Here is a 56,464-nt window from a genome sequence, read left to right on the forward strand (position 1 = left end):
ATGCTGGGCAGTACACCTAGAAGTGCTAAGTACAGAAGACATTGCGGAAATACTGGCACGGATCCCAACAGCCACGTTGATTAATTCTCTGATCACACATCCAGAGCACTCCGACTGGGTGCAGAAAGGTCTTTCACTTCACGGGAACCGAAGGACTTGTCTTTTCTGCGCCAACGATCTCAATCATGACCGGCTCGAGACACTGAACAGGCACTTCGATGAAAGTACAACGGAACTGCAGGATGAGCTTCGGGAAGCTATCGAAAAAGTCGAAGAAATCACAACGTTGCTTCTTGAGCAGAGCACCTACTTTCCAGACCCCGGACTTCTGTATCCCGAGTTCCGAAAGGAATACAAGTCACTACTTCAGGCTCTCCAGGAGCGAACTGACGAAATCACTCAAGATCTCACAACCGTGCGCGAGTTGCTCGATGCCAAGCTGAAATCCCTACACGAGCCTGCTCATCTACCAGAGCACTTGAATCAAAATTCCTTCACCCTCCCGAACATCGATCGGCTAGTGACGCTTCTGGACAATCACGACGCCCGAAGTGTGGCCTTCGCTAGAGTGCGCAAAGCAGCATGCCAACAACTTGAGGCGTTCTGGATTGGCGAGCAGAAAGACTGGTTGGGTCCCCGTTAGCAGTCCAGCGGCTATGCGATAGCTAATTGGTTCTCTGCAATCCAGCGATCCCAGTGTCTGAACGGCGTCATTCCGCCGAGGGATCCATGAGGACGTTCATGATTGTAGATGTCTTTCCACTCGTCGGCCAAGTACTTTGCCTCGGCCATTGTGTCCATGATTTCTCCGGTGAGTTGTTCCCTCCTGAATTGGGCATTGAATGATTCAGCGAACCCGTTCTGCCACGGCGATCCTGGATCGATAAACGCCGTATTGACTCCGGCCGTGGCGCACCAGTTGATCAGAGCAGCAGCGGTGAACTCCGGCCCGTTATCGGACCGGACGTAAGCCGGAGTGATGCCGGTTTCAGCGATGATGTCCTCCAGAGCGGCGACCACATCCGTGGCGGTAAACGACCGACGAGGAATGATCGCCAGGGCCGTGCGGCTGTACTCATCGATAACGTTAAAGAACCTAATATGCCGGCCGCAGGAGGTCGTATCGGATTGGAAGTCGAAGCTGACCACATGCATCGGGTACTCGGCCCTGAGCCTCTTCTGCTCCCCTGCACCGGGCCCGCTACGACGTTTCTTGCGTACCTTGGGCTTGCAGGTGAGCCCCTCAAGGCGCCAGAGCCGGCAGACTCGCTTCTTATTCAGCGCTATCCCGTCCCGCTGCGGCTGCTGGAGCAGATGCCAGCGTACTTTACGCCAGCCCCATACCGGATACTTCACCGCGACCACTCGTAGATCCGCGCGCAGCCGAGCCTCTCAGAATCTGACCGCTGGACGGCCTCTGCGTAGGGCTGAGCGACTCTGGCTGAGCATCTTGCAGGCAACTTTTTCGGAAGCCCCGAACTTTTCCTGCCCCATACGCACGGCACGGCGGCGTGGTTCGGGGCTTAGAATTTTCCCCGCGCCACCTCGTTGAGAATATCGATGGCCAGTTCTTGCTCCGCCACCAGCTTCTTGAGCCTGGCGTTCTCCTTTTCGAGGTTTTTACCGCCCTGGTATGGCTGGCGTTCTTCTCGGATCCGTACTGCTGAAGCCACCGATACCACGTCGCTTCAGTGACCTGTAGTTCCTTGATGACCTCGATCATCGGCTGTCCGCCGTTAAGCATCTTCTGACCCTGACGTACTTTCGCGATGACCTGATCAGGGTTATGTCTACGTGCCATATCTGTGAATCTCCTCCCGAGTCCATTATCGGATGCGAAACTCACATAGTCACCGGGCTTCTACCAAGGGGCCCAACCAAGACGCTTACGACACAGCCATCCGCGAAGCCGACACAGCCAACAAAACACTTCAAGACAATCACACGATGGTGTGTGCTACCCGAGACAAGATCGTCCAGCTGGAGTCTGAAAAGCATGATCCTGGGCCGCCAGCCGAGTGGCTGAATCAGAGACTACACATCCTGCTCGGCCGGTCCGATATTCGGATTGTCCCCGTGGAAGAGGGACGCTACGCAATTTACAGGGATGGCTCGCCAGCGCTCCACCTTAGCGAGGGAGAATGTACCGCACTGGCTTTGCTGTACTTCGTTAAGAGCCTCAGCACTCAAGGCCGGAATCGCAGTGAGCAGATCGTCGTCATAGACGATCCCGTTTCAAGTTTGGACGACAACTTCGCAATCGGCGCCTCCAGTCTCTTATGGGCGGAGCTGGTGCAGCCGTCCGCATGTGGCTGCGGCCAGCCCGTTGCCTGCTTATGCAACCAGAAGCCTGTCCGAGACTGCGGTCAGGTGTTCCTGATGACCCACAATTTCGAACTCTTCAAAATCTGGGCAAACCAACTGGATCGCCTACCCAACAGCGCCCCCAAGGAGAAACGAGACTTCAAAATTCTCGAGCTACAAGCCCAGGCTCAGAAAGTCGACGTCGGGGTAGTCCGTCGCGTTCCCACGTGGCGCGACTGGGGATCGGACAAAAAGGACAAGGCCTTACGAACCCGTCTTCGTTCGGAATATCACTACCTCTTCTGGCGATCAGCAAGAACGCTGATTGACTGTGGCGATCGACCAACAATCGAGCAGGAAATGGATGCGGCTGTCATCCTTCCGAATGTATGTCGCCGTCTTCTCGAGGGCTTTCTCAGTTTTCGATTCCCCGAACAGATGGGCGATTTCAGGGTTCAGATGCAGACTGCACTCGACGGGATGGACGATGGCCTCACCCGCCAGAGACTAGTCACATACTTACATCATTATTCCCACAATGAACGCGTGGAGACAGGCCGGGGAATCAGCAGGCCAGAAGCAGTACACATCCTCCACGCCGTCTTTGAACTTATCCGCAAGGAAGATAAGGAACACTTCGTGGCCATGTGCCGTGCCTTAAAATTGGAGCCTCAGCTTCTGGCAGAAGGCACATCTCGCGCACCCGAAGAACCGGAAGAAGACGAGAAACAGGACCGAGCATGAACCGCCGCTCAACACTCCCGCGCGTATTCGATGAAGCCGGTACACCCGTCTGAGCGGTTCCTCCGTATGGCTCGTCGTGGAACGATCTGGGGTATAGGGATATTTGTTTAGCCACCTGATGTGCAAGGCTTCCCTGCCCTACGAGGCCCCGAACGCCGGGCACTTTGAGGACCTGCGCTGGGCGCACAGCGGATGCTTCCGACCTTCCGTTCCCCTGTGGAAGGATGACGATGACGGTCTAAATGGTTTGCCTGTTCGCACGCGACGAGTCGCCAATCGCCGCGAGATTCCTAGTACGCCGCCCCGGCCAGACGGTCCCGGTCGTCCTGCAGTTGATCTGGCTGGGTTTCCGACAACGGGCATGGAACCGTGATCAGAATTGGTAATCGCGGTAGGTGCTACGAACGTTGAATCTCCGGCCTTGCTTCCTGCGCTCCACGAATCCTACGATCGTTTCGATGTCCTTTGGCCGCATCTTCAGTTCACGACACTTGTCTCTGACTTGTTCGACCGTGACAGAGGTCCAACGCTCGGGGCTGTTCATCATGTCGGCCTTGAGCTTGTCCTCTTCATTCCATTTGAGTCCGGAGTCGTATCCGGCCGCCCACTTCGAAAGGATCTTCAGTATCCGGATCACGTCTTCAGGTAGCGGATCGCCGGTGACTGCCAGGGCGGCTTCTTGTCCGGACACAAGCTGGGAAGTCTGCCCCGGAAGAAGTCTTACCGGAATAGCGTCCTCCAGCCAAGCGGTTGTTTCGGCAGTTCCCCACTCGACGACGACAATGGCGTCAGCTTGTGAGCCCCACAGATCGTTTAGGTGTTGCCGATCGGGCCACGCGTCGATGACACGCCGGCGGGTAAGGGACCCGGCAGAGAAGCCTTGCCAGGTGAGGTGAGCCGTATCAGCTCTCCCTAGCAACCGCTTGAGAGTTTCGCTTTCGAATCTTCGCTGAGGGGTTACGACCGTAATTGGGCCACCAAGTTGTTGTGAGAGCCAGGCGACCGCGCGGGCAACCTGCGTTTCACGGGGCTCACTAGTGCCGAGTTGGGACACGGCAACTGGAAACGGGTATCCATCCGACGACATCGACGTTCTCCCTGTCTGGTTTAGACGGACCTTAGCAGTCTCCTACGACACCAGTCTCAACAGGACGACGGGCACCCAAGACCTTTGCACAGCATAGGCCATGAATATAGTGGTGCCATGAGCGGCAGTAGATCGAAGAAAAAGCTTCAATCGAAACGTGAACATCCTGAATACCTGGCAAGTGCCAAGTACACCCTTCGCACGGCAAACGCCGTCCTCACGGTCGACTTCGGTGAGGTACCTGTAACCAGAGTCAGTCAGTTTGCTGTCGGTTGGCTACGTGCGGCCTTCGCACAGAGCCGGATAATTGCGACCCTCACCGCCTCTGGATGAGGTGTGTCAAGGTTTCTCGCCTGTTCGACGAAATCGAGGACTGGATTCACTCCGAACTGTCTGAAGCCACGGAGGGGATCGCGTCGGGACTCGATATCCGCTTCGATCCTGAATTTCGGGCACTGGTTGAAGAAGCTCCGGAAAGGGGAGAATTCGACGAACTCTCGAGCTACTTCGAGCAGTGTCAGACCATGGTCGACAACATGGACTACGAGCTCCGTTTTGCAGCAATTTGAGAACGCTCCTATTCTCATGAACCGATCGATTAGCAGGGAATTCTCTTTTGGTATTTTGGGTCGCATCTGGACAGAGGCAGCGACCTATCCTGAGTACATCTATTTGCCATGACAGGTGAGTCTTGTTAAGACGGCACTTCGGATAGCGCCTGTGTATCGAAGCGGTAGCAGGTGCGCGGGCATCGGGTAGCGGTGTCGCGGAGGTTTGCGCCAGCCACGGGTCCAACTGGGGGTCACCGCGGCCGTGGGTGAATGTCGCAAGACCCCGCTCATGACCAACTTCCGCCAAGTGCTTGCCTTGCTTTCGTGAACGCGCCCCCAATCCGCAGAACGAAAGGAGGGCCGCTTGTTCGCGCCGCGATCGCCAAGGCCTGGCGCGCGCTCGTCGACAAGCAGCAGTGCAGGCGGGAGGAGAGCAAATCGCTCACCGTCAAAGACCTCGACTGCCTATTTGCCGATGGTGAGAAAGTGCTATCCGATAGCCGTGCCCGCGCTACGGGATGTCTACACAAGAGCTATCGGAAGCTCCGTCTTAACAAGTCTCGTCCTCCTCCGACTATTTGCAACCGGACTTCTTTCGCAGCTGCAACCGAAACACCTCAACGCACGTCCAGAAGTTCTCATTTTGCATGGATTAAAAATTCTCATACTGGTAGGAACTTCTGCAAAATCGATACAAAAATTCTCAAATTGTACCGGACCCTACAAGTGCTACCGCCGGCTCAGGAGCCACCCCCCGCGCCCGGCTCCGAGGCAGTGGCGCCGAACTGCGGCAAATGGCCCAACTGATCCACCTGTTCGGCCAGGGCGTCGATCACGGAGCGCAACTGGACCTGGGCCACCCGGGTGTAGGTGCGGACATACTCGATCTCCGGGACCGGCTCCCCGTATCCGGGGACGGCCGGGGCGGCGGCGGAACCGGCGCTACCCGCATTGTCTTCGGCCTTCTGCAGGATTTCCGAATATTGCTTTCGGGCCCCGTCGATGAGGCCATGGGCATATTGCTCGGCCTCGCTGACGTGCTTATCGGCGATGACCTGCGCCCGACTGAGCAGGTTCACGGTTTCGGCACTGACATCAAGGCCGGAGCCCCGATCCTCTTCAGCGCGTCGTCGCAGCGTCCGGATCTCCTCGCGGTCCGAAGCCATCTGGACGGAGGCATCGGCCAGGAACAGATTGATGGCCACGGGGTCGAGCCCGCCGACCTCCACGGCCGGGAACATGGCGTCACGGACGGCCTCCGGTGTCAGGGCGCGGGCTGATCGGGTGTCATTGGCATAGGGCATTATCGTGATCCTTCTTCGTCACTCTGGCCGATGGCCGAGGAACTCTCATCTAGGGTTGCGAACGTCTCGAAGCGGAGATCATCCGGAGCAAGTCCGGCGGTCCCCAGTTGGGCCACGGCATGCCCGACCATGGGCGGGGACCCGCAGACCAGGGCCGTCCGGCCGGCCCACGAGCCTTCGGCGGCCGCCGCGGAACCCACCAGTCCACGCAGCCCGTGGAAGGTCGGATCGTCCGAGACGACCGGTCGGTAGGTGAACCAGGGCTGTTCCGCCAGGCGGGTGAGCTTCTCGTGGTCGTAGAGGTTCCACGGCAGGCGGGCCCCATGGAACAGGTCAACCCGCGGCCCGGTTCCTTCGGTCGTCCACTGGGTGCCGACCTGGTCCAGGACCGCCGCCAGAGGCGCCAGCCCCGTGCCGCCGGCCACCAGGAGAAGGTCCTTCCCGTTCCGGGGACGGGTGAGCTGGTCGCCCATCGGGGCTCCGAGCCGGGCCGTGTCCCCGGGACGGATCTTGCGTACCGCGGTGCTACTGAACTGCCCGCCGGGCACCAACTGGATATGCAGTTCCACCAGGCCGTCCGGCTGCGGCTGGTTGGCGGGGGTCACGTAACGCCATAATCGGGGCAGCCGCCCCAGTTCCATGGCCATGGATTGGCCCGGCAGGTAGTCCATGGCCGGGGTGGTCCGCAGCTGGATCACCGTCACGTCGATGCTGCGCCGGTCAACGGAGACCACCTCGGCATCCCACCATGGGGGTGAATCCTCGGCGGCGTCCTCGGCGGCCACGACCATGATCTTCGCGATCTGGCCGTAGGCCGCGGACCAGTCCGCCGCGACGCTTTCGGTCCATTGGCTGCCCAGGAACTGCTTGAGGGTCGCCAGCAGCGAGGAACCAACGGCGGAGTAGTGTTCGGGTTCCACCGCGAATCGCCGGTGATCGCGGCCCAGTTCCTCGACGAATCCGGTATCGGAATCCAGTTTCTCCACATTGCTCACGATGTGCCCCAGCGCGCCGAACAGCTTATCGCGTTGGCTGGCCATGGAGACCGGGAACATCTCGCGCAGTTCCGGATGGGTGATGAACAGATGGGAATAGAAGTACAAGGGGGCTTCGTCGCCCGCCTGGGACATATCGGCCCAGGTGCTCTTGAGCATTTCAACATTCATGGCAGCCCCCGAAGTCCTGGAACACGGACGCTTTCGGCGTCGTCTCCCGACTCGATGCGGCGGCCCTCTGACCTATTCGGTCCATGTATTGCTATCAACTCTCATTGTGGGGGCGATCACTAACGGTCGATAACTATGCCACATAAGTCAAGGACGGAAGAGTGCAATTCGAGAGGAATCGTCTTCCCTGCCGGCCCGACCGGCGGCTGGAGGCCCGGGTCGACGGCCTCGGGGCACATGCCGGGGCGGCGGGATCCGCGGGCCCGGCAGGCTGCTTGGTTCGCCGGACCCGGAACCGTTCAGGCGGCCGGGCCCATCGGCAGGCGCGACCCCGAGGGCACGATGACCTTGCCCAGGGGCACCAGGGAGACGGGGATCAGTTTGAGGTTGGCGATGCCCAGCGGAATGCCGATGATGCTGACGAACATCGGGATGGCGGTGACCACATGCCCGATGGCGATCCAGATCCCCGCCACGAGGATCCACACGACATTGCCCACGGTGGAGAAGAATCCGGTCCGCCCGCCCCGGTCCACGATGGTGCGGCCGAAGGGCCACAGCGCATAGTTGGCGATCCTGAACGAGGCCAGCCCGAAGGGGATGGTCACGATCAGCACGCAACACACGACCCCGGCGGCCAGGTAGCCCAGGGCCAGCCAGAATCCGCCGAAGACGAGCCAGATGATGTTCAGGATCAGGTTCAGGGGTCCGTTCATGTCTCCAGTGTGCCCGTCCGCGGCCGGCGCCGCCATCCGGGAAGACCCTGACATGACGTCCATCGCGGCGACGACTAACGTGGACCCAATGAATGATCCCGCAGCCCCCAAGCCCCCTGTCAACGGCCGCGCCGCCGACGATTTGCGCTTCTACCGGACCGATCCGGTGTCCTTCGTCCGTCGCGGGTCCCGTTTGCACGGCAAGCGCAAGGACTCCTGGGACCGGCTCTCCGGGGACTACGTCATCCAGGTTCCGCGCCACCACGCAGACACCTCGGTCCACGAGGATTTCCGCTTCGACGCCGAGGAGGCCTTCGGCCGTCGGGCCCCGCTGACCGTGGAGATCGGCACCGGGCTGGGCGAAGCCATCGCCGAAGCCGCCGAGGCCCATCCCGAACGGGATTTCCTCGCCGTGGAGGTCTATCTGCCCGGCCTGGCGCAGCTGATGGCCCGGATCGACGCGAAGGGACTGACCAATGTGCGGGCCGTGCAGGCCAACGCCCCCGAGGTCCTCGATGTGATGCTGGAGCCCGGTTCGGTGGATGAACTCTGGATCTTCTTCTCCGACCCCTGGCATAAGACCCGGCACCACAAGCGTCGGCTCATCAAGGAATCGTTCCTGCCCAAGGCCGCCCGTGTGCTGGCCCCCGGCGGCATCTGGCGCCTGGCCACCGATTGGTCGCAGTATGCCGAACAGATGCGTTCGATCCTCGACGCCTCGAAGGATTTCACCTCCCTGCACCCCGGCGAATGCGCCGGGGAGGACTCCCCCCTGAGCCGGGTCCGCCGCGACGGTCTGGAGGGCCACGACCCGGAGCCGGGTTTCACAGACGATCTCGGGGGGTGGGCCCCACGCTACGCGGGGCGGGTGCGCACGAGCTTCGAGGCCAAGGCCGTGGCCGCGGGCCGTCTGGTCTTCGATCTGGCCTATCGCCGGGAACCGGAGGCGGACGGGGACCGCCGGGGGCCGGTCAGCTGAACGGAGGGGTCCCCCCGATGAGGATCCGGGCCAGGTTGTGCAGCGAGAGCGTGCCGGGGTCCCGGTACCCGTATTCGGGGTCATCGGATCCGGGCACGAAGCGGGAGGTGTTGTGCCCGGTGACGGCATGCAGCCCCGATTCCGGGTGTCCTTCCACGGCGAACGGCAGCCCGGCGACCGTGGTCCGCCCACTGAGGAGCCGGCCGCATCGGGCCAGCAGGTCCCGGCTCGCCACGGCCTCGTATCGGCGGCTTGGTGGGATGCCCAAGTCAGACGGGTCCCGCAACAAGCGGTCCGGAATTCCCGCCGAACCAATGGTGGCCAGTGTGTCGATCAAGGGGCCCGCCTGGCCGGCCGGGGGTGGTTCGGCATCCAACCGGGCGAGCGCGTACGCGGCCAACGTCGCCCCGTAGGAATGTGCTTCGATCGCCATCCTGGCCGTACGGGGAAGGAGCTCCCCGACCCGACGGATGTCGAAGGCCAGCCGCGCGGCACAGGTCCGGGCGGTACGGTCCGAGAGGGCCCTGAACATCCCCGGTGCGGGATACCCGAGCCAGGCGATGACGGCCGGGGCTCCGGCACCGGCGGCCCGCTGTTCGAGCAGGAGTTCGCCGGCTTCACGGGCCGTGCCCCACATGGCGGTTCCGGGACGGATGCCTGCCCCGGAGACCTGCCAGGTCAGGTGGGTGGCATGGTCGGGGTCCCCGAGCACCACGGCCGCCAACGGATGCGGTCCTTCCAGGTCCAGGAAGAGCAGCCGTCTGGCGGGAAGCCGCCGGTGCATGGACGTGGGCCTCAGCGCATGGGCGACCCCGTCCACTGCCGCCTTGCGGTCCTGATCGAATCCGTCACGCCGGCCCTTGGTGATCTCGAAGCCGCGCTCCGCCCGCTCGATCAGCTCGGCAACGGTCGCCAGCGTCCCGGGGACCATGAGGTGTCCGCCTAGTCCTGGGCTCGCCAGATGACGACGGCCTGGCTGCGGGCCCTGGGGCGTTCCCCCCGGGCCAGGGTGACGACGTCACCGCCGCCGGCTCCGGCGGCAAAGACCCGTTCCATCTCCGAGGACCTGCGGTCGGCTTCGGCCAGTTCCTGACTCAGTTCCGCCACACGGGAACGCAGCGCCGCAACCTGGTTCTCGAGTTCCAGGACCCGCCGGATCCCTTCCAGCGAGACCCCCGCCTTCGAGAGGCTCTGGACCTCCCGCAGCAATTCGACATCATGCTTGGAATAGCGCCGCTGCTTGCCGCGCTGCCGCGAGGGCGAGACCAATCCCATGCGGTCGTACTGGCGCAGTGTCTGCGGGTGCATATCGGCCAGTTCGGCCGCGACGGAGATCACGAATACCGGGATGAAACGATCGTTGATGGCCAGTGCCTTGCCTACCGCCATGTGCTTGCCTCCTCCTGGTGTGTTCGGTTCCGCCGTGCTTCCCGCGCCCCGGGCCCGCCGCTAGAGTACCGCCTTGGTGGCGATCCCGGCGCGGGGATCCGCGTCGGCGGTTGCTTCGGCGAAGGCCTTGACGGCTTCCTGCGCCTCGGCATTGAGCTTCTGCGGTACGACGACCTCGACGGTGACCAGCAGATCGCCGACGGCCTTGGACGTCTTCACCCCGCGCCCCTTCAGCCGCAGGGTCCGCCCCGATGAGGTCCCGGCGGGGATCTTCATCTTCACGGTCTCCCCGGTCAGCGTGGGGACCTCCAACGTGGCTCCCAGGGCGGCCTCGGAGAAGCCCACCGGCAGGTGGATCCGGATGTTGTTGCCCTCGCGGGCGAAGAAGGCATGCGGTTTGACCGAAACCTTCACCAACAGGTCCCCGTTTCCTGCCGGGCTGCGCTGGCCCTTGCCCCGGACCCTGACACTCTGGCCGTCACGGATGCCCGCGGGGATGCGCACGTCGATGACGTCGCCATCGGGTTCGCGCAGTCCGATGCTGGTGCCGCGGATGGACCCGGCGAAGGAAATCGTGGTCGAAGCGGTCCGATCGGCGCCCTTCTGCGGGGCCTGCTGGAAGCCGCCGAATCCGCCACCACCAAAGAGGTCCGCGAATTCGGGGGGAACCTGGCCGCCTCCGGGGAACCCGCCACCGCGGCGTCCCCCGCCCCCCTGGTTGAACAGGTTGCCGAAGACGTCGTCGAATCCCGCGCCGCCACCGGAGGGCCCCCCGGCGCCTCCGGAGGTGAACCGGGCGCCGGATCCCATCGCCCGGATGGCGTCGTACTGTTCGCGTTCCTCGGGGTCGGACAGCACCGAATTGGCCTCGGTGATGTCCTTGAACTTCTTTTCCGCGGCCTCATCGCCGGGATTGGTGTCGGGGTGGTATTTGCGCGCCATCTTGCGGTAGGACTTCTTGATATCGGCGTCGCTGGCGTCCTTGGAGACGCCGAGGGTGGCGTAGAAATCCTTGTTGACCCAATCCTGACTGGCCATCGGGCGCCTCCTGTTTCCTGGTTGTTTCTCAAGCTAATGGGGTCCCGGCCGCCCCACCGGTGGTGGGGCGGCCGGGGGTGGTTCATTCTCCCGTGGAGACAACCACCTGGGCGGCACGGATGACGCGCTCGCCCTTCTGGTAGCCGATCCGCAGGACCTGGGCCACGTGGTCCTCGGGGACCTCGGAGCTGGGTTGCTGCATCAGGGCCTCGTGGAAGTTCGGGTCGAAGACGACCCCCACTTCCTCGATCCGGGTCAGTCCGTGGCCCGCGAGGATGGCGTCGATCTTGTTCGCCACCGCCGCGAACGGCCCTTCCTCGAGATCGCCGTGCTTGCGGGCGGCGTCGAGATCGTCGAGTACGGGCAGCAGGCTGACGAGCACCGACTGGACGGCGAGGTCGCGCACGGATTCCCGATCGCGCTCGACGCGCTTGCGGTAGTTCACGTACTCGGCCTGCAGACGCAGCAGGTCGTTACGCAGTTCCGCTTCGACGTCGGACGCCGCCGCGGGCTGCTCCTGCTGGTCGCCTGCCTCGTTGAGGATCTGCTCGGCCTGGGCCAGCGCATCCTCCGACTCGGCACCTTCCGCTGCAGCGGTCGCTTCCTCATGCCCTTCGGCGCCGCGCACTTCGCCCGTCTCGGGATCGACCTTGCGCTTATCGGTGAAGCGCACCGGCTCGTCGCCGTCGTGCTCTTCTTCGTTGCCGTGTTCTGGCATCAGATTCGAACCGCCTTACTTCTTCTCTTCGTCTTCTTCGTCGACAACCTCGGCGTCGACGATGTCCTCGTCGGGCGCCTCGGTGCCTTCGGACTCCCCGGCTTCACCGGCGGCGCCTTCGGACTCGGCCTGGGCGTAGATGGCTTCGCCGAGCTTGGTCTGCGACTCCTGGAGCTTCTCGTACGCGGCCTTGACCTCGTCGTCGTTGTCCTGGCCCTCAAGGGCAGCCTTGACGGCGTCGACGTCGGCCTGGACCTCGGTCTTGACCTCCTCGGGCAGCTTGTCCTCGTTGTCCTTGATGAGCTTGTCCACGGAGTAGGCGGACTGCTCGGCGGAGTTGCGGGTGTCGGCGGCCTCGCGGCGCACCTTGTCCTCGGCGGCGTGCTCCTCGGCTTCCTGGACCATGCGGTCGATGTCTTCCTTCGCCAGCGAGGTACCGCCGGTGATGGTCATCGACTGCTCGGTGCCGGTGCCCTTGTCCTTGGCGGAGACGTGCACGATGCCGTTGGCGTCGATGTCGAAGGTGACCTCGACCTGCGGCACGCCACGCTGGGCCGGCGCGATGCCGGTCAGTTCGAACGTGCCCAGCGGCTTGTTGTCCCGGGTGAACTCGCGTTCGCCCTGGAAGACCTGGATCGACACGGACGGCTGGTTGTCGTCGGCCGTGGTGAAGGTTTCCGAACGCTTGGTCGGGATGGCCGTGTTGCGCTCGATGAGCTTGGTCATCACCCCGCCCTTGGTCTCGATGCCCAGCGATAGCGGGGTCACGTCGATCAGCAGGACGTCCTTGCGCTCGCCCTTCAGGACACCGGCCTGCAGCGCGGCGCCCACGGCGACGACCTCATCCGGGTTGACGCCCTTGTTGGCTTCCTTGCCGGCCAGTTCCTGGACCAGCTCGGCAACGGCCGGCATGCGGGTGGAGCCGCCGACGAGGATGACGTGCGCGATATCGGAGACCTTGACGCCGGCTTCCTTGATCACGTCGTTGAACGGCTTGCGGGCCCGCTCCAGCAGATCCTTGGTGAGGTCCTGGAACTTGGCGCGGGAGAGGTGCTCGTCCAGGTGGACCGGGCCATCGGCGGTGACCGAAAGGTACTGCAGCGAGATGTTGGTGCTGGAGGCGCTGGAGAGTTCCTTCTTGGCCTGCTCGGCCGCTTCCTTCAGACGCTGCAGGGCGATCTTGTCCTTGGACAGGTCGGCACCCTTGGCCTTGGCCTGGGACAGCAGCCAGTCGACGACGCGCTGATCCCAGTCGTCGCCACCGAGGCGGTTGTCGCCGGAGGTCGAGCGCACCTGGATGGTGGAGAAGTCGTCTTCGTCCTTGCCGACTTCGAGCAGCGAGACGTCGAAGGTGCCGCCGCCGAGGTCGAACACGAGGATCAGCTCGTCTTCCTTGCCCTTGTCCAGGCCGTAGGCCAGTGCGGCAGCCGTGGGCTCGTTGACGATGCGCAGCACGTTCAGGCCCGAGATCTCGCCGGCTTCCTTGGTGGCCTGGCGCTCGGCGTCGTTGAAGTAGGCCGGGACGGTGATGACCGCGTCGGTGACCTTTTCGCCCAGGTAGGACTCGGCGTCGTGCTTAAGCTTCATGAGGGTACGGGCGGAGATTTCCTGCGCCGTGTACTTCTTGTCATCGATGGTGGTGCTCCAGTCGGTGCCCATGCTGCGCTTGACCGAGGAGATCGTGCGATCGATGTTGTTGACTGCCTGGCGCTTGGCGATTTCGCCGACCAGGACTTCGCCGGCCTTGGAGAAGGCCACCACGGACGGAGTGGTGCGTGCGCCTTCGGCGTTGGCGATGACAGTGGGCTCGCCGCCTTCCAGGACGGAGACGACCGAGTTGGTGGTTCCGAGGTCGATACCTACGGCACGAGACATAATGCATCCTTCTTTCCGGTGGGAAATGCTGGTTCCTCCGCCCAACCGGGGAGGTTGAGCGTTCTGCACTCAAGTCTACTCGGGCTCATTTCATTGTCAATTCGAACTTGAGCGCAGTTGGCTCAAGTTTGGATTCCGGCCCCGATCCGGGCACGCAAAAGGCGCCTTTGCCCCGTCAAATGACGGGGCAACGGCGCCTGGGACGGTGAACGGGGTGATCCGATTCACCTCATGCGTGGAGGTCTAGCCCTTGGAATTGGACTGCGGTGCTCCGGCTCGACGGCTACCGCGACCGCGCCCCGGGCGTCCGGCGCCAAGGGCTTCCTGGGTCTTCTGCCCGATGGCGTCACCGATGGTGTTGCCCTGGCGGGCCCCCGATGAGGTGGGACGCGGGGACGAGGACGGGCGGCTGGTGTTGGCATCGCGCCCCTCGGGACGCCCCGACCCCTGGCGCTGTCCGGAACGGCTGCGGCCGCCCCCGGAACGCTGGCTTCCGGCACGCTGGCCGCCATTGCGCCCTCCGGCACGCTCACCGTTGCGTTCCCCGCGCACGGGGCCCGGACGGCCGCCGCGCTCGCCACGGGGCCGGTCATCACGTGACCGCTCGCCTCCGTCGCGTCCGCCACGGCTGTCGACACCGGCTGCGGAGCCTTCGCCACGAGCCGCCGGACGCCCCGGACGTGAGTTCCCGCGCCCGCCCCGGCGGCGTCCACGGCCTCCGGCGGCATCGGAATCGGCCAGGGTCTTGGCGCGCGGGTTCGATTGCGGGCGCGGCGCCACATAGGTGACCGGCTCGGCCTTGTCGCCGCGGACGGCGGCCACGGCCGCGGACTGCGGGCTGACCTTTTCGAAGGGGACCTTGATCCCGGCGGCCCGCATCAGGGACTTCACGTCCCCCTGCTGGTCGGGGGTCGCGATGGTTGCCACCGCGCCGGCGGATCCGGCGCGGGCGGTCCGGCCGGAACGGTGCAGGTATGCCTTGTGCTCGGCGGGCGGATCGATATGGACGACCAGCTCGACGCCATCGACGTGCACACCACGGGCGGCGACGTCGGTGGCCACCAGCACGCGGGCATCCCCACCGGAGAATGCCGCCAGGTTGCGGTCCCGGGCGTTCTGGCTCAGGTTCCCATGCAGGTCCACCGCGGGGACCCCCGCTTTGGATAGCCAGACGGCCATCTTCTTGGCGTGGTGCTTGGTGCGCATGAACATGATGCGTCGTCCGGTCCCCGACGCCAGTTCGAGCACCAGCTCCTTCTTGGAGTCGGCGTCGACGACGAACACGTGGTGGTCCATGGTGTCCACGGCGGCCTGCGAGGAATCCACCGAGTGGACGACGGGCTGGTCGAGGTAGCGCTGGACGAGTTTGTCGACGCCGTTGTCCAGGGTCGCCGAGAAGAGCATGTGCTGGATGCCGCGCGGGGTCTGGTCCAGGATCCGCTTGACCACGGGCAGGAAACCGAGGTCGGCCATGTGGTCGGCTTCGTCCAGGACGGAGACCTCGACGCGGGAGAGGTCCACGACCTTCTGGCGCAACAGGTCCTCGAGGCGGCCGGGGCAGGCGATGACGATGTCGACGCCGGAGTTCAGCTCCTTCTCCTGGCGGACCTGGGAGACGCCACCGAAGATGACCGTGGTGCGCAGATCCGCGCCTTCGGCCAGCGGGATGACGACCCGGCTGATCTGGGTGGCCAGTTCACGGGTGGGAGCCATGATCAGCGCCCGGGGGAAACGCGCCTTGCGCGGTTTAGGGTTCGCTGCCAGCCGGGCCACCAGCGGCAGCGAGAAGGCCAGCGTCTTGCCGGAGCCGGTCCGGCCCCGACCCAGGACGTCCTTGCCTTCCAGTGTGGAGGGAAGCGTGGCTTCCTGGATGGGGAAGGCGGTGTCGATGCCCTGGCCGGACAGGATGGTCGCCAGGCGTGCGGGCACGCCGAGGGAAGTAAAGGAAACGCTCACGGGGCTGCTTTCGGTCGTTGCTGTGCGCAACCGGGTTCGGCGCGCTATCTCGCCGAAGAAAAGGAATGCCTGGGCCCGGTGGTTCTGGGCTCCGCCGGACCTCCACGGGGGTGGCCGGCCTTCCGCCGCAACGTAGTGCCCCGCTCAAGGCGGGACGACGGCGGGAAAAGGATCAAATCTGTCGACGCATGGCTGGTCCACCGCACATCCTGCCGGTGGGACGAGCCACAAGGGCCCACCCTACCAGCAGGCCGACCGGCCGACCTCCGCTAGTTCCCGACCTTGGACAGTTTCGAGGGCCACCAGATGGCCTTTCCGAGGTCGTGGGCCAGTGCCGGCACCAATAAGGAGCGCACCACCAGGGTGTCCAACAGCACACCGAAAGAGACGATGAAGGCCAGCTGGGCCAGGAACATGATGGGGATGACACCCAAGGCGGCGAAGGTCGCAGCCAGGACGACGCCGGCCGAGGTGATCACCCCGCCGGTGACCGCCAACCCACGCAAAACCCCCTCCCGGGTGCCGTGCTTGAGCGATTCCTCCCTGACCCTGGTCATCAAGAAGATGTTGTAGTCCACCCCGAGCGCCACGAGGAAGACGAACCCGAACAGGGGAACCGAGGGGTCGGCCCCGGGGAAGTCGAAGATCCCGTTGAACACCCAGGCCGAGACGCCCATGGCCGTTCCGTAGGACAGCACCGTGGTGATGACCAGCAGCACCGGGGCCAGGATCGAACGCAGCAGCAGCATGAGGATCACCAGGATGGCCAACAGGATCAGCGGGATGATCTTCACCAGGTCCTCCTCGGCAGTGACGTTGGTGTCCAGGGAGATCGCGGTGGGACCGCCGATGAGTGCGTCCGGATCCACCTGCCGCGCTTCTCGGCGCAGCGACACCACCGACTGTTCCGCTGCAGCGGAATCGGCCGCCGCGTCGAGGGTGATGGAGATCAGGTTCCGTCCGTCCACCTCCTGGGCGGGGCGCTCCCGCCCCGGGGCTCCGCCCCCTGCCGGCCCGCCGCCCTCCGCCTGCAGGTAGGCCGAGGCCACGCCGTCGTCCTTCTTCACCGTCTCGAGCATTGTCCCGGCGCTGCCGCTGGCGGTGATCAGCACCGCCGGGCTGCCGGCTCCGGCGTCGAAGTGCCGGGCCAGGACGTCCTGGCCGGTCGCCGATTCGGTCTCGCCCAACACCAGCTCGCTTTGGGGCACCCCGGTGGCCTTGAGCTGGGTGATGCCCAGGGACCCGACGATGAGCACCAGCGCCGTGGCGATCCAGATCCGGCGTGGATGCCGGCCAACCAGCCGGGCCACCGAGCCCCAGAGGCCGATCGCGGCCACGGGAGAGGGATCGAGATGATCGGCATGGTGCGGAACGAACGGCCAGTAGGCGGTCCTGCCCAACAGGGTCAGTGCCGCCGGCAGGAACGTCAGGACGGCAATCACCGAACAGATGATCCCCGAGGCCCCGATCGGCCCGAGCGCCTTATTGGAGTTCAAGTCCGAGAACGTCAGGCACAACAACCCGACGGTGACCGTCCCGGCCGAGGCGACGATGGGTTCGGCGGCCCCCTTCAGCGCCCGGGCGGCGGCATCGAATCCGCGGTGGCCGGCTGCGATGGTCTCCCGATGGCGGGCCACCAGCAGGAGCGAATAGTCGGTGGCGGCGCCGATCACCAGGATCGAGAGGATCCCCTGGCTCTGTCCATCGAGTTTGATCCAGTCCCATTTGGCCATCCAGAACACCGCAAGGATCGCCAGGCACAGGGCGGCGACGGCGGTGAACAGCACCGTGAACGGCAACAGCAGGGAACGGTAGACCAACAGCAGGATCACCAGGACGGCGCTCAGGGCCACGAGCAGCAGGATCCCGTCGATCCCGGCGAAGGCCTCCACCAGGTCGGCGGTGAATCCCGCCGGGCCCGTGACATAGGCGTCCACCCCGTCGGGGACCTGCTGGGCCAGGACGTCGCGCAGCTCGGCCACGGCGGCGTCGGCTTCCATGTCCTCGGTCAGCGGGACCACCAGTTCCAACGCCGTGCCGTCCTCGGACGGGAAGGGCCCGGCGATGTCCCCGGAGACCAGGTGCTCCGCCTCGATCTTCTTCTTCAGTGCGTCGGCGTCGAAGGAGTCGACATCGGCCGCGGTTCTTCCTTCGAGCACCACGACGGCGGGGACTGCTTCGCTCTCGCTGAAGCCGGCCTGGGCGTCCAGGGCCTGTGTGGCCTCGGCCGTGGCCGGGAGGAACCCCGCCTGGTCGTTGGTCTGCACCTGGTCCAGCTTCCCGAAGGTCGGACCTCCGACCCCGGCCACCCCGAGCCAGACCGCGACCACGAGCACCGCCAACAGGGCCCGAAGCACCGGCCCCCGGTTCCGGCGGCTCCCGGCCGGTGTCAAGGGCGAACCGGTCTGGGGGTCCTGGCTCTGCTGGGTCATCTCTACTCCTCGGCCCGGGCGGCACGGCCGTCCCCGATGTTCGTTTCCCTCAGATCCTACTTTAGTTCCACCATGAAATAATATGATTTTCTGATAAAATTATCGGCCTCCACGTCTGCCCGGCATAAACTGTCTGCATGGAAAGCCCGCCGGATCGTCGCCTCATCGAACTGCTCCAACGGTTCGTCATGGCCACGGACCGCTACGTGGAGACCGCCGGCGCGGGGCACGGAATGCACCGGACCGATCTCAATGCACTGTCCTTCGTCATGCGCACCGAACAGGAAGGCCAGGCCCCGACGGCCAGCAACCTCTCCGCCGTGCTGAACCTGAGCTCACCGGCGACCACCGCCCTACTCAACCGCCTCGCCGCCTCCGGACACATCACCCGCGAGCGCAACGACGACGATCGCCGGGTGGTCAGGATCCGCAGCACCGCCAGTGCCGCGCAGGACGGGCGGGCCATGTTCACCGCCCTGGCCACCGAGCTCGGCGAGGTCATTGCCCGCTTCGACCCCGCCGAGCGCCTGGTCCTGACCCGATTCATGGCCGACGCCTCGGCGGCCGTGGACCGGGCGACCGGGTCGCACCGCCCCGAAACCACGTAGCCGGCTCCGGACCCCTAGAATCCTTGGGTGACCCTCTCCCTCTGGCTTTCGCTGCTGGGTGCCTGCATCCTGATCAGCTTCACCCCCGGCGCCGGGGCGATCAACACCATGAACAACGCCCTCAATGCGGGGTTCCGGCGCTCGTTCTGGGGCATCCTGGGACAACAGGCCGCCTTGCTGGTGCACGTGATGATCGTCGCCGCCGGCATCGGGGTGCTGGTGGCCAACTCACCGGTGGCCTTCGCCGCCATCCGCTATCTGGGCGCCGCCTATCTGGTGTATCTGGGCGTGGGCCTGCTGCGGGCCAAACCGGACCCCGATACGGCGGCGGTTGACGTCAGGGCCCATGAGTCCGGCGTGTCCATGTTCCGGCGCGGGCTCTGGGTGAACCTCCTGAACCCGAAGGCGATCGTCTTCTTCCTGGCGTTCACCCCGCAGTTCATCCGGCCCGCCGCTCCCCTGCTGCCCCAATACCTGATCCTCATCGGGACCATCGTTGCGGTGGACATCCTGGTCATGTGGTTCTTCTTCGCCGCCACGGCCAAGGGATTCCGCCGTTTCACCCGCAATGCCCGCGGCCAACGCATCCTGAACCTCTGCTTCGGGACCTTGTTCATCTTCGTGGCCGCCCTGCTGGTGCTGATGCACCAGTAGCCCCGCCGGGGCGTGAGGCTGTCACCGGAACCACGGCGCACCTAGACTGGCAGCATGTACAGGATCACGACAGTGTGCACCGGCAACATCTGCCGGTCCCCGATGGCCGAACACCTGCTCCGCGCCGCCCTGCAGGAGGCCGGCGTCGAGGGCGTGGACGTCGATTCGGCGGGAACGAGCGACTGGGAGATCGGGCGTCCCATGGATCCGCGGGCCGCCGAGCTGCTCAGGCGCCAGGGCCTCGACCCGTCCGGGCATGCCGCCCGCCAGTTCGCCGCCGAGGACTTCGCCGACACTGATCTGGTCCTGGCCCTGGACACCGACCACTTCGGGGCCCTGCGCCGGCTGGCCGGAAACGAATCCGATCGTTCAAAGGTCCACATGCTGCGGTCCTTCGACCCCGAGGTGGCCCAGAAGGCCCCCGCCCAGCAAGGCATCTACGACCCCTGGTACGGCGACGAGGCGGACTTCGCGATCACCGAACAACTCATCACCGCCGCCGTGCCGGGGCTGGTACGCCACATCAGGACCCGGACCGCGGATCCGCGTGGCGCGTAGATCACCGGTCATCATTGCGGTCGATGGCCGCTCCGGGGCCGGCAAGTCCACCCTGGCCCTGGAACTGGCCACCAGTCTGAGGGTCCACCGCAGCGTCTCCCTGTTCCACCTCGAGGACATCTACACCGGCTGGGACGGGCTCGCCCGCGGCCGCGAACGCTATGTCACCGAGGTGCTGGACTCCCTGTATTGGGGTGAGGACGCCCGCTGGACCTCCTGGGATTGGGAGCACGGCACCGACGGCGAGCGCCGCACCACGGTGGCCGCCGACGTCGTCATCGTCGAGGGGGTCGGGGCCTCCTGCCGTCAAGCACGCGCCTATCTGGATGCCAGCATCTGGGTCGAGGTGGAGGACGACGTCCGACGGCGGCGTGCCCTGGCCCGGGATGGCGACACCTTCGCCCCGCATTGGGAGCGCTGGGCGGCACAGGAGCAGGGGTGGCTGGACCAGGACCCGGTGATCGAACGCGCCGATGTCATCGTGGCGAACCATGCCGACGGCAGTGCCCCGCCCGATGCACTCCGGGCCCTGACCCAGCTGCCGGTGCTGCAGGAACCCCTGCGGCCCGAACTCCAGGCGGCAGCGAACGGGTCGCTGCTCGCCCGCCGTCTGCCGCTGCCTGACATCCCACAGGTCGCGACCAGCCTCTTTGAACGGTTCTTCCCCGGCGAACATGCCGTCCTGCTGGAATCCTCGAACGCCTCCTGCCCCGGGGCCACCCGCAACCGCTTCAGCATCCTGGCGGACGATGCCGGCGAGGCCGCCGCCCGGGCCGAACACCATGACGGCCTGACCGAGGTGGTCATCGGTTGTGCCCGGGTGCGGGTGGCCGGCCCGTTCTTCGCCTGGCTGGACCGCAACTGGGGCACCGCCCGGCTCCAGGGGCCGGCGGGACTGGACTGCGGCTTCGCCCTGGGGTGGCTCGGCTGGCTGGGCTACGAGCTCGGCCGCGAATCCGGGGCGGTCCCCAACGCCTCCAGCCCGACCCCCGATGCCGCTCTCCTGCACCCGGGACGGGCCCTCGTGATCGACCATGAACGCGCCGAAGCCTGGCTGCTGGCCCTGGAGTCCCCGGATGCCCGCAACTGGCTGGATTCCACGGCCGACGCACTCCGGCGGCTCCCCGGCCCCCGGGCCCATCCGGCCATGGGCGAACCGCCCCTCCCCCCGGAGCCCGCCGCCGCGACGAACCCACCCCCGCGTTTCACCGCACGGGACACCCGGGAGGGATACCTGGCCAAGATCCTTGCCGCCCAAGCCCAGATCACCGAGGGCAACAGCTATGAGATCTGTCTGACCACCGCGGTGGAGGCCACCGTCGCCCCGGAGGCCTTCGACCCGTGGCGGACGTATCTGGCCCTGCGTCGGACGAGCCCCGCCCCGTTCGCCCACTACATCCGGTGGGGTGGCACCGTGGTGGCCAGCTCCTCCCCCGAACGTTTCCTGTCCCTGGACGCGGCCGGCCTGTTGCGGGCCGAACCGATCAAGGGCACCCGCCCGCGCTCGCAGGACCCGACCCTGGACGGCAGGCTGGCCCACGATCTGGCGACCTCGCCGAAGGACCGGGCGGAGAACATCATGATCGTGGATCTGCTGCGCAACGATCTCTCCCGCTTTGCTGTTCCCTCGACCCTGCGTGTTCCGCGCCTGTGCGCGGTGGAGAGCTACGCAACCGTCCACCAGCTGGTGTCCACGATCGAGGCCCGGCTGCTCCCCGACGCCCCGCGGGCCGAGGCCGTGGCCGCCGCCTTCCCGCCGGGGTCCATGACCGGGGCCCCGAAGATCTCGACGATGGCCATCCTGGACCGGCTCGAGGAGGGCCGGCCCCGCGGGGTGTATTCGGGGGCCGTCGGATACTTCTCCCACACCTCGGCCGCCGATCTGGCCGTGGTCATCCGCACGCTGGTCGCCCGACAGGATCCGGGGACCACCTCGGGGCCCGACGTCGCGCAGGCAGCCCCCGGCCCGTGGCGACTCGGCCTGGGACTGGGCGGGGCCATCACCGCCGATTCGGATCCGGCCGGGGAATGGGATGAGGTCACGACCAAATCCCGGGGCGTGCTCTCGGCCCTGGGCACCGGGTTCGACGCCGGGGACTGACCGCCTTGCCCTACTGCAGGGTTGCGGTCAGCCGGGCCACGTTGTCCAGGTAGCGCATGGTGCGTGGACGGTCCAGCCAGTCCTCCAGGGTGAGCAGGGTGCACTTTTCCTTATACGCGTCCTGGACCTTCTTGATCTCCCCCACGGCCCGGGATCCCAGCAGCATCAGGGACACTTCCAGATTCAGCGAGAAGGACCGCATATCCATGTTGGAGGACCCGAAGACCGCCACCTCGTCGTCGACGGTGAAGCACTTGGTGTGCAGAACCATCGGCTGCTGATACCGGTAGATCTTCACCCCGGCCTTCAACAACTGCAGGTAGTAGGACTGTTGGGAGTGATGGACCAACGCCTGGTCGCCGCGTTCGGAGACCAGCAGCTCGACCTCGACCCCGCGCTGGGCCGCGGTGGTGACCGCGTAGAGCATCGAATCATCCGGGACGAAGTACGGGCTGGTGATCGTCAGTTTCTCCGTGGCCGAATACATCAGCGTGTTGAACAGGCGCAGGTTGTTCTCCGACTCGAATCCCGGTCCGGAGGGAACGATCTGTCCGGTGGTCGTCCCGCAAGGCAGGGGGACACCGCCCTCGTTGAGGTCCTCCAGCAGGTACTCGTCCGTCTCCTGCGACCAGTCCGTGGCGAAGACGACGTCGAGGCCGGTGACCATCGGTCCTCCGACGCGGGCCATCAAATCGATCCATTCGCGGCCGAGCTTATGCGAGGACTTGCGCTTATAGCCGGGCTCGATGAGGTTCTGGCTCCCGGTGAAGGCGGTTTCCCCGTCGATGACCAGGATCTTCCGGTGGTTGCGCAGATCCGGGCGCCGCCACTTCCAGCGCAGCGGTGAGATGGGAAGCATCCGCCGCCATTCGATGCCGCTGCCGCGCAGACGCCGTAACAACTCGCGGTATCCCTCGGTGCGCATGGTGCCCAGATGGTCGAAGAGGAACCTGACGCGCACCCCGCGGTCGGCGGCATCCTCCAGCGCCGTCAGGAAGGGGCCGGTGAGCTCGGGATCGTCGCCCACGATGTAGAACTGGGCGTTGACGTAGTCCTTCGCCTGGTTGATCGCCTCGGTCATCCGGCGGATCGATTCGCTCGAATCGGTGATGAAATCGAACTGGTTTCCTTCCTGCAGGGGGAAGGCCCCGAGGTTGCGGTTCAGTTCGATCGCCGACCGGACCCACTCCGGGGCGTCCGGGGGGCCGTTGTCCACGTCCAGGGTCGCGGTGGCATCGATCACCCGTTGGTTGACGTCGGTTTGCCGGTCGATCCGGCGTTGCGAGAGCTTGAAGTTCCCGAACAGCAGGAACAGACCCAGGCCGACGACGGGGAAGAAGAAGATGGACAGCAGCCAGGCCATCGCGGTGGTCGGCCGCCGGTTCCCGGGGACGACACCGAGCATGACGATCCGGATCCCGAGGTCGACCACCCAGAGGAGCGACACCATCCATCCGGGAAGGTTCTGCCAAAGGAACAGCGATTCGGTCAAGGACGCACCTCTCAACGATGTCGGGACGGTCCAAGCCTAGTGGCAGGAACAAACCGCAAGGGTATTCTTGGCCCATGACAGTCTTGGTGTTCTTGGACCCCTCCAGGCCGGCCGGCCGCCTCGCCGATGCCTCCGCCGCGCAGTTGCTCGTCACCGATCAGGGGGTCATCCGCGGCGACGGGGTCTTCGAGTCCATGTTGTATACCGCCGGCGCCGTACGGAAACTGGACGCCCACCTCTCCCGGCTCAGGGGCTCGGCGGCCAGCTGCGACCTGGACCTGCCCGGGGAGCAGTCCTGGCGGGCGGCCATCGCCACCGCGGTGGCCCGGTATGACCAGGAGCGTACCGCGGACCCGGAGGACCCCGATGAGGCCGTGGTGAAACTGGTCGCCACCCGGGGCCCGGAGGACCAGCCCCACGGCACCGCCTGGGTCACCGTCTCCCCCGCCCCGGAGTCCGGACGCCGCCAACGCACCGAGGGTGTCGCCGTCGTGCTCCTGGACCGCGGTTACGACTCCTCGTTGGCCGAACGGGCCCCGTGGCTGCTCCAGGGCGCCAAGACGCTTTCCTACGCGGTGAACATGGCCGCCCTGCGTCATGCCCACACACTGGGGGCGGAGGACGTCATCTTCACCTCCAGCGACGGACGCGTGCTCGAGGGGCCGACCTCCACGGTGCTGCTGGCCACCCGAGTGAACGGGGTCAAGCAGCTGGTGACCCCGATGGTGGAGACCGGAATCCTTCCCGGAACCACCCAGGGCGCGATCTTCGCGGCCGCCGAAGCCGCCGGCTGGACGTTGGGCTACGGCCCGTTGGAACCGGCGGACCTGTTCGATGCCGACGCCGTATGGCTGGTCTCCAGCCTCCGGCTGCTGGCCCCGGTCACCTCGATCGATGGCACCCCGATCTCCCGGGATCGGGCCCTGGGCACCGAACTGGCGGCCCTGCTCGAAGCCGTCGGCTAGGACCGGCTAGCCCCAGACGAGGTTCCAGGCGCCGGTGAGCAGGGCGGCGGCCGTGGCCACCGCCCCCAGGGACAGGCCTCCGGCCACCAGGGCCCCGTCCCGCCAGGAGAAGGTGGCGGTCCGCGCCCAGGTGCGGCGGGTCCCGCCGAAGCCCTTGGCCTCCATCGTGACCGCCAGCCGCGAGGCGCGGCGGATGGCCTGGACCATCAGCCCCAGGCTCTGCCCCGCATTGGCCCGCAGACGCTGCACGAATCCTCCTTGGGCGCCCACGCCCCGGGCCCGGCGGGCCATGCCCAACGTCACCCATTCCTCGGCCAGCAGCCCGATCAGGCGCATCCCGGCCAAGGCACCCAACACGAAACGGTGCGGAAGCCTGGCTTGTTGGGCCAGGGCATTGGCCAGATCGGTGGGGTCGGTGCTCGAGAGGACGATGACCGCGGGAACCGCTACCGCGAAGATCCGCAGTCCGGTGGCCACCCCGGAGACCAGGGACCCCTCGCTGATCGTGGCCACCCCCAGGTCCAGCAGGACCGCGCCGGCATCGTTGCCGACCAGCGCGGTGCCCCAGGCGGCAAACAGCGCCGCCACCAGTAAAGGCCACGCCCGCAGGAGGAAGCGTCCCGGGGCGATCCCCCCGAGCCGGAGCAGCAGCAGGCTGGCCAGGACGACGATGCTGGAGGTCACCAGGTCCAGAGAGGCGATCAACGGCACCGTGGCCAGCACCACCGCAGCAAGCTTGGCCAACGGGTTGCACCGCCCGAAGAAGCTCGCCCGGGCCCCGGCATCGGGTTCCAGCCCCGGCATCCCCCCGGAGGCCCGGGCGGTGGTGGGGTCCGGGCCCTGCGGTGTGGTCCTGCCCGGTTCCCGGCAGGGGCGTCGATCGGCGACGACCTCGACCGTGGAGGCCCCCAAGGCGGCGGCGAAGCCCGCATCGTGCGTGACCGCGACGACGGCGACGCCGTCCTGGAGTTGTTCGCGCAGCAACAGCGCCAGTTCCCTCCAGGTATTGGCATCCTGGCCGAAGGTCGGTTCGTCGAGGATCAGTAGTCGGGGGCGGGCGGCGAGCACGGTGGCCACCGACAGCCGGCGCTTTTCGCCTCCCGAGAGGGTGAACGGGTTCGCCTCGGCCAGATGCCTCAGCCCCAACCGGTCCAACAGCTCATCGACCCGTCCGGTGATTTCCTCGTCGGTGTACAGCCGGGTCTTCGACCCCGGTCTGCGGGCCCGTCGTGGGCCGAAGGCCAGTTCCTCGCGCACGGTGGCGGTGACGAATTGGTGCTCGGGCTCCTGGAAGACGGTGCCGATCCGGGCGACCAGTTCCCCGGCCCGCCACCGGTAGGGCCGGTCGGCGTCCCCGGGGTCGGAGGCCCCCGCGGCGCCCTGGTCGCCGCTGAGGCCCGGCAGGGCGGCGACGCTGCCGGCCCGTTCGGGCAGCAGCCCGGCCAGGGTCAACGCCAGTGTTGATTTGCCCGCCCCGTTGGCCCCGGTGATGCACAGCGCCTGCCCGGCGTCGATCCGCAGGTCAAGACCCGATACGGCGGCAGGACCCTGGGCCGTTCTGGACACGGCCAACCCCCGTCCCCTCAACAGGCCGGCGGCCGGTGCTGCCGGCTTCAGCCGGGCCGGCAGCACGGGAGTGTGGCCGGGAACCCAGACCCCGGCGTCGATGAGCCGGTCCCGGATGGGTCCGGGGGCGAAGAGCCGGGCCGGTGTGCCCTGGTAGGCGATGCCGCCGCCGGGCTCCAGGACGATCACGCGGTCCACGGCGTCGGCCCAGGCCGCCAGCCGGTGTTCGACGATGATCATCGTCGCCCCGCTGGCGCCCACGGCGTCGATCACTGCGTCACGGACCTCCAGCACCCCCTCGGGGTCGAGGTTCGCGGTGGGTTCGTCCAGCAGGACCAGTCCCGGGCGCATGGCCAGGATCCCGGCCAGGGCCAGTCGTTGCTTCTGTCCCCCCGACAGGGAGGAGGTGGGGTGGTCCAGGGGCAGGCTGAGCCCGACGGCGTGCAGGGATTCGATGACGCGGGGCCAGATCAGTTCCGGATCCACCGAAAGGTTTTCCGCCCCGAAGGCGACGTCGTCCCCCACCCGGGCCTGGACGATCTGGGTCTCGGGGTCCTGCTGCATCAGCCCGGTCCGGCCGTGGGCGGCCGCGGCGGGTCGGCCATCGATGAGCAGTTCCCCTGCGGAGGCGTTGTCCTCATCGTCCTGCAACACCCCGGCCAGGGCATGCATGAGGGTCGATTTACCGGCCCCAGACGGGCCGACGAGCAACACCTTCTCCCCGGCGTCGATGTCCAGGTCCAGCCCCAGCACGGCGGGCTCCTCGCGTCCGGCATGCTGCCATCCCCAACCGCTGGCCCTGACCGCCGCCGCGCGGACGTCGCCGACCCCGGTGGCCGGTGAAGGGCCCCGGGCCCCGGTCGGTGCATCATGTGTCATCGGTTCAACCCAGGACCCGTTCCTGGGCGGCCTTCCGCGACGCCATCGAGGACAAGGCCCCGGTTCGCGACAGGGCCCGGGTCAGTGCCCAGGATCCCAATCCGGCGATGACCAGGCCCGAAATGGCCATGAACACCACATAGGCCAGTTTCATGCTCTCGGTGTAGTCGGGGAACCAGGAGAAGACGAAGGCGTCGTTCACTCCACCGAAGATCCCGGTCAGCAGCCCGGCGAACAGCGCCACCGGCAGCGACCAGCGGCGGTAGAGCAGCACGGCGAAGACGATTTCGGCGCCGAGGCCCTGGATGATCCCCGAGGCCCAGACCGTCCAGCCGTATTCGGAGCCCAGGAGCGAGGAAACGACCGCGGCTACCATCTCGCAGAACAGTGCGGCCCCTGGTTTGCGGATGATCAGTGCCCCCAGGACGGCGGGGAAGAGCCACATTCCGGCCAGCAGGGCGGATGAGGGCGGGAAGGCCACGAAGATGAAGTCGAAGGCGTGGTGGGTGGTGTTCCAGGCCCAGAAGATCACCCCGGAGGCCACGGCGATGACGGAGGCGACGACGATGTCCACGACGCGCCAGGTGTAACGGGCGGTCGGTGCCGCCGAGAGGGTGCTGCTCATGTGGTGTTCCTCCTTGGGTCCAAGGAGGGGAGGACCCCGCGGCGGTTCCGCGGGTCCTGAGATTCTCGACTCCCTTCGCCGGTACGAGCCGGAGCAGGTTCGAGGGTCTGCGGTGTTCCGCACTCTCAGCGTCGAAGATTCCGGCCGTGGCCGGTCGGCGACGCTCCCCTGTCGTAGGTGATTCAGTAGGGCCGAGTCTACAGCGCGTTATGCTGGGCAGGTAATCACCTACCGACGGGAGAATCGTTCGTGAACGCATTATTGAAGATCGTCGGCGCGGTCGTGTCGATCGGCGTCGGCTTCGTCGGCGGCAAGCTCGTGGACACCATCTGGTACAAGGTCACCGGAGAGAACCCCCCGAAGCCGAACGACAAGGAAGCCCAGGCCGAGGCATCGATGCGTCATGCGCTCGGGTTCGCTGTGGTCTCCGCCGTGGTGTCCGCAGTGATCCAGGTCCTGACCAACCGTGGCACGCAGCGGGCCATTGCCCGCTTCAACCACACGGCCGACGAGGTCTGATCCTCGTCAGCGGCCTTCGTCCAGGCGGCGCTGGGCCTCGGAGACCACTTCATTGAGGTCGTCGAGGACCAGCGTCTCCTGTTTGAGGTGCCGGGTCCGGTAGCCGGCACGACCGACCATATGGGCGGTCACCGGGGCGGTGAGCAGCTGGAAGAACCAGGCCAGCACCAGTATCGGCACCGCGGACCAGGCCCTGATCTGCAGGGCGACGGAGAGCAGCATCAGGAACAATCCCAGGACCTGCGGTTTCGTGGCCGCGTGCATGCGGGAGAAGAGGTCCGGGAAACGCAGCAGGCCGATGCCTGCGGCCACGGACAGCAGAGCCCCGGAGACCATGCTGATCACCACGATCCAGTCCAGGACCTGGTCCAGCGTCCCGCCCTCGGTCAGTCCAAGCACGATCATTGCCCCCTCCGATCGGTGACGTAGCGGGCGATGGTGACCGAACCGATGAAGGCCACCAGCGACCCGACGACGATGAACACGATGTGGTTCAGATGCCGGTTCACGACCATGTCCACGCAGAGTCCGCACAGGATGATGATCAACAGGACGTCCAGGGCCAGAGTCCGGTCCAGGATCGACGGGCCCCTGGCCAACCGGATCAGTGCCATGACGGCGCCAAGCGCCAGGGCGACCCCGGCGATCCAGGCAGCGACGATGATCATGGGTGCTCCTTCATCGATCGGTTCGCTCGTGCTGCGGGGTCGGGGCCTGCGGGGCCCTCGGCGTCCAGGGCCGCCAGTTCCTCCCGGCTGCCCATCATCCGGATGATCCTCGCTTCGATGGACCTGACCTGCCGCCGGAAGTCCTCGGCCTCCTGGACGGTGTTGATGTCCAGCACGTGCAGGTAAAGCGTGGAGGTCGTCCGGTCGATCTCCACGACGAAGGACCCCGGGATGAGGGTCAGCACATGCCCCAGGACCGTGGCCATGAGGTCTTCCTGGCTGCGCATGCGGATGCCGATGACCGCGTTGCGCACCTTCGGCCCGCGCCGGAGGACCACGAGCACCACCTGGATGCTCGCCCGCACGATTTCACGCAGGAACAACACCGTGAACACCAGCCCCTGCCAGGGGTTGAACCGGCCGGAGAGCTCCACGGGAGGCAGTTTGAAGGTCGTCACCACCCCCAGGGCGATGACGAACCCGAAAATCAGGTTCCCGGGGCTGAAGTCCCGCCAGAGGGCGCCCCACACCAGGACCAGCCACAACATCAGGGGAAGTTCGATCAGGAAGCGGGCACGACGCCGTCGTGCCCTGGCCCGGGCGCTGCGGGCCCCGGTGAGCAGTTCCGAGGGCCGTGCCGGACGCGGATGCCGGTGCGGGCTCATCGTCCGCCTCCCGTCTCGGAGGCGCCCAGGACGGCCTCGATGTAGGGCGTGCGTTCGAGCATCTGCTGCGAGGCCTGGTCGGCCAGGTCGAAGAGCGGCCCGGCGAAGATGGTCAGGGCCACCCCCAGGGCCACCAGCACCCCGGTGGCGAAGACCATGGTCGGGGGCAGCACGGCCGCATCCCCCCGTCCGCTCAGGCGATGTGGCTGGGTTTTGACGCCGGTCGTCCCGGTGGCGGGACGGCGGGCCTCCTCCGCGGCGATCAGCAGGATCGGGTCGGCGTCCTCGGCGTCCTCGGCGCGACGCCAGAACGCCCGGTTCCAGACCCGGGCGACGGCCAACAGGGTCAGCAGGGAGGTCACCAGGGCCCCGGCCAGCAGGACCCAGGCCAGCGGGGTCCCCAGGTCCACGCCGCCGCGCAGCAACCCGACCTTGCCCAGGAACCCGGAGAACGGCGGGATGCCGGCCAGGTTCATCGCCGGGATGAAGAACAGTACCGCCAGCACCGGTGACAGCTTGGCCAACGACCCGAGCCGGTCCACGTTCGAGGTCCCGCCCCGGCGTTCCATCAGCCCGGCGACCAGGAACAGCGAGGTCTGCACGATGATGTGGTGGGCCACGTAGTAGACGGTGGCCGCCAGGGCGACGGCGCTGCCGGTGGCGACCCCGAACATCATGTAGCCGATGTGGCTGGTCAACGTGAAGGAGAGCATGCGTTTGAAGTCGGCCTGGGCGAGGGCGCCGAGGATCCCCACGAGCATGGTCAGCAGGGCGACCACCAGCAGCGCCGTGTTCAGCCGGCCCCCTGGGAAGAGCAGGGTTTCGGTCCGGATGATCGCATAGACACCCACCTTGGTCAGCAGGCCGGCGAACACGGCCGTCACCGGCGCAGGAGCCGTCGGGTAGGAGTCGGGGAGCCAGAAGGACAGCGGGAACACCGCGGCCTTGACGCCGAAGGCGACCAGCAGCATCACATGCAGGATCTGTTGGGTTCCGGGGTCGATCTCGGCGAGCTTGCCGGCCAGATCGGCCATGTTCACGGTCCCGGTCGCGGCGTAGACCAGCCCGATCGCCAGCAGGAACAGGATCGAGGAGACCACCGAGACCACCACATAGGTGACCCCCGCACGGATCCGGGCCGTGGTCCCGCCCAGGGTCAGCAGCACGTAGGAGGCGGTCAGCAGGATTTCGAAACCGACGTAGAGGTTGAACAGGTCGCCGGCCAGAAAGGCGTTGGACACCCCGGCGACCAGGATCAGGTAGGCGGGGTGGAACACCGAGATGGGCCCGTCCTCGTCCCCGTCGGCCATGCCTTGGCCGGTGGCGTAGAGCAGCACGGTCAGGCTGACCGCCGTGGAGACCACGAGCATCAGTGCGGAGAACTCGTCGACCACCATGGAGATCCCGAACGGTGGGGCCCATCCGCCGATGACGACCGCTTGCGCCCCATGTCTCCAGGCCGATACCAGGAGCCAGGATTCCAGGGCGAGGGTCAGGCACAGGGTCCCGATCGTCGCGGTGCGCTGGGCCAGCGGGTGCCGTCGCAGCACGAAGGCCAGGGCGGCGCCCAGGATGGGCAGCAGCACCGCCAGGGGGGCGACGTCGATCGCGGCCAGGTCGTCCATCATCGGGCCTTCCTGTTGCGTCGTTTGTTGTTGGTTCCCGCACTCTCCTCGGAGGAGGCCTGCCGCAGTTCGCTGGCCAGCCGTTCCCCGGCGACCCGGGCGGCCGCCGCCCTCCGCGATTCCTCGGTGTGGCCCCCCTCCCCCTCGTCATCGATATCGGCCGGGAACTCCGAGGTCTCCAGCTCGACTTCGGAGTCCTCCTCGAAGTCGAAGGTGTCCTTGGAGGCTACCCGGCGGTCCTCGGCGTCGTCGGTGAGTTCGTCCCGGCGGGCGATGACCCAGGACCGGTAGATCATGGCCAGCAGGAACGCGGTGACCGCGAAGGTGATGACGATGGCGGTGAGGATCAGCGCCTGCGGAAGCGGGTCGGCATAGTCCTCCGCCGGGGTCCCCGCCTCGTAGAGGGGGGCGAGCCCGCTGCGCCCGCCGGCGGCCAGGATCAGCAGGTTCACCCCGTTGCCGACCAGGATGATGCCCAGCAGCACCCGGGTCAGACTGCGTTCGAGCAACAGGTAGATCCCCGCCGCGAAGAGCACGCCCATCACGATCAGCAGGGTCATGTTCACACTCATTGCCGGTCCCCCGCCCGTTGGACGACGGGCCGGCGAGGCCGGCGCACCCCGCCGGAGAGCAGTCCGCGCTTCTCGGTCTTCTCATCGATCTCCGAGCCGAGGCTGCGCAGCACGTCCACGACCAGCCCCACCACCACCAGGTACACCCCGATGTCGAAGAACGTGGAGGTGACGAATTTCTGCTCCCCGAAGACGGGCAGGGCGAATTCAAGGACCGCGGTCTGGAACAGTTGGCCGCCCAGCAGCAGGGGGACGACGCCGGAGAGGGCCGAGGTGGCCAGACCGAGGCCCAGCAACGTGCCAGGGCTGATGGGGGTGGCTTCGGCGAGTTCGAACCGCCCGCCGGCCAGATAACGGATGGTCAGGGCCAGTCCGGCCAACAGCCCGCCGGCGAATCCGCCGCCGGGGGAATTATGTCCGGCCAGCAGGAGGTAGATGGAGAAGATGATGATCGTGTGGAAGACCAGCCGGGCAACCACTTCGAAGATGATGGACCGGCGTTCGGGGGCCAGCGTCTTGCCGGCCACCAGCCAGGCGTCCTTCGCCGACTGGGCGAAATGCCGGGCGGTCGCCAGGGCCGCCGCGGCGCGGGTGCCGCCGGGCTGTGGTCTGGCCCGCCCCACGGATCCGGGTTCCGCCTCGACCACCCGGTGCCTGATGTCGCCCCGGCCGCGGACGAAGATCAGCGAGGCCACCCCGGTGGCGGCCACGGCCAACACGGTGATCTCCCCGAAGGTGTCCCAGACACGGATGTCCACGAGGGTGACGTTGACGATGTTCTTGCCGGCCCCGCCGAAATAGGCCAGTTCCGGGAAGGACAGCGACACCGGGTCCGCGGTACGTGAGGCCATGGCGGCTGCGGCGATGCCGATCATCGCCACCCCGAACCCGATCCCCAGCAGGGCCCGCGCCATGCGGTGCCCCGTGGGGTTCAGCGTCCAGAGCGGTGGGGGAAGCACCCGCAGCGCCAGCACCATCGCCACCAGGACGATCGTTTCCACCAGCAATTGGGTCAGCGCCAGGTCCGGGGCACCCTGCAGGGCGAAGATGAAGGCCATGCCGTACCCGGTGACGGAGACCATCAACACGGCCAGGAAGCGCCGGTTGGCCCGGATGGCCGCCAGGGCCCCGACGATCATGCAGAGTCCGGCGATCAGTTGGGCGGGGGTGTCGAACCAGACGATGTTCTCCGGCAGGGGTGTCTGGTTGGTCAGCCCCGCGACCGCCGGGACCACCAGGGCAACCAGGAGGATGACGCCCAGGTAGAACGGCAGCGAACCACGCTGGGTCCGCCCGGTGGTCCAGACGGAGACCTCGTCGACCGCGTTCAGCGACCACTTGTACACCTGCTCGGCTTCGAGCAGTGCCGGGACGCGGGACTGCAGGGCGCCGAATCCGGCCCGCCACCGATGCACCAGCAGCCCGGCGGCGATGACGAGCACCGAGAAGCCCAGCACCGGGGTCGGACCGTGCCATAGGGCCAGCTGGACCGGGTGCTCGGAGGCCGGGAACAACGAGGCGAATCCGGCCGCAGCCTTCCCCAGCGGCGTCGGGAGGAACCCGAACACCACTGTTGCCGCGGTCAGGACCGCCGGCGCCGCCAGGAAGGACCACGGGACGGCCTTGAACGCCGTGGCCGGCATGCCCGGTTTGGAAGCGAAGCCGCCCCAGATGAATCGTGCGCTGTAGGCGACGGTGAAGACGGAGCCGAGCAGCACCCCCAGGAACACGATGATCCCCGCGATGTCATGAGCACCGGCCAATAGGACCTCGAGCACCGATTCCTTGGCGACGAAGCCATACAGCGGTGGGATGCCGGCCATCGAAGCCGCCGAGATCACCGCGACGACGAACAGTTTCGGAGCGGTCCGCCACAGTCCCGACAGCAGTCTCACGTCGCGGGTTCCCGCCTGATGGTCGATGATCCCCACGACCAGGAACAATGCCGCCTTGAAGAAACCGTGGGCCAGCATCAGGGCCAGCCCGGCGAGGGCGGCATCCGCGGTGCCCTGCCCCACCACCAACATGATGAAACCCAGCTGGGAGACGGTCCCGTAGGCCAGCACCAGTTTGATGTCGGTCTGTCGCAGGGCCCTCCAGCCACCGACGAGCATGGTCGCCAGCCCCAGCCCGATGATCATCCCGTCCCAGTAGGTGGTCCCGGAGAATCCGGGGGCCAGGCGGGCCACCAGGTAGACCCCTGCTTTCACCATGGCGGCGGCATGGAGGTAGGCGGATACCGGGGTTGGTGCGGCCATGGCACCGGGGAGCCAGAAATGGAAGGGTACCAGTGCCGATTTACTCACGGCCCCGAGAAGCACCAGGGCGATGGCGATATCGATGACGGTTCCGCGCGAGGCCAGTTCCGGGGCCATCGCCATGATTTCGGAGAGCCGGTAGGTGCCGGCGGTCTGGCCGATCATCACCAGGCCCAGCAGCATGGCCAATCCGCCGAAGGTGGTCACCAGCAGCGCCTGCAGGGCGGAGCGGCGGGCGAAGATGCGGGTCCGGGCGAAGCCGACCAGCAGATAGGACAGGATCGTCGTGATTTCCCAGAAGATGAACAGCAGGATCAGGTCATCGGCGATCACCAGCCCGAACATGGCCCCGGCGAAGGCCAGCAGCTGGGCGCCGAAGGGCCCGATGTTGGCGTCCTCGTTCTTGAAATAGCGCGCGCAGTAGAACAACACCAGCGCACCGACGCCCAGGATCAGCAAGCTCAGGACCGCGGCCAACGCATCCATCCGGAAAGCCAGGTCCAGTTGCAGGACGGGGATCCAATGGAGCAGTAATCCAGGTGGCGCATTCGGTTCCCCGGCGGCCGCCGATTGGTCGGCGGAGATGAAGGAATCAAAGTTGACCAGCAGCCACACGAATGCGGCGGCGGGGACGGCACCGAGGAGATAGAACGAAGCCCGGCCGAAGCGGCGGAACAAAAGCGGCGCCACGGCGCTCACCGCAAAGAGCGCGATGAGGACCACGGCCACGATGTTCTCCTGAGGGGTTCTGGGCCACGCATGGTTCGATACTGCAGCACTCGGTCAGGTAATTAATTTAGTTTAACAGTTCATCAATCCGATTCCGTAGAAAGCACCTTAATAGGCCGGTAATTTCGCGCAGGGCGTTACGCTTCAGGAATGAGCCCGAACGCCACGCCCAAGGCGCTGCCCGAGCGCGGAGCACGAACGATCTCGAAACAAGTCATTGCCTGGGCCTCCTGGGACTGGGGCGCCTCGGCGATCAACGCGGTGATGACGACCTTCGTGTTCACCGTCTACCTGACCAGTTCCGCGTTCGGGGATACCGATTCCAACACCTCCGCGCTGTCGCTGGCGCTGACCGTCGCCGGTTTCACGATCGCCCTGTTGGCCCCGGTGACCGGCCAGCGGTCGGATGCGGGCGGCCGCCGCCGCTTCTGGCTGGGCGTGAACACGGCCCTGGTGGCCCTGGCCACCGCCGCCGCCTTCTTCGTCTTCCCCGATCCGCGCTTCCTGGTGCTGGGGGTCGGTCTCATCGCCGCAGCCAGCGTCTTTTCCGAATTCGCCGGCGTCAACTACAACGCCATGCTCCCGCAGATCTCCACCCCGAAGACCATCGGCAAGATCTCGGGCTTCGGATGGGGCATGGGCTACGTCGGTGGCATCCTGGCCTTGTCCCTGGTCTTGTTCCTCTTCGTCCAGCCCGTGGTCGACTGGCCGGGTTCCAACACCGACAACGCCTTGAACATCCGGCTGGTCGCGGTCTTCTCCGCCCTCTGGTTCTTCGGTTTCGGGCTGCCGGTGCTCTTCGCCGTCCCCGAGGTCTCCCGGCGGCAGAAGATGGCCAAGGTCAGCATCCTGGAGTCCTACAGACAGCTGGGCCGCAACGTCGCCTCGCTCTGGCGCACCGAGCGGAACACGGTCTTCTTCCTCATCGCTTCGGCCGTGTTCCGCGATGGGCTGGCCGCCGTCTTCGCCTTCGGCGGGGTGATCGCCGCCGGAACCTTCGGCTTCGAACTCTCCGAAGTGATCGTCTTTGCCATCGTCGGGAACCTCGTGGCTGCCGCGGGCGCCCTGGTCGGTGGGGTGCTGGATGACAAGATCGGCCCCAAGGCGGTCATCATCGGCTCCCTCGTGGGCCTGCTCGTCGCCGCTGGGGGGGTGTTCCTTTCCCCCGACGCCACCGGCTTCTGGATCTTCGGCCTGATGCTGACCCTGTTCGTCGGGCCCGCACAGGCCTCGTCCCGCGCGTTTCTGGCCCGGCTGGCCGCCGAAGGCCGCGAAGGCGAGCTCTTCGGCCTGTATGCCACGACCGGCCGCGCGGTCTCCTTCCTGGCCCCGGGCTTCTTCACCCTGGCCATCGTCCTGGCCACGAGCCACGTGGCTGAAGGCGGCGCCCAGCGCTACGGCATCCTCGGGATCATGCTGGTCCTGCTGTTCGGATTGCTCCTGCTGCTGCCGGTGCGCAAACCCACCCCCTCAACCGATCAGGAGAACGCATGACCATCCCCCCGAACACCCCGGAATCAACCGTCCGTGTCGCCGTCGTCACCGGTGCCGGCTCGGGGATCGGCCGGGCCGTGGCCCATGAGCTACTGGATCACGGCTGGTACGTCGCGCTGGCAGGACGACGGTCCGGGGCCCTGGAACAGACGGCACGGGCCAACGACCGGGCCCTGGTCGTCCCCACGGACATCACCGACCCCCAGCAGGTCGAGGCCCTGTTCTCGACGGTGACCGGAACCTGGAACCGGGTGGACGTCCTGTTCAACAACGCCGGCGCCTTCGGCCCCCGCGCCTCGGTCGACGAGATCCCGCTTTCGGATTGGAACGACGTGGTGGCCGTGAATCTGACCGGCAGCGTGCTCTGCGCCGCAGCGGCCGTCAGGGCGATGAAGTCCCAGGATCCGCAGGGCGGCAGGATCATCAACAACGGGTCGATCTCCGCCCACGCACCGCGACCGCAATCGGTGGCCTACACGACGACGAAACATGCCATCACCGGGCTGACGAAGTCCATCGCCCTCGATGGGCGCACCTCACGGGTCACCGCCTCACAAATCGACATCGGCAACACCGCCACCGAATTGACGGCGGGATTCACCACCGGGACCCTCCAGGCCGACGGCAGCACGAAGAACGAGCCGGTCTTCGACGTCCATCATGCGGCCCGGGCGGTGAGGCAGCTGGCCGAACTCCCCTTGGAGGTCACCGTCGACTCATTGGTCATCACGGCCACCGGCATGCCGTTCACCGGTCGCGGCTGAGCCGGTTCAGGCCTGCAGGTCGGTGCGGTGGAAGTTCAGGTGGCTCCGCGACGCCGTCGGACCGCGTTGGCCCTGGTAGCGGTTCCCGTAGGGTCCGGAACCATAGGGGTGCTCCGTCGGCGAGGTGAGCTTGAAGAAGCAAAGCTGGCCGATCTTCGATCCCGGCCACAGTTTGATCGGCAGGGTCGCCATGTTCGACAGTTCCAATGTCACATGCCCCGAGAAGCCTGGATCGATGAAGCCCGCGGTGGAGTGCGTGAGCAGTCCCAGCCGGCCCAGCGATGACTTCCCTTCGAGCCGGGCCGCGACGTCGTCGGGCAGCGTGACCCGTTCGTAGGTCGAGCCGAGCACGAATTCCCCCGGGTGGAGGACGAACGCCTCGGTGGGGTCGACTTCCACCAGGCGGGTCAGCTCCGGTTGGTCCTGCGAGGGGTCGATATGGGCGTATTTGTGGTTGTCGAAAAGCCTGAAATAGCGGTCCAGGCGGACGTCGACGCTGGCGGGCTGGATCATCCCGGGCTCATACGGGTCCAACCCGATGCGCCCGCTGTCCAGTTCGGTCCGGATGTCGCGGTCAGATATCAGCACGGTTCCCAAAATAGCCTATGCCGGGCCCCCGGCGTTATCCTGTAGCTCGGTGGGTCGAACGGCCCTGCGAGGTCCGCAGGCTGCTCCACGCACCACACACACCATGATGACTACACCCGACACGCTCCGCCGTCTTCCCGCAGTGGCGACCAGCATCGCGCTCGCGGCTGCCTTCCTGCTGCCTGCCGCCACGGCCCAGGCCTCCCCCGTCGGTGACCTGCAAAGCACCCAGGCCACGCCCTCCAGCGCGGCCACCGCAGAGGCGACGCCCGGGAAGAATTCGAAGTCCTCCACCTCCGATCACCAGTACGCCGCCTACAGCACCGACCCCGCCTCCCCGTTGGTGCTGGTCAACAAGGATCATCCGTTGCAGCCGCGCGACTACGCGCCCAAGGATCTGGTCTCGGTCTCCGGAAACGGCACCGAGATGGTTCCCCGCGCCGCCAAGGCCATGAAGAAGCTCATCGCCGGCGGCGCCCGGGATGGGCAACGACTCACGGTCATCAGCGCCTACCGCTCCTATGACCACCAGCTCGCCCTCTTCCAGCGGTACACGAGGAAGTACGGCAAGGACTATGCCGCACGCATCTCGGCCAAGCCGGGAACCAGCGAACATCAGCTCGGGCTTTCCGCCGACGTCGGAGCCGCCAGTGGCCAATGCGCCCTGAAGGCCTGCCTGGCCGATCTGCCCTCCGGCAAATGGATCGCCGCCCATGCCGCCGACTACGGTTTCATCGTCAGGTACCCCCAGGACGAGCACGAAACCACCGGCTACAACTTCGAGCCGTGGCATCTGCGCTATGTCGGCACCAAGGCGGCACAACGGATGGACCAGCAGGACATGGCCACCTTCGAAGAGTATTCCGATCATTTGGTGGCCGACCGGAAGAAGCAGAAGTCCAAGACCGCGAAGAAGGAAGCCGCGGCAGAACGGCAGGCCGCCCGGGAAAAGGCGGCCCGCGACGCCGAATGGGAGCGTCAGGAGCGCCGCGCCGAGGAAACCCGCTGGTGGCCCGACTGGGCCCGCAGCGCCTTCACCGAGTAGCCTTCCGGCCCCGGTCCGGGGCGCCTAGCCCGCCCGGACCGGGATCGCGGTGAAGGTCGGGGTCAGGGTCTCGGCGAAGAAGTCATTGCCCTGGTCGTCGACCACGATGAAGGCCGGGAAGTCCTCCACCTCGATGCGCCAGATGGCTTCCATCCCCAGCTCCTCGTACTCGAGGACCTCGACCCGGCGAATGCAATCCTGCGCCAACCGGGCCGCGGGGCCGCCGATCGAGCCCAGATAGAAGCCGCCATGCTTCTGGCAGGCATCGGTGACCTGCCGGGACCGGTTGCCCTTGGCCAGCATGACCATCGAACCGCCGGCCGCCTGGAACCGGTCGACATAGGAATCCATCCTCCCCGCCGTGGTCGGGCCGAAGGACCCGGAGGCCATGCCCTCGGGGGTCTTCGCCGGGCCGGCGTAGTAGACGGGGTGGTCCTTCAGGTACTGCGGCATCTCCTCCCCGGCATCCAGTCGTTCGCGGATCTTCGCGTGGGCGATGTCGCGGGCCACCACCAGCGGACCGGTCAACGACAGGCGGGTCTTCACCGGGTGTCTGGATAGTTCGGCGAGGATCTCCGGCATCGGACGGTTCAGGTCGATCCTGACCACCGAGGAGCCACCGGTCCCGCTGACACCGTCGGTGTCGCCGTCGTGCGCGGCGACCGCCGGGTGATCCGTTTCGGGCATGAAGCGGGCCGGGTCGGTTTCAAGCTGTTCGACGAAGACGCCTTCGGCAGTGATCTTCGCCAACATCTGGCGGTCGGCCGAGCAGGAGACGGCGATCGCCACGGGAAGCGAGGCACCATGGCGGGGCAACCTGACGATGCGGACGTCGTGGCAGAAGTATTTGCCCCCGAACTGGGCTCCGATACCGAAGTGGCGGGTCAGCTCCAGGACCTTCTCCTCCAGGTCGATGTCGCGGAATCCCCTTCCGGTCATCGCCCCGGTGGTCGGCAGGTGGTCCAGGTATTTGGCCGAACCGTATTTGGCGGTCTTCAACGCGAATTCGGCGCTGGTTCCCCCGATGACGATCGAGAGGTGGTACGGCGGGCACGCAGCGGTGCCCAGCGAGCGCAGCTTCTCGTCGAGGAAGGCCAGCATGGCATTCTCGTTCAGGATCGCCTTGGTCTCCTGGTAGAGGAAGGACTTGTTCGCTGATCCCCCGCCCTTGGCCATGAACAGGAACTTGTACTGTTCCTCGTGGCCGGGCTCGGTGTCGGCATAGAGCTCGATCTGGGCCGGCAGGTTGTTCCCGGTGGAGGTTTCCTGCCAGGTCGTCAGCGGGGCGAGCTGCGAATAACGCAGGTTCAACTGGGTGTAGGCATCGTAGATGCCCTGCGAAAGGGCCTTCTCGTCCGGGCCTTCGCTGAGCACCTGCTGGCCCCGCTTGCCCATCACGATCGCCGTGCCGGTGTCCTGGCACATCGGCAGGACCCCGCCGGCGGCGATGTTCGCGTTCTTCAGCAGGTCAAGCGCCACGAACTGATCGTTCGCGCTGGCTTCCTCGTCGTCGAGGATGTTGCGCAACTGCTGCAGATGGGCAGGACGCAGGTAATGGGAGATGTCATGCAGGGCGGTGCGGGCCAGATGCGCCAGGGCCTCGGGGGCGACCTGGAGGAAGCTCCGTCCCCCGGGGCCCTCGAGGCGGCGGACCCCCTCGGTTCCGATGAGGCGGTAGGGGGTGTCGTCCTGGCCGATCGGCAGCAGTTCCTCGTACTGGAACTCGGTCATGGGGCATCCTTGGCATCCGGTGGGTTGGTTGCCGCCCAGTCTAATTCGGCCCGCGTCCGAACCCCGAACCGCCAGCTACTTGATCCGGGGCACGGCTTGCACATCCTCTACGGGCGTGATCGGCTGGAAGGCATGAGCGACGAGCCAACGCAGAACCCATCCGAAAATCCGGACCCCGACGAACCGCAAACGCACCTGGAGACCGTGCTACAGCAGGGCCAGGCCGATGAGGCCATGGCCGGTCAGGTCATTGCGACCTTCCTGTCCGAGGAAGTCTTCTTCCTCAGCCGCGAGGAAGTAACCGAGGAGACCGACAACGTCCAGCCGCTGCTGCTGCAGAACAAGGACGGCGAGCCCGTAATCGCTCTGTTCACGCAGGTGAACCGGATCCCCGAGGCCTACACCACCGAGGCCCCCTACGCCGTGCGCGTGGTCGGCGCAGCGGTCGTCGACAACCTCAACGGTGCCGGTGTGGTCCTGAACCCGGGCCACCAGCTCGGTTTCGAGATCCCTGCCGAAGGCGTCGACGCCATCCGCCGCGATTTCGCCCCCGATGGTTCCCCGGCACCGCAGGAGCCCACCGAGGGCACCGCCGACGGCGAAGCAACCCCGGAGGCCTGAGCCCCGACACCACCATCACCCAAGGGCCGTCGCCGGAACACCGGCGGCGGCCCTCTGTGTTCGGTGCCCCGGGGCTGCCAGGGACTGCCCCGGGGTCTACGCTGGTGTCATGAATCTGGAAGAAACGCCCCTTCCGGGCATCGGCACGCGCCGCGACGTCATGTTGGCCACGGGACGACGCGTCGGCGTCGTGATCAAACGCGAGGGCGGCATGGAGCTGATCATCTCCGAAAAGCAGGACCCCGATGCCTGCCAGGCGGCCATCCCGCTGACCTCGGAGGAAGCCGCGGCGATCGGCGGCCTGCTCGGTGCCCCGCAACTGGTCTCCGATCTTTCCGCGGAGCATCGCGAACTACCGGGGGTGAACACCCAGCAGTTCGTCATCAGCCAGGACAGCCCCTACGCCGACCACACACTGGGTGACACCCATCTGCGCACCCGCACCCACGCCTCCATCGTCGCTATTTCCCGTAGTGGCCAGGTATTCGCCTCCCCCTCGCCATCATTCGAACTCGAAGCCGGTGATGTCGTCATCGTGGTCGGCACGGCCGAGGGCCTCGACAAGGCCGCCCACCTGCTGAATCACGGATAGGGCCTGCCCGTGGACCCCACCACCATCGTCCTGATCGAACTCGGCGCCGTCTTCCTCGGCCTCGGGCTTCTCGGACGTCTGGCGGCCCGGGTCGGCATGTCACCGGTCCCGCTGTACCTGCTGGGCGGGTTGATCTTCGGCCATGGCGGCCTGGTCCCGCTGTCGGGGATCGAATCGTTCGGGGACGTCGCCAGCGAAATCGGCGTGGTCCTGCTGTTGCTGATGCTGGGGCTGGAATACACCGCCAAGGAGCTGGTCACCGGTCTGCGCCGGTCCTGGTTGGCAGGTCTGGTCGACCTGGTCCTGAACTTCGTCCCCGGTGCCGCCCTGGCCCTCATCCTGGGATGGGGGGTCATCGGCGGTCTGGTCCTCGGCGGGGTCACCTACATCTCCTCCTCGGGGATCGTGGCCAAGGTCCTGACTGATCTGGGGCGGTTGGGCAACCGCGAGACCCCGGTAGTGCTGTCCATCCTGGTGCTCGAGGACCTCGTGATGGCCGTCTACCTGCCCATCCTCACCGCGGCCTTGGCCGGGGTGAGTTTCTGGGGTGGGTTCCGGGCCGTGGGCGTCGCCCTGCTGGCCGTGACCCTGGTGCTGCTGCTGGCCCTGCGGTATGGACCCCAGATTTCCCGGCTCGTCCACTCCCCCGATCAGGAGAACTTCCTGCTCAAACTCATCGGCGCCGCGCTGCTCGTGGCGGGCCTCGCCGCGGCCTTGCAGGTCTCGGCGGCCGTGGGCGCCTTCCTGCTGGGCATTGCGATCTCCGGTTCCACGGCACATTCCGCAGCCAAGGTCCTGGCCCCCCTCAGGGATCTGTTCGCCGCCATGTTCTTCGTCCTGTTCGGCATCAACACGGACCCGGCGACGATCCCCCCGGTCCTGGTCCTGGCCCTGGCTTTGGCCCTGGTGACCTCGGTGACCAAGGTCCTCACCGGGGTCTGGGCCGCCCGTCGGGCCGGGATCGGCGTACCGGGCCGGATCCGCGCCGGCACGGCACTGATCGCCCGGGGCGAGTTCTCGATCGTGATCGCCGGACTGGCCGTCGCCGGTGGAGGTGCCTCCCCGGAACTGGCCGCCCTGGCCACCGCCTATGTCATGTTGTTGGCCGTTCTGGGCCCGATTGCCACCAAGCTGGCCGAACCGGTGGCGCGGGCCCTGACGGGCCGCCCGGGCCGGTCCCCCCAACGGGCGGGGCATGATTAGCACGCTGGGTGGGTGGAGTTCCAATATGCATGTGAACGCCCATTGGGCTATGCTGAGATGCACCCGCGGGTACGAACGGACCGGCGGGTGTTTTGCGGGCGTAGCTCAATGGTAGAGCGCCAGCTTCCCAAGCTGGACACGCGGGTTCGATTCCCGTCGCCCGCTCTCTTCATGCCAGGGCCGGGAGTCCAACCACCGCACGGCGCGTAGACTAGGAGTGCCATGAAACGCACAATGTTCAAGTCGAAGATCCACCGCGCCACTGTGACCCATGCCGATCTGCACTATGTCGGTTCGGTGACCGTCGACCTCGATCTCCTCGAAGCCTCCGACATCCTTCCCGGGGAACTGGTCAGCATCGTCGATGTCACCAACGGCGCCCGGCTCGAGACCTACACCATCGCCGGGGACCGCGGAAGCGGGGTCCTGGGGATCAACGGTGCCGCCGCACATCTGGTGCATCCGGGCGATACGGTCATCCTCATCAGCTTCGCCGAGATGGAGAATGCCGAAGCACGCAGCTATGTGCCGCGCATCGTCCATGTCGACGCCAACAACACGATGATCGCCCTGGGGAGCGACCCCTCCGAGTCGCTGTCCACCAATGCCGTGCGCCCACCGCACGCCATCGCCGGCTCCGCCGCGGACTCCTAGGACCGTGCTCGGGGTCCTCTCGGGATTCTCGATCGTCTGGGCCGTCATCATCGTCGGCTACCTCGTCGGACGCACGGGGGTCCTCGGACCCGAGGCCCGCTATGTCCTGAATCGACTGACGTTCTTCGTCGCCAGCCCGGCCCTGCTCTTCGTCACCGTCGCCGACGCCGATCCCCGCGCCGTCCTGGGGCCCAGCCTGGCCGTGGCGGCCATCAGCGCCACGGGTGTTGCCCTGCTTTATTTCGGTGTCACCGGCTGGTGGTTGCCCCGCGGGCGCCCCGAACGACTGGTCGGGGCCATGAGTGCCTCGACGGTGAACTCGGCGAACCTCGGGCTGCCGATCGCCGCCTATGTCCTGGGCAGCACGGCGCATGCGGCCCCGGTGATCCTCTTCCAGCTGGCCCTCTGGAGTCCCGTCTTCCTGTCCCTGCTGGATTCAAGCACCTCGGGCCGACGTACCACCCCGACCGCCCTGGTGCTCAGCACCCTGCGCAACCCGATGATCGTCGCCTCGTTGGCGGGACTGTTGTTCGCCGTCTTCGACTGGACGCTCCCGCAGCCGATCGCCGACCCCGTCGAGCTCATCGCCGGTGCATCCATTCCGGCGATGCTCCTGGCCTTCGGCATTTCCCTCGTGGGTTCCAAACCCCTGGAAAAAGCCACCCACCGACGCTCCGACGTCCTGATCGGCACCGGGTTGAAGCTGATCGCCCACCCGGTGCTGGCCTGGCTCGCCGGGGCCCTCCTGTTCCGGCTGCACGGGGCGGAACTGTTTGCCGTGGTCATCATGGCTGCATTGCCCTCGGCCCAGAACGTCTTCGTCACGGCTTCCCGGTATGAGCAGGGCCTGGTGGTCGCCAAGGACACCGTCCTGCTGACCACGATCGCCGCCGTCCCGGCGATGATGCTCGTTCCCTTGCTGCTGAACTCCTGAATCAGCCGGTAGGGGAAAGAGGGTGCGGCGGCTTCGGAAGGCCACCGGCACCCGGGATAATTGATGCGTGGCTAGGAAGCGTCTTGAAATCAGTTGGATCGGATCGGTCGGCTCCGCCTTGGGCGCCGTCACCTCCGCGGTGGTGTTGTCCACCTTGGGTGTGGGCGGAACCATCATCGGGGCCGCGCTGGGTAGCTTGGTGATCACCGTCGGCGGGTCGATCTACTCGCAATCCCTGCAGCGGACCAAGGACCACGTGGGCGAAAGGGTCAACGTCGGGCGCCCCAAGCCCCGGCCGTCCAACGGCGCGCAGCCACCACATGCGACAGCGCGGGACGCCGGCCCTGTTGGAACGAGCGTCGATGAGGTCGACAAACCATCGAAGGACGCCGGGCGCGGAATCCTGCAACGGTTGCCGTGGAAGCACATCATCGGCGTCACCGTCGCCCTGTTCGCCATCACCATGGCCCTGATCCTCGTCTTCGAGCTCTCTGCCGGGCGCAAGGTGTCCTCGTTCACCGGCGGTACCAGCGGAACCGGCGGCACCTCGATCCCGGGGATCAGCGGGACCACCCACCAGAGCGATGACTCCGGAACCATCAACCAGGACCCGGACGCCCCGGCAGGAGACGACGCGCCCGACCAGGAACAGCAGCAGGAACCGAACCAGGAGCCCGCACCGCAAAACCAGGAACCCGCCGCCCCCGACGCGCCGCAGGAACCCGCCCCGGCCCCGGCACCGGATCAGCCTGTGGAGCCGTAGGCCACCAGCTGCCAGCGGAATCTGGACGGGACGTCCAGTACCGGAAAGCCAGCAAACTCCGACGGGGCTCACAGTGCGGTCAAAGGACCGTTTCCTAGTATTGAAAGTGCCTCATCAAGGTGCGAGTGATGCATAAGGTCCCAGCCGTTCCCCCTCGGCTGGGACCTTTTTGCGTGTCACGGCGCCGCGAACCTGGCCCCTAGGGTGCCGGCGGCCGGTGCAGGTCCTGATCGTTAGCCCGGTGGCGCCCCTTGGCCGGTAGCTCGGCTGGGGCGGCAACGTCCTGCGCCTCGGACCGTCCGGGCTCCTCAACAGAGGGGGATTCCTGAGCCGGTTCCGCCCCTCCCACCTCGGTACGTAGTGCCTGTTTATGAATGAACACCACCAGGACAAGCCCGGCCAGCATGACCGGAACGCCGTAGAGGAACAGAGGCGGCAGTGCCTCGGCGAACCCCTGGGCGATGAGTTCCTGGACCGGGGCCGGGAGCTGGGCCAAGAGTTTCGGTGTTAGTGAGCTGACGGAGTCCGCGCTGAAGCCCCCCTTTCCGGCGCTTGCCGGAAGCGATGAGAAGGCATCGGTCAACCGGGAGACGAAGAGCGCCCCGAACACCGAGATGCCCAGCGAGGCCCCGATCTGACGGAAGTAGGACGCCGAACTGGTGGCTACTCCCACGATCCGGTGGGGGACGCTGTTCTGTACGACGACGACGAGGTTCTGCATCGAACACCCCACCCCGAGCCCGACGACGAACATGGCCAGGGCGGTGTACCAATACGGGACGCCCACCCCGATCTGCGCCAGCATGAACAACCCCGTGGCACCAATGGCGGGCCCGACCAGCAGCCACACCTTATAGCGCCCGGTGGAGGAGACCAGCCGCCCGGTGGTGATCGTGGCCAGGAGCATGCCGGTGGTCATCGGGATCAGCATGAGGCCGGATTCGGTGGCGTTGACCCCCTCGACCATCTGCAGGTAGGTCGGCAGATAGGCGATGGTGGCAAACATAGAGATGCCGATGGTCACCCCGGCCAGGGCCGGGAGGATGAAGTTGCGTTCGGTGAACAGGGTCAACGGGATGATCGGCTCGGCGGCCCGACGTTCGGCCAGCACGAACACCACCGCCGACACGACTGCCACGGCGCCCAGGACCAGCACCTGGACGCTGCCCCAGGCGTAGGTGGTTCCACCCCAGCTGGTGATGAAGACGGCCGCCGCGCTGAACACGGCCAGAGTCAGGGTGCCCAGGACGTCGATCCGTGGTGCTGCCCCGGAGGGCCGGGGCAGGTGCAGGGCGAAGATCACGGTCCCCAGCGCCGCCAGGCCCAGCGGGATGTTGATGTAGAAGATCCACCGCCAGCCCATGTTGTCGGTGAAGAAGCCGCCGATCAGCGGCCCCGCGACGGAGGCCAGACCGAATACGGCGCCCATGAAGCCCATGTATTTTCCGCGGTCACGGGGGGGGAGACGAGGTCGGCGATGATGGCCTGCGCTCCGATCATCAGGCCACCGCCGCCAATGCCTTGGATGGCGCGGAAGATGATCAGCTGGATCATGTTCGTCGCGGTCCCCGACAGGATCGAGCCGGCCAGGAAGACGACGATGGCGAACACGAAGACCGATTTGCGCCCGTAGAGGTCACCGGCTTTGCCGTAGATCGGTAGGCCTATTGTTGCCGCCAGCATGTAGGCGGTGATCACCCAGGAAATGTGCTCGAGCCCGTTGAGGTCGCCGACGATGCTGGGCAGGGCCGTCGCAACGATCGTCTGGTCCAGTGCTGCCAGGAGCATGGCCAGCAGCAAGCCGGTGAAGGCCCAGACGAACTCGCGTTTGGTGCGGACCGGTTGCCGGTCGTCACGAGCTGGGGATTCTTGTGCCGTGTCGTGTGCCATGTGGGTTCCTGCGGTTCTGGAGGGGAGGTACGGGTGGTGTTGCCGGCCTCCCGGACAGTGAAAGCGTCTAGCAGGAGGGAGACGGTGTCGAAGCAGCCGGGGCGCCCGGCCAGCCGTCGGCACTGAGCAGGACCTTGAGCAACAGTCGTCGAAGTTCGACGCGCTCGTCCTCGGCCAGTCCCGAGAGGAGGTTCAGCTCCGCCTCCGTGGAAGCCGCGGCAACGTCGCGAGCGATCTCAGTTCCGGCACTGGTAATGGCGACGATGATGCGTCGTCGATCCGTGGGGTCGGGGCGTCGTTCAATGAGACCGCTGCGTTGGAGGGATTCCACGTAGGTGCTCACATGGGATCGGTCGGTGTTCAGCCGGGTCGCCAACTCGTGGGGAGCCAACGGGCCGAGATCCACCAACGCCATCAATACCGCGTAGTGAGGGAAGCCCAAACCGCGGTCTTTGAGCGTGGCGACCATGCCTGCTTTACCCAGTCGGGCCAAGTTTCCGGCCAGATAGGTCGTCCGGGACATGAGCGATGGCGGTGGAAGACCGACCTGCTCTTCAACTTGAGGCATGGGACCATAATAGCGCGATGCCACTACCGACGAACAGGGTTCTGGACTGCTGGATTCAAGCCTCGCGGTTCGTCAGGCCCCGGGTCCCGACCTACCGGAACCAGCCGTGGCCGTCCCCGTTACCGAGCTCATCAGCCACGCCCGGGCTACCGGGCGCCCACCGGCACGCGTAACGAGGCGACGGTGGCCAGCGCCTGGTCCAGGTCCCCCCGCAGGTCACGGACGTCCTCCACCCCGACCGAGAGCCGCACCAGATCCGTGGGGGCGGCCAGCTCGGTGCCGCGCACCGAGGCGTGGGTCATTTCCGAGCTGTAGCAAACCAGGGATTCGACTCCGCCGAGGCTGACCGAGAGGCCGAAGAGACGCGTGGAAACGGCGAATTTCCGGGCGGCGGCCTCCCCTCCGGCCAATCGGATCGAGACGATGCCGCCGAAGCCGTCCATCTGCCGAGCGGCCAACTCGTGCCCGGGATCTTCGGGGAGTCCCGGATAGTGCACGGCGGCGATCTCCGGCTGAACCCGGAGCCATTCGGCGAGCGCGAGCGCATTGGCCCCGTGCCGGTCCATGCGCAATCCCAGGGTCTTCAGCCCGCGGGCGGCCAGATAGCAATCCTGCGGCCCGGCGACGGCCCCGGCGGCGAACTGCTGGAAGCCCACCAGTTCGGCCACCGGCTGCCCGCGGTGGAGGGCGTCGGAGACGACGACGGCTCCCCCGAGCACATCGGAGTGGCCGCCGATGTACTTCGTGGTCGAATGCACCACGACGTCGGCCCCCAGGTCCAGGGGGCGCTGCAAATAAGGCGAGGCAAAGGTGTTGTCCACGACCAGCAGCGCCCCGGCGTCGTGCGCTATCCGCGCCCATCCGGCGATATCGGCGACGGCCAGCAACGGGTTCGACGGCGTTTCCAGCCACAGCACCACGGTGCCGGAGGGGCGCACCGCTGCCCGGACCGCCGCCAGATCGGTGATGTCCACCGCGGTGTTCTCCACGCCCCAGCGGCCCAGGACCTGGGTGATGAGCCGGTGGGTTCCGCCGTACCCGTCGGCACCCAGGATCACGTGGTCTCCCGGGGAGAGGACGGCACGCAGCAGGGCATCCTCGGCGGCGATGCCCGAGGCGAAGGCGTAGGCCGAGGCGCCGTGTTCCAGGGCGGCGAGCTGGGTTTCGAAGCCGTTGCGGGTGGGGTTGGAACCACGTGAATACTCGTGTCCCCCGCGCAGGACGTTGATGCCGTCCTGGATGAACGTGCTGGTCTGGTAGATCGGTGGGATGACGGCCCCGGTCAGCGGGTCCGGTTCCTGCCCGGCATGGATGGCCGTGGTGTTGAAGCTCCGCGGCTGGTCGGTGGCACCATGGATGGTCATTTCAGGCCCTGCTTCCTGCGGTGGAGGGGGCGGAACGGCCCCGGTGGTCGGTGGGGACGGCTTCGCCGACGACGGCGTCCAGGCACCGACACAGATCGGCGATGAGGTCCTCGGGGTCCTCCAAACCAATGGACAGCCGGATGGTGGTCGCCCCGATGCCGGCCGCCGTGCGCTGGGCCGCACTGAGCCGGCAATGGGTCATGGCCGCCGGATGGGCCACCAACGACCGGGTGTCACCCAGGTTGGCGACCAGCTTGAACAGCGACAGGGCGTCGATGAAGGGCCCCACCGTCTCGGCGGTGGCCGCCAGGTCGAAGGAGAACACGGACACCTGCCGCCGCCGGTCGGGTCCCCCGGCGTCGTCCAGGCCGGGGTGGTGGACGCGGGCGACGGCGGGATGGGTGTCCAGGAACCGGGCCACCCGCAATGCGTTGGCCCCGTGCCGTTCCAGACGCAAGCCCAGGGTCTCCAGGCCGCGGCTGATCTCTGCGGCTGCCGGCGCGGACAGGCTGGGACCGAGGTCGTGCAGGTATTTGCTGCGGGCCAGGGCCAGATAGGCGGCCCGGCCGTGGCGTTCACTGAGAACCTGTCCCCCGTATCTGGCCTTCGGGGTGGCCAGTTGCGGCCATTTGCCCGGGTCGGCGGCGAAGTCAAAGCGTCCGGCCTCGACGATGACCCCGGCCAGCGCGGTGCCGTGGCCGCCCATGAACTTGGTGGCCGAATGCACCACGATGTCGGCCCCGTGGTCGATCGGCCGGTACAGGGCAGGGGTGGCCAGGGTGTTGTCCACGACCACCGGGACGCCTGCTGCGTGGGCGATCGTCGCGATCGTGGCGACGTCGGGCAGCGTGGACAACGGGTTGGTGATCGATTCGACCAGGACGGCCCGGGTGTCGGGCGTGATGGCCCGTTCCCAGGCGCCGGGATCGTCCTGGTCCACGAAGTCGACGCGGTAACCGAAGTCGGCGAAGGAGTCGGTCAGCAGGTCCACGGTTCCGCCGTAAAGCTGGGAGGAGGCCACGACATGGTGCCCTCCGGGCAGCCGGGCCCCGTCCTCATCGCGTCCCCCACCAAGCAGGGCGAGCAGAGCGATGGCGACCGCCGATTGTCCGGTGGCCGTCGCGATCGCCCCGATCCCGCCCTCCAGCGTGGCCACCCGTTCCTCGAAGTCGGCCACGGTGGGGTTTCCGGTCCGCGAGTATGTGAAGCCGGGGGTCCGCAACGCGAACATCTCCACGGCGGTGGCATGGTCGGGGAATTCGAAGGCCGCCGAATGCACGATGGGTGGGGCCACGGCAAAGTGCGGGGCGGCGGGGGTGTAGCCGGAGTGGATGGCCGCGGTGGCCGGGCCGATGGGTGCTGCGGGACGTTCCGGGGTGCTGGTGCTCATGGCGGGGCTCCTGGTCCAGAGGCTGGGTGGTGGAAGGTGGTCTCCGGTGCCGTGCCGGCCGGAACCGGCACGGCACCGGAAGGGGATCAGGCTCCGGCGACGACGGCCGGTTCCCCGGCGGTGAGCCCGCTGCGGGCGGATCTCGCCGCGGCCACCAGATGGCGCAGCGACTCCTCGGTTTCGGCGTAGCCGCGGGTCTTCAGCCCGCAGTCGGGGTTGATCCACAGCCGGGAGGCGTCCAGCCCCTGCAAGGCGGTGTCGATGAGCCCGGCGATCTCCTCCTCGGTCGGCACCCGCGGGGAGTGGATGTCGTAGACCCCGGGCCCGATGCCGCGGCGGTAGCCGAAGCCGGCCAGGTCGGCGACGACCTCCAGGCGGGAGCGGGCCGCCTCGAGGCTGGTGACATCGGCGTCGAGACCGTCGATGGCGCTGATGACCTCACCGAATTCCGAATAGCACAGGTGGGTGTGGATCTGGGTGGCATCCCCGACCCCGGAGGTGGCCAGCCGGAAGGCGGAGACGGCCCAGTCGAGGTAGGCGTCCTGGTCGGTGGCCCGCAGCGGCAGCAGTTCACGCAGGGCCGGCTCATCGACCTGGATGATGGCCGTTCCTGCCTCCTCGAGTTCGGCGATCTCCCCGCGCAGGGCCAGGGCCACCTGGTTCGCCGTTTCGGCCAGCGGCTGGTCGTCGCGGACGAAGGACCAGGCCAGGATCGTCACCGGTCCGGTGAGCATCCCCTTGACCGGGCGGGCCGTCAGCGACTGGGCGTAGCGGGTCCATTCCACGGTGATGGCCTCGGGCCGGATCACGTCCCCCCACAGGATGGAGGGCCGGGTGCAGCGGGACCCGTAGGACTGGACCCACCCGTGCTCGGTGGCGGCGAAACCATCCAGGTTCTCGGCGAAGTACTGGACCATGTCGTTGCGTTCGGCCTCGCCGTGCACCAGCACGTCGAGGCCGATGTCCTCCTGCAGTTCGATCACCCGAGCGATTTCACGGCGCAGGAACTGCTGGTAGTCGGCCTCGGACAGGGTTCCCTTCCGCGCCGCGGCGCGGGCGGTGCGGACCTCGGTGGTCTGCGGGAAGGAACCGATGGTGGTGGTCGGCAGCAACGGCAGCGACAGGCGTTCGCGCTGGTCTCCGGCCCGGGCTGCGGCGTCGCCGCGTTCGAAGTCCGCCGGGGCCAGCGCGGCGGTACGCGCCCTCACAGCCTCGAGGTGGACGCCGGCGCCGTGTTCACGGGCGGCCCGCGCCGCGGTGGCGGCGTCGAGCTGCGTCCGGATGGCCCCGGAGCCTTCGGCCAGGCCGCGGGCCAGGGTCAACACCTCGGTGGCCTTCTCGTCGGCGAAGGCCAGCCAGTCGGCCAGGTCAGCGGACAGGGAGGTTTCCACGTCGAGGCGGTGCGGGACGTGGAACAGCGAGGTGGTGGTGGCCACCGAGGGGGCCGTGGTGGTCTCCGCCAGGTTCTCCAGCGTGCCCAGCGAGGCGTCGAGGTCGTTGCGCCAGATGTTCCGTCCGTCGACGATCCCGGCGACGAAGCGGGTCCCGAAGGCCCCGATGCGCAGCAGCGTCTCCGCCTGGGGCAGGGCCCCGCGCCGCAGATCCGCGTGGACGGCGTCGACCCCGAGTTCGGCCAGCACCGCCAGGGTCTCCCCCGGGGTGTCCCGCGACCCGGCGGTCCCGTAGCCGGTGGTGACCAGCACGGCAGGACGGTGTCCGCCGTGGTAGGAGGTTCCGCCGTCGTCGGCGGCCAGCAACGAACGGTAGGCGCGTTCGACGGTTCCCGTATGGGCGGCCCCGCGGTCGGTGACCAGACCGGGTTCGTCGAGCTGGATCCATTCGGCTCCGGCATCGGCCAGGGCGGCGAGGATCCCGCGGTAGGCGGCGACGACGTCGTCCAAGCGGTCGAGCGGGTCGAAGCCTTCCGGTGCCCCGTCCTCGGCCTTGGCCAGCAGCAGGTAGGTGACCGGTCCGACCAGGACCGGGCGCAGCGTCCTGCCGGCCCGCCGGTGCCCGGCGATCAGGCTGGTCAGTGCGTGGGCCAACGGGGCGAAGGGGGTCTCCGGGCCGATTTCGGGCACGAGGTAGTGGTAGTTGGTGTCGAACCATTTGGTCATTTCCAGCGGCTGGCGCTCGGCATCACCGCGGGCGAGGGTGAAGTAGCCCTCCGTGTCGATCGATCCGTCGGGACCTGCCAGGTCCGCGAAGCGGGCCGGCAGGGCGCCCAGGGCGACCGTGGCGTCCAGGACCTGGTCGTAGAGGGAGAAGTCGGCCGGGATGGAGGAGTCGGTGGCGGAGAGGCCCAGTTCGGTCAGCCGGGAGATGGTGCCCTCCTGCAGCGCCTGGCTGGCGGCCTGCAGTCCGGCCGCGTCGAGCCGTCCGGCCCAGTGGGCGTCCAGTGCCTTCTTCAGTTCGCGGTTCGGTCCGATGCGCGGGTAGCCGAGGATGGTTGCTGCGGGGAAGTTCGCGGTGCTCATGGTGGTGCTCCTGTCGGTGGTGGTCATTGGGTGGGTGGTTCGGTGGGGCGGTGGTGACGCGGCTCAGGCGGGTACTGCCGTGAGCCGGCCGTACTGCGGGGCGGGATCGCCGAACCGGCCGGTGAGGCCGAGGCGGTCGACCACGTCCAGCGGGCCGCGGTGGTCGTTGAAGGTGTACAGATGCAGACCGGGGGCCCCGTCGGCCAGGGCGCTGCGCCCGAGCTCCACCGCGGTTTCGACTCCGATCCGGCGGCGTTCCTGCCCGTCGCGGGCGGCTTCCAGCCGGTGGGCCAGCACCGGGTCCGGGGCGATTCCGGCCAGTTCGCTGAGTCGGGTCAACCGCCGGACGGAGTCGAAGGCGATCAGCCCGGGCACGATGGGGATGCCCACCCCCGCCTCGCGGGCGCACTGCAGGAGGTGGGCGTAGTCCCCGGGACGGAAATACACCTGGCTGATGGCGAAGTCGGCGCCGGACCGTTCCTTGGCCAACAGCACTTCGACGTCGTGTTCGAAGGACGGTGATTCGGGATGGCGTTGCGGGTAGGCGGCGACGCCCACGGAGAGCCGTCCGCCGCAGAGGGCGGCGGAGTGGCTGCCCTCCACGTCGCGGATGAGTTCGATGAGGTCCCCGGCGAAGGGCAGGTCCCCCCGCGAGGTGCTTCGGTCCTCCGGCAGGTCCCCGCGCAGGGCCAGGACCCCGCGGACCCCCAGGCCGATGAGGCGTTCGACCAGGGACGTCAACGAGGCCCGGCTCTCCCCGACGCAGGTCAGGTGGGCCAGCGGGCGCAACCGGGTGTTGGCGGCCAGATGCCCGACCAGTTCCAGGGTGGCTTCGCGGCGCTGTGGTGCCCCGCTGTAGGTGACGGCGACGTAGTCGGGTCGGGCGGCCGCCAGTTCCCCGATGGTCTTCACGACCTTCGGGACCGCCGCGTTGTCCAGCGGCGGGTAGAGCTCGAAGGACAGGGCCGGTGGGGCCGTGCCGTTGCTGTCATGGGGCATGTGGTTCCTCGCAGTGTCGGTGCGAGGGAGCGCACCGGCCTGCGCCGGATCGAACGATCCCCCGGGGCCACGGGCGGCCGTGGTTCCGAGGGGTCCGCGGATGCGTCTCCATCGCTTCTGGCGGGAGCACCGGTCGCCTGGTCCCCGGTCCTTCCGGGGGGCGGTGGTTGCTGCGGCGTCATCGATCCAGATCTCTCGGCCGCTCTTGATGGGTTGGTCCAACCATCTAACGCAGCCCCGCAGCGCCACGGCAAGCGGCGTCGACCCGGCCGCGTCATGATCGGGAACATGACCCGATGTTGCGCGGATCCGGGCTCGTATGCCGTCATCCGGGGCCCTGGATGCGTCATATGACGGCTCCATGACGGGAGGCCTCGGCAGGCGGTGGCGGGCGGGCCCACAGCGCCCTATACTCTCGCGCGTCGCCGGTTCCTGCCTCGCCGTCGTCGGGGGTCCACCGCGGCGCCGGCATTCCCGGTAACGTGGAGCAGGTGAAAAACGCTTCCCCGCCCATCCGTGTCCTGGCCGCCTGGCTGGCCGCACTGATGGTCCTTGCCGTGGCCGCGGTCATCACCATCACCCTGGTGAACCAGAAGGTCTTCAGCCCCGAACAACAGGTGGGCCAGTACTTCTCCCTGCTCCAGGAGGGCGAGGGCGAGCAGGCGATGGGGCTGCTCGATCCGGAAACCCCGCAGGGCAACTCCGTGCTGCTCGACGGCGAGGCACTGCAGGCCTCCGTGGAACCGATCCAGGATTTCCAGGTCGAAGACGCCCGGGAGGTCACCGATGGCGCGGTGGAAGTCGCCACCAACTACACGGTGGACGGGCAGAAGCACCAGACCATGTTCCATCTGAAGCGCAGCGGCCGGGACTGGCTGTTCTTCGACCGCTGGCATTTCGCCGCGACCGACATGCCGCAGCTCTCGGTATCGGCCGATACCACCAACCAGGTGCGCGTCAACGGCGAGGATGCCCCGCTGACCAAGGGCACCGCCAAGCTTCCGGTCTTCCTGCCGGCCGTGGTCGACGCCAGCTACCGCGAGAAGTACTTCCAGGGGGCCAAGCGCCGGGTCGTCGTCGATTCCCCCTCCGCGGCGGGGACCGATGGGTTGGAACTGACGACGAAGCCGACCAAGGAACTGGTCCAGGAAATCGACGACCAGTTGCATGAATATCTCGATGATTGTGCCGCCCAGCAGGTCCTCAAGCCCGCAGGATGCCCGCTGAGCTACAACACCGAATCCCGGGTGGCCGGCGATTCGATCCATTGGAAGATCACCGATTACCCCGAGGTCAAGGTCGGCCCGTACGACGGCGGATGGGTCCTGCGCTCGCTGAAGGTCGGCACCTCGTTGAATCTGGTGGAGCAGAACCTGATGACCGGCGCCAAGAGCGGGAACACCGTCAGGCACGACTTCGGGTTCACCGCCAAGCTGGAGGTCTCCGGGGACTCGGTGACCGTCACCCCCGTCGTCGGGGACTGAACCGGACTACGCCGTCGGTTTCCCACTGCTGGTGGGGACCCCTCCCCCGCGGGTGTCCTGGGGGTCCTGGGGGTCCTCGACGGTGGCGAAGACCGGTTTGTTCAGCTTGCCCTTGCGCACATGCTGCAGCGCCCAGAGCCCTGCGGCCAGGGCGATGAGCCCTCCGGCCGCGATCGACCAGCGGGCTCCGAATTCGGTGCCGAGCCAGCCCACCAGCGGGGCACCGATCGGGGTTCCGCCCTGGATGACCATCACGTAGATGGCCAGCACCCGGCCGCGGAACCGCGGTTCGACGGAAAGCTGGATCGAGGTGTTGCAGCTGTTCAGGAACGTCAGGGAGGCCAGCCCGACCGGGACCAGGGCGATGGCATACAGCCAGAACGTCGGCATGACCGAAGCGGCCGTGGTGAAGACGCCGAAAAGGATCGCCCCACCGATCAGGTAGCGCAGCCGGAACCGTCCCCGGCGGGCCGCCAGGAGGGCCCCACCCAGGGTGCCGACGGCCATGACCGAACCCAGCAAACCGTATTCGCCCGGGCCCACCCCGTAGACCCCGGTGGCCATCATCGCGTTGGTGATCTGGAAGTTCAGTCCGAAGGTGCCGATCAGGCCGGCCAGGACCAGGATCATCACCAGATCGGGGCGGCTGCGCACATAGTGCAGCCCCTCGCGGATCTGTCGCTTCCCGCGGACCGCCGGTTTGGGGGTGTGGAGCAGTTCGGGCTTCATCTTCCAGATCGAGAACAGCACGGCGGCGAAGCTGGCGGCATTGATCAAAAAGGCCGGGGCGGTGCCCACCGCGGCGATCACCAGTCCGGCGACCCCGGGGCCCGCCAGCCGGGCCAGGTTGAAGGAGGCGCTGTTCAACGCCACCGCGTTGGGGACGTCGTCGGGGCCGACGATCTCCGAGACGAAGGCCTGCCGGGCAGGAGAGTCGAAGGCGCTGGCGAGGCCGAGCACGAAGGCCAGGGTGTAGACATGCCATAGTTCGGCGGTTTCGGTGAGTACGAGCAGCCCCATGACCAGGGCGCAGAGGCCCATGACGCTCTGCGTGACCAGCAGCAGCTTGCGTTTGTTGTACCGGTCGGCGACCAGTCCCGCATAGGGGCCCAGGAAGAGGATCGGGACGAACTGCAGACCGGTGGTGATGCCGGCGGCCG

Annotated in this window: 50 protein-coding genes, 1 tRNA gene, 1 pseudogene and 1 riboswitch (1 of these 53 cut by a window edge); of the genes and pseudogenes, 21 read left to right on the forward strand and 31 right to left on the reverse strand. The window is 66.9% G+C overall.

The window, feature by feature from the left end:
• Positions 1 to 643, forward strand: a 643-nt coding sequence (locus ACT3S2_RS10045) for an AAA family ATPase (protein ID WP_444561666.1), incomplete at its 5' end; no start/stop codon positions are given.
• An 11-nt stretch (positions 644 to 654) separates the two neighbouring features.
• Here ACT3S2_RS10045 and ACT3S2_RS10050 read toward each other — a convergent pair.
• Positions 655 to 1,801: pseudogene (locus ACT3S2_RS10050) on the reverse strand (IS3 family transposase).
• A gap of 32 nt (positions 1,802 to 1,833) precedes the next feature.
• Between ACT3S2_RS10050 and ACT3S2_RS10055 the strand changes: the two are divergent.
• The gene (locus ACT3S2_RS10055) at positions 1,834 to 3,048 is read left to right on the forward strand and encodes an AAA family ATPase (RefSeq protein ID WP_444554892.1); all 1,215 of its coding nucleotides are present in this window, start codon (positions 1,834 to 1,836) and stop codon (positions 3,046 to 3,048) included.
• 373 nt (positions 3,049 to 3,421) lie between these two features.
• Here ACT3S2_RS10055 and ACT3S2_RS10060 read toward each other — a convergent pair whose 3' ends face one another.
• Positions 3,422 to 4,135 (reverse strand): hypothetical protein, encoded by a 714-nt coding sequence (locus ACT3S2_RS10060; RefSeq protein ID WP_444554891.1) that lies wholly within the window; start codon positions 4,133 to 4,135, stop codon positions 3,422 to 3,424.
• Positions 4,136 to 4,464: 329 nt separating this feature from the next.
• Between ACT3S2_RS10060 and ACT3S2_RS10065 the strand changes: the two genes are divergently transcribed.
• The gene (locus tag ACT3S2_RS10065) at positions 4,465 to 4,704 is read left to right on the forward strand and encodes a hypothetical protein (protein WP_444554890.1); all 240 of its coding nucleotides are present in this window, start codon (positions 4,465 to 4,467) and stop codon (positions 4,702 to 4,704) included.
• A 722-nt stretch (positions 4,705 to 5,426) separates the two neighbouring features.
• On the opposite strand, the gene ACT3S2_RS10070 is transcribed toward ACT3S2_RS10065, so the two are convergent.
• The 3 genes from ACT3S2_RS10070 to ACT3S2_RS10080 all read right to left on the reverse strand — a co-directional run bounded on the left by ACT3S2_RS10070 (position 5,427) and on the right by ACT3S2_RS10080 (position 7,872).
• The gene (locus ACT3S2_RS10070; RefSeq protein ID WP_444554889.1) at positions 5,427 to 5,990 is read right to left on the reverse strand and encodes a hypothetical protein; all 564 of its coding nucleotides are present in this window, start codon (positions 5,988 to 5,990) and stop codon (positions 5,427 to 5,429) included.
• Entirely contained in the window at positions 5,990 to 7,156 is a 1,167-nt protein-coding gene (locus ACT3S2_RS10075) for a globin domain-containing protein (RefSeq protein WP_444554888.1), read from the reverse strand. The genes ACT3S2_RS10070 and ACT3S2_RS10075 overlap by 1 nt, the downstream gene beginning before the upstream one ends.
• A 299-nt stretch (positions 7,157 to 7,455) precedes the next feature.
• Entirely contained in the window at positions 7,456 to 7,872 is a 417-nt protein-coding gene (locus tag ACT3S2_RS10080) for a YccF domain-containing protein (protein ID WP_444554887.1), read from the reverse strand.
• Positions 7,873 to 7,960: 88 nt separating this feature from the next.
• Between ACT3S2_RS10080 and trmB the strand changes: the two genes are divergently transcribed.
• Complete coding sequence (gene trmB / locus ACT3S2_RS10085; protein WP_444554886.1) at positions 7,961 to 8,851, forward strand: tRNA (guanosine(46)-N7)-methyltransferase TrmB; 891 nt, start codon at positions 7,961 to 7,963, stop codon at positions 8,849 to 8,851.
• Here the strand turns inward: trmB and ACT3S2_RS10090 are convergent.
• From ACT3S2_RS10090 to ACT3S2_RS10120, 7 genes are all read right to left on the reverse strand, one after another.
• Entirely contained in the window at positions 8,844 to 9,782 is a 939-nt protein-coding gene (locus ACT3S2_RS10090) for an alpha/beta hydrolase (RefSeq protein WP_444554885.1), read from the reverse strand. The genes trmB and ACT3S2_RS10090 overlap by 8 nt on opposite strands.
• 11 nt (positions 9,783 to 9,793) lie before the next feature.
• Complete coding sequence (locus ACT3S2_RS10095) at positions 9,794 to 10,240, reverse strand: heat shock protein transcriptional repressor HspR (protein ID WP_444554884.1); 447 nt, start codon at positions 10,238 to 10,240, stop codon at positions 9,794 to 9,796.
• A gap of 60 nt (positions 10,241 to 10,300) precedes the next feature.
• On the reverse strand, positions 10,301 to 11,278 hold the full coding sequence (locus ACT3S2_RS10100; protein WP_444554883.1) for a DnaJ C-terminal domain-containing protein: 978 nt from the start codon (positions 11,276 to 11,278) through the stop codon (positions 10,301 to 10,303).
• Between the two features lie 82 nt (positions 11,279 to 11,360).
• Complete coding sequence (locus tag ACT3S2_RS10105; protein WP_444554882.1) at positions 11,361 to 11,996, reverse strand: nucleotide exchange factor GrpE; 636 nt, start codon at positions 11,994 to 11,996, stop codon at positions 11,361 to 11,363.
• A gap of 15 nt (positions 11,997 to 12,011) precedes the next feature.
• Positions 12,012 to 13,871 (reverse strand): molecular chaperone DnaK, encoded by a 1,860-nt coding sequence (gene dnaK, locus ACT3S2_RS10110; RefSeq protein WP_444554881.1) that lies wholly within the window; start codon positions 13,869 to 13,871, stop codon positions 12,012 to 12,014.
• Between the two features lie 243 nt (positions 13,872 to 14,114).
• On the reverse strand, positions 14,115 to 15,827 hold the full coding sequence (locus ACT3S2_RS10115) for a DEAD/DEAH box helicase (RefSeq protein ID WP_444561667.1): 1,713 nt from the start codon (positions 15,825 to 15,827) through the stop codon (positions 14,115 to 14,117).
• Positions 15,828 to 16,096: 269 nt separating this feature from the next.
• On the reverse strand, positions 16,097 to 18,259 hold the full coding sequence (locus ACT3S2_RS10120) for an MMPL family transporter (protein ID WP_444554879.1): 2,163 nt from the start codon (positions 18,257 to 18,259) through the stop codon (positions 16,097 to 16,099).
• Positions 18,260 to 18,396: 137 nt separating this feature from the next.
• On the opposite strand from ACT3S2_RS10120, the gene ACT3S2_RS10125 reads away from it, so the two are divergent.
• From ACT3S2_RS10125 to ACT3S2_RS10140, 4 genes are read left to right on the forward strand one after another with little or no spacing between them, the layout of a single operon-like run.
• A complete protein-coding gene (locus tag ACT3S2_RS10125; RefSeq protein ID WP_444554878.1) occupies positions 18,397 to 18,867 on the forward strand; it encodes a MarR family winged helix-turn-helix transcriptional regulator in 471 nt (156 codons plus the stop codon).
• Positions 18,868 to 18,894: 27 nt separating this feature from the next.
• A complete protein-coding gene (locus ACT3S2_RS10130) occupies positions 18,895 to 19,521 on the forward strand; it encodes a LysE family transporter (protein WP_444554877.1) in 627 nt (208 codons plus the stop codon).
• Between the two features lie 54 nt (positions 19,522 to 19,575).
• On the forward strand, positions 19,576 to 20,079 hold the full coding sequence (locus ACT3S2_RS10135) for a low molecular weight protein-tyrosine-phosphatase (protein WP_444554876.1): 504 nt from the start codon (positions 19,576 to 19,578) through the stop codon (positions 20,077 to 20,079).
• The gene (locus tag ACT3S2_RS10140; RefSeq protein ID WP_444554875.1) at positions 20,069 to 22,180 is read left to right on the forward strand and encodes a chorismate-binding protein; all 2,112 of its coding nucleotides are present in this window, start codon (positions 20,069 to 20,071) and stop codon (positions 22,178 to 22,180) included. Before ACT3S2_RS10135 ends, ACT3S2_RS10140 begins: the two co-directional genes overlap by 11 nt.
• Positions 22,181 to 22,190: 10 nt before the next feature.
• Here ACT3S2_RS10140 and cls read toward each other — a convergent pair whose 3' ends face one another.
• Positions 22,191 to 23,630 (reverse strand): cardiolipin synthase, encoded by a 1,440-nt coding sequence (gene cls / locus ACT3S2_RS10145; RefSeq protein WP_444554895.1) that lies wholly within the window; start codon positions 23,628 to 23,630, stop codon positions 22,191 to 22,193.
• Between the two features lie 116 nt (positions 23,631 to 23,746).
• Between cls and ACT3S2_RS10150 the strand changes: the two genes are divergently transcribed.
• The gene (locus ACT3S2_RS10150) at positions 23,747 to 24,637 is read left to right on the forward strand and encodes an aminodeoxychorismate lyase (RefSeq protein WP_444554874.1); all 891 of its coding nucleotides are present in this window, start codon (positions 23,747 to 23,749) and stop codon (positions 24,635 to 24,637) included.
• 6 nt (positions 24,638 to 24,643) lie between these two features.
• Here ACT3S2_RS10150 and ACT3S2_RS10155 read toward each other — a convergent pair whose 3' ends face one another.
• Positions 24,644 to 27,082: an ATP-binding cassette domain-containing protein gene (locus tag ACT3S2_RS10155; RefSeq protein WP_444554873.1), complete on the reverse strand. Its 2,439-nt coding sequence runs from the start codon at positions 27,080 to 27,082 to the stop codon at positions 24,644 to 24,646.
• Positions 27,083 to 27,086: 4 nt separating this feature from the next.
• Entirely contained in the window at positions 27,087 to 27,707 is a 621-nt protein-coding gene (locus tag ACT3S2_RS10160) for an ECF transporter S component (protein ID WP_444554872.1), read from the reverse strand.
• Positions 27,708 to 27,760: 53 nt separating this feature from the next.
• Positions 27,761 to 27,887: riboswitch (TPP riboswitch) on the reverse strand.
• A gap of 69 nt (positions 27,888 to 27,956) precedes the next feature.
• Between ACT3S2_RS10160 and ACT3S2_RS10165 the strand changes: the two genes are divergently transcribed.
• Positions 27,957 to 28,226 (forward strand): DUF4235 domain-containing protein, encoded by a 270-nt coding sequence (locus ACT3S2_RS10165; protein ID WP_444554871.1) that lies wholly within the window; start codon positions 27,957 to 27,959, stop codon positions 28,224 to 28,226.
• A gap of 6 nt (positions 28,227 to 28,232) precedes the next feature.
• On the opposite strand, the gene mnhG is transcribed toward ACT3S2_RS10165, so the two are convergent.
• Genes mnhG through ACT3S2_RS10195 form a run of 6 tightly spaced genes read right to left on the reverse strand, consistent with a single transcriptional unit; the run spans position 28,233 to position 34,743 of the window.
• Positions 28,233 to 28,631, reverse strand: a complete 399-nt coding sequence (gene mnhG, locus ACT3S2_RS10170; protein ID WP_444554870.1) for a monovalent cation/H(+) antiporter subunit G — start codon at positions 28,629 to 28,631, stop codon at positions 28,233 to 28,235.
• The gene (locus ACT3S2_RS10175; RefSeq protein ID WP_444554869.1) at positions 28,628 to 28,894 is read right to left on the reverse strand and encodes a monovalent cation/H+ antiporter complex subunit F; all 267 of its coding nucleotides are present in this window, start codon (positions 28,892 to 28,894) and stop codon (positions 28,628 to 28,630) included. The genes mnhG and ACT3S2_RS10175 overlap by 4 nt, the downstream gene beginning before the upstream one ends.
• Positions 28,891 to 29,559 carry a Na+/H+ antiporter subunit E gene (locus tag ACT3S2_RS10180; protein WP_444554868.1) on the reverse strand — a complete coding sequence of 223 codons (669 nt, stop codon included), beginning with the start codon at positions 29,557 to 29,559 and terminating at the stop codon, positions 28,891 to 28,893. The genes ACT3S2_RS10175 and ACT3S2_RS10180 overlap by 4 nt, the downstream gene beginning before the upstream one ends.
• Positions 29,556 to 31,187: a Na+/H+ antiporter subunit D gene (locus ACT3S2_RS10185; RefSeq protein WP_444554867.1), complete on the reverse strand. Its 1,632-nt coding sequence runs from the start codon at positions 31,185 to 31,187 to the stop codon at positions 29,556 to 29,558. Before ACT3S2_RS10185 ends, ACT3S2_RS10180 begins: the two co-directional genes overlap by 4 nt.
• Positions 31,184 to 31,756: a Na(+)/H(+) antiporter subunit C gene (locus ACT3S2_RS10190; RefSeq protein ID WP_444554866.1), complete on the reverse strand. Its 573-nt coding sequence runs from the start codon at positions 31,754 to 31,756 to the stop codon at positions 31,184 to 31,186. The genes ACT3S2_RS10185 and ACT3S2_RS10190 overlap by 4 nt, the downstream gene beginning before the upstream one ends.
• The gene (locus tag ACT3S2_RS10195) at positions 31,753 to 34,743 is read right to left on the reverse strand and encodes a Na+/H+ antiporter subunit A (RefSeq protein WP_444561668.1); all 2,991 of its coding nucleotides are present in this window, start codon (positions 34,741 to 34,743) and stop codon (positions 31,753 to 31,755) included. Before ACT3S2_RS10195 ends, ACT3S2_RS10190 begins: the two co-directional genes overlap by 4 nt.
• A gap of 150 nt (positions 34,744 to 34,893) precedes the next feature.
• On the opposite strand from ACT3S2_RS10195, the gene ACT3S2_RS10200 reads away from it, so the two are divergent.
• Together ACT3S2_RS10200 and ACT3S2_RS10205 are read left to right on the forward strand one after the other, a co-directional pair.
• Entirely contained in the window at positions 34,894 to 36,237 is a 1,344-nt protein-coding gene (locus ACT3S2_RS10200) for an MFS transporter (protein ID WP_444554864.1), read from the forward strand.
• On the forward strand, positions 36,234 to 37,001 hold the full coding sequence (locus ACT3S2_RS10205; RefSeq protein WP_444554863.1) for an SDR family oxidoreductase: 768 nt from the start codon (positions 36,234 to 36,236) through the stop codon (positions 36,999 to 37,001). The genes ACT3S2_RS10200 and ACT3S2_RS10205 overlap by 4 nt, the downstream gene beginning before the upstream one ends.
• 6 nt (positions 37,002 to 37,007) lie before the next feature.
• On the opposite strand, the gene dcd is transcribed toward ACT3S2_RS10205, so the two are convergent.
• The gene (gene dcd, locus ACT3S2_RS10210; RefSeq protein ID WP_444554862.1) at positions 37,008 to 37,589 is read right to left on the reverse strand and encodes a dCTP deaminase; all 582 of its coding nucleotides are present in this window, start codon (positions 37,587 to 37,589) and stop codon (positions 37,008 to 37,010) included.
• Positions 37,590 to 37,692: 103 nt separating this feature from the next.
• Between dcd and ACT3S2_RS10215 the strand changes: the two genes are divergently transcribed.
• Positions 37,693 to 38,634 carry a M15 family metallopeptidase gene (locus ACT3S2_RS10215; RefSeq protein WP_444554861.1) on the forward strand — a complete coding sequence of 314 codons (942 nt, stop codon included), beginning with the start codon at positions 37,693 to 37,695 and terminating at the stop codon, positions 38,632 to 38,634.
• 24 nt (positions 38,635 to 38,658) lie between these two features.
• Here the strand turns inward: ACT3S2_RS10215 and ACT3S2_RS10220 are convergent, their stop codons facing one another.
• Positions 38,659 to 40,365 (reverse strand): fumarate hydratase, encoded by a 1,707-nt coding sequence (locus ACT3S2_RS10220; protein ID WP_444554860.1) that lies wholly within the window; start codon positions 40,363 to 40,365, stop codon positions 38,659 to 38,661.
• Positions 40,366 to 40,497: 132 nt separating this feature from the next.
• Here ACT3S2_RS10220 and ACT3S2_RS10225 point away from each other — a divergent pair, with 132 nt between their 5' ends.
• The 7 genes from ACT3S2_RS10225 to ACT3S2_RS10255 all read left to right on the forward strand — a co-directional run bounded on the left by ACT3S2_RS10225 (position 40,498) and on the right by ACT3S2_RS10255 (position 45,132).
• On the forward strand, positions 40,498 to 40,986 hold the full coding sequence (locus ACT3S2_RS10225; RefSeq protein WP_444554859.1) for an SseB family protein: 489 nt from the start codon (positions 40,498 to 40,500) through the stop codon (positions 40,984 to 40,986).
• 109 nt (positions 40,987 to 41,095) lie between these two features.
• Complete coding sequence (locus ACT3S2_RS10230) at positions 41,096 to 41,578, forward strand: cation:proton antiporter regulatory subunit (protein WP_444554858.1); 483 nt, start codon at positions 41,096 to 41,098, stop codon at positions 41,576 to 41,578.
• Positions 41,579 to 41,587: 9 nt separating this feature from the next.
• On the forward strand, positions 41,588 to 42,781 hold the full coding sequence (locus ACT3S2_RS10235) for a cation:proton antiporter (protein ID WP_444554857.1): 1,194 nt from the start codon (positions 41,588 to 41,590) through the stop codon (positions 42,779 to 42,781).
• A 94-nt stretch (positions 42,782 to 42,875) separates the two neighbouring features.
• A tRNA-Gly gene (locus tag ACT3S2_RS10240) sits at positions 42,876 to 42,946 on the forward strand.
• Between the two features lie 57 nt (positions 42,947 to 43,003).
• Entirely contained in the window at positions 43,004 to 43,435 is a 432-nt protein-coding gene (gene panD, locus ACT3S2_RS10245; protein WP_444554856.1) for an aspartate 1-decarboxylase, read from the forward strand.
• A 4-nt stretch (positions 43,436 to 43,439) separates the two neighbouring features.
• Positions 43,440 to 44,369 (forward strand): AEC family transporter, encoded by a 930-nt coding sequence (locus ACT3S2_RS10250; RefSeq protein ID WP_444554855.1) that lies wholly within the window; start codon positions 43,440 to 43,442, stop codon positions 44,367 to 44,369.
• Between the two features lie 67 nt (positions 44,370 to 44,436).
• Positions 44,437 to 45,132 (forward strand): hypothetical protein, encoded by a 696-nt coding sequence (locus tag ACT3S2_RS10255; RefSeq protein ID WP_444554854.1) that lies wholly within the window; start codon positions 44,437 to 44,439, stop codon positions 45,130 to 45,132.
• 199 nt (positions 45,133 to 45,331) lie between these two features.
• Here the strand turns inward: ACT3S2_RS10255 and ACT3S2_RS10260 are convergent, their stop codons facing one another.
• The 7 genes from ACT3S2_RS10260 to ACT3S2_RS10290 form a co-directional block, all read right to left on the reverse strand.
• Positions 45,332 to 46,561 carry an MFS transporter gene (locus ACT3S2_RS10260; RefSeq protein ID WP_444554853.1) on the reverse strand — a complete coding sequence of 410 codons (1,230 nt, stop codon included), beginning with the start codon at positions 46,559 to 46,561 and terminating at the stop codon, positions 45,332 to 45,334.
• On the reverse strand, positions 46,519 to 47,022 hold the full coding sequence (locus ACT3S2_RS10265; protein ID WP_444554852.1) for an MFS transporter: 504 nt from the start codon (positions 47,020 to 47,022) through the stop codon (positions 46,519 to 46,521). Before ACT3S2_RS10265 ends, ACT3S2_RS10260 begins: the two co-directional genes overlap by 43 nt.
• 67 nt (positions 47,023 to 47,089) lie before the next feature.
• Positions 47,090 to 47,590 carry a MarR family winged helix-turn-helix transcriptional regulator gene (locus ACT3S2_RS10270; protein WP_444554851.1) on the reverse strand — a complete coding sequence of 167 codons (501 nt, stop codon included), beginning with the start codon at positions 47,588 to 47,590 and terminating at the stop codon, positions 47,090 to 47,092.
• Between the two features lie 146 nt (positions 47,591 to 47,736).
• Positions 47,737 to 48,954, reverse strand: a complete 1,218-nt coding sequence (locus ACT3S2_RS10275) for a cystathionine gamma-synthase (protein ID WP_444554850.1) — start codon at positions 48,952 to 48,954, stop codon at positions 47,737 to 47,739.
• Position 48,955: 1 nt separating this feature from the next.
• Positions 48,956 to 50,344: an O-acetylhomoserine aminocarboxypropyltransferase/cysteine synthase family protein gene (locus ACT3S2_RS10280; protein WP_444554849.1), complete on the reverse strand. Its 1,389-nt coding sequence runs from the start codon at positions 50,342 to 50,344 to the stop codon at positions 48,956 to 48,958.
• 86 nt (positions 50,345 to 50,430) lie between these two features.
• Positions 50,431 to 52,821: a 5-methyltetrahydropteroyltriglutamate--homocysteine S-methyltransferase gene (gene metE, locus ACT3S2_RS10285; RefSeq protein WP_444554848.1), complete on the reverse strand. Its 2,391-nt coding sequence runs from the start codon at positions 52,819 to 52,821 to the stop codon at positions 50,431 to 50,433.
• Between the two features lie 63 nt (positions 52,822 to 52,884).
• Positions 52,885 to 53,820 (reverse strand): methylenetetrahydrofolate reductase, encoded by a 936-nt coding sequence (locus ACT3S2_RS10290; protein WP_444554847.1) that lies wholly within the window; start codon positions 53,818 to 53,820, stop codon positions 52,885 to 52,887.
• A 491-nt stretch (positions 53,821 to 54,311) separates the two neighbouring features.
• Between ACT3S2_RS10290 and ACT3S2_RS10295 the strand changes: the two genes are divergently transcribed.
• Positions 54,312 to 55,304 carry a hypothetical protein gene (locus ACT3S2_RS10295; protein ID WP_444554846.1) on the forward strand — a complete coding sequence of 331 codons (993 nt, stop codon included), beginning with the start codon at positions 54,312 to 54,314 and terminating at the stop codon, positions 55,302 to 55,304.
• A 6-nt stretch (positions 55,305 to 55,310) separates the two neighbouring features.
• Here the strand turns inward: ACT3S2_RS10295 and ACT3S2_RS10300 are convergent, their stop codons facing one another.
• Positions 55,311 to 56,464 carry the 3' portion of an MFS transporter gene (locus ACT3S2_RS10300; protein ID WP_444554894.1) on the reverse strand. It continues 133 nt past the right edge of the window, so 1,154 of the gene's 1,287 nt are visible here — the last part of the coding sequence; the start codon falls outside the window, past its right edge; its stop codon occupies positions 55,311 to 55,313.

The organism is Arthrobacter sp. AOP36-A1-22, from assembly GCF_052377615.1.
Classification (GTDB): Bacteria; Actinomycetota; Actinomycetes; order Actinomycetales; family Micrococcaceae; genus Arthrobacter_H.

Coding starts and splice junctions, on each gene's coding strand:
- ACT3S2_RS10055 (WP_444554892.1), top strand. CDS start 1,834: ATGCGAAACTCACATAGTCACCGGGCTTCTACCAAGGGGCCCAACCAA.
- ACT3S2_RS10060 (WP_444554891.1), bottom strand. CDS start 4,135: ATGTCGTCGGATGGATACCCGTTTCCAGTTGCCGTGTCCCAACTCGGC.
- ACT3S2_RS10065 (WP_444554890.1), top strand. CDS start 4,465: ATGAGGTGTGTCAAGGTTTCTCGCCTGTTCGACGAAATCGAGGACTGG.
- ACT3S2_RS10070 (WP_444554889.1), bottom strand. CDS start 5,990: ATGCCCTATGCCAATGACACCCGATCAGCCCGCGCCCTGACACCGGAG.
- ACT3S2_RS10075 (WP_444554888.1), bottom strand. CDS start 7,156: ATGAATGTTGAAATGCTCAAGAGCACCTGGGCCGATATGTCCCAGGCG.
- ACT3S2_RS10080 (WP_444554887.1), bottom strand. CDS start 7,872: ATGAACGGACCCCTGAACCTGATCCTGAACATCATCTGGCTCGTCTTC.
- trmB (WP_444554886.1), top strand. CDS start 7,961: ATGAATGATCCCGCAGCCCCCAAGCCCCCTGTCAACGGCCGCGCCGCC.
- ACT3S2_RS10090 (WP_444554885.1), bottom strand. CDS start 9,782: ATGGTCCCCGGGACGCTGGCGACCGTTGCCGAGCTGATCGAGCGGGCG.
- ACT3S2_RS10095 (WP_444554884.1), bottom strand. CDS start 10,240: ATGGCGGTAGGCAAGGCACTGGCCATCAACGATCGTTTCATCCCGGTA.
- ACT3S2_RS10100 (WP_444554883.1), bottom strand. CDS start 11,278: ATGGCCAGTCAGGATTGGGTCAACAAGGATTTCTACGCCACCCTCGGC.
- ACT3S2_RS10105 (WP_444554882.1), bottom strand. CDS start 11,996: ATGCCAGAACACGGCAACGAAGAAGAGCACGACGGCGACGAGCCGGTG.
- dnaK (WP_444554881.1), bottom strand. CDS start 13,871: ATGTCTCGTGCCGTAGGTATCGACCTCGGAACCACCAACTCGGTCGTC.
- ACT3S2_RS10120 (WP_444554879.1), bottom strand. CDS start 18,259: ATGACCCAGCAGAGCCAGGACCCCCAGACCGGTTCGCCCTTGACACCG.
- ACT3S2_RS10125 (WP_444554878.1), top strand. CDS start 18,397: ATGGAAAGCCCGCCGGATCGTCGCCTCATCGAACTGCTCCAACGGTTC.
- ACT3S2_RS10135 (WP_444554876.1), top strand. CDS start 19,576: ATGTACAGGATCACGACAGTGTGCACCGGCAACATCTGCCGGTCCCCG.
- cls (WP_444554895.1), bottom strand. CDS start 23,630: ATGGTGTCGCTCCTCTGGGTGGTCGACCTCGGGATCCGGATCGTCATG.
- ACT3S2_RS10150 (WP_444554874.1), top strand. CDS start 23,747: ATGACAGTCTTGGTGTTCTTGGACCCCTCCAGGCCGGCCGGCCGCCTC.
- ACT3S2_RS10155 (WP_444554873.1), bottom strand. CDS start 27,082: ATGACACATGATGCACCGACCGGGGCCCGGGGCCCTTCACCGGCCACC.
- ACT3S2_RS10160 (WP_444554872.1), bottom strand. CDS start 27,707: ATGAGCAGCACCCTCTCGGCGGCACCGACCGCCCGTTACACCTGGCGC.
- mnhG (WP_444554870.1), bottom strand. CDS start 28,631: ATGATCGTGCTTGGACTGACCGAGGGCGGGACGCTGGACCAGGTCCTG.
- ACT3S2_RS10175 (WP_444554869.1), bottom strand. CDS start 28,894: ATGATCATCGTCGCTGCCTGGATCGCCGGGGTCGCCCTGGCGCTTGGC.
- ACT3S2_RS10180 (WP_444554868.1), bottom strand. CDS start 29,559: ATGAGCCCGCACCGGCATCCGCGTCCGGCACGGCCCTCGGAACTGCTC.
- ACT3S2_RS10185 (WP_444554867.1), bottom strand. CDS start 31,187: ATGATGGACGACCTGGCCGCGATCGACGTCGCCCCCCTGGCGGTGCTG.
- ACT3S2_RS10190 (WP_444554866.1), bottom strand. CDS start 31,756: ATGAGTGTGAACATGACCCTGCTGATCGTGATGGGCGTGCTCTTCGCG.
- ACT3S2_RS10200 (WP_444554864.1), top strand. CDS start 34,894: ATGAGCCCGAACGCCACGCCCAAGGCGCTGCCCGAGCGCGGAGCACGA.
- ACT3S2_RS10205 (WP_444554863.1), top strand. CDS start 36,234: ATGACCATCCCCCCGAACACCCCGGAATCAACCGTCCGTGTCGCCGTC.
- ACT3S2_RS10215 (WP_444554861.1), top strand. CDS start 37,693: ATGATGACTACACCCGACACGCTCCGCCGTCTTCCCGCAGTGGCGACC.
- ACT3S2_RS10220 (WP_444554860.1), bottom strand. CDS start 40,365: ATGACCGAGTTCCAGTACGAGGAACTGCTGCCGATCGGCCAGGACGAC.
- ACT3S2_RS10225 (WP_444554859.1), top strand. CDS start 40,498: ATGAGCGACGAGCCAACGCAGAACCCATCCGAAAATCCGGACCCCGAC.
- ACT3S2_RS10230 (WP_444554858.1), top strand. CDS start 41,096: ATGAATCTGGAAGAAACGCCCCTTCCGGGCATCGGCACGCGCCGCGAC.
- panD (WP_444554856.1), top strand. CDS start 43,004: ATGAAACGCACAATGTTCAAGTCGAAGATCCACCGCGCCACTGTGACC.
- ACT3S2_RS10260 (WP_444554853.1), bottom strand. CDS start 46,561: ATGGGCGCCGTATTCGGTCTGGCCTCCGTCGCGGGGCCGCTGATCGGC.
- ACT3S2_RS10265 (WP_444554852.1), bottom strand. CDS start 47,022: ATGGCACACGACACGGCACAAGAATCCCCAGCTCGTGACGACCGGCAA.
- ACT3S2_RS10270 (WP_444554851.1), bottom strand. CDS start 47,590: ATGCCTCAAGTTGAAGAGCAGGTCGGTCTTCCACCGCCATCGCTCATG.
- ACT3S2_RS10275 (WP_444554850.1), bottom strand. CDS start 48,954: ATGACCATCCATGGTGCCACCGACCAGCCGCGGAGCTTCAACACCACG.
- ACT3S2_RS10280 (WP_444554849.1), bottom strand. CDS start 50,344: ATGAGCACCAGCACCCCGGAACGTCCCGCAGCACCCATCGGCCCGGCC.
- metE (WP_444554848.1), bottom strand. CDS start 52,821: ATGAGCACCGCGAACTTCCCCGCAGCAACCATCCTCGGCTACCCGCGC.
- ACT3S2_RS10290 (WP_444554847.1), bottom strand. CDS start 53,820: ATGCCCCATGACAGCAACGGCACGGCCCCACCGGCCCTGTCCTTCGAG.